The sequence below is a fragment of the Acinetobacter sp. DSM 11652 genome (assembly GCF_900109815.1).
Taxonomy (GTDB): domain Bacteria; phylum Pseudomonadota; class Gammaproteobacteria; order Pseudomonadales; family Moraxellaceae; genus Acinetobacter.
The window spans coordinates 1-57671 of record NZ_FOBK01000007.1 but is presented as its reverse complement, the minus strand read 5'-3'; the positions used below and the strand labels follow the sequence as shown (position 1 = coordinate 57671).

Genomic DNA, 57671 nt, shown 5'->3' with positions numbered 1-57671 from the left:
TCTAAATCTTTAATATGCTTACTTACGCCTGATTGAGACGTGTAAAGGGCAGCGGAAGCTTCCGTTAAATTAAAATTTTGTCTGACGGTCTCTCGAATAATTCTTAATTGTTGAAAGTTCATAGTCTTTGTTACCTTTAAAATGATGGGGCTATATAAAAGCCCCATCTACACATTTTTATGCGTTTTCTTGTGCAAATAAGTGCAATGTATTAGTCGTTAACCAAACCGATTGATTTGGGCGGAATTGATGCAGTTTAGCTTCATCTGGAGTGAGTAGAATTTCGATGAGATTGCCATCTTGACCTTGAAGTTCGGCAACCACTTTTCCTGCAATCCAAACTTCACGTAAGAACGTTGCTTGAATTGCATTGTCTGTAGGTTGAGCATGAATTTGGAACTCATCTGGTCGAATGAAGGCAATCACTTTACCTTCAGGTGCATCTTTAGCTAAAGGCAGTTGAATGCGATCATTTCCGATCTGTACGATTCCCGCTTGATTATGACCTTCGAACTTATTCGCTTGACCTAAGAAGTCAAATACAAAAGGCGTTGCTGGTTTTTCATAAACTTCACGAGGTGAGCCAATTTGTTCAATATTGCCTTTATTCATTACAATGATTTGATCTGCAACTTCAAGCGCTTCTTCTTGATCGTGAGTTACAAAAATCGAGGTGATGTGAAGTTCATCGTGTAAAGTTCTCAGCCAGCGACGTAACTCTTTACGAACTTTAGCATCAAGTGCGCCAAATGGCTCATCCAGAAGTAGTACACGAGGTTCAACTGCAAGCGCACGTGCAAGTGCAATACGTTGACGCTGTCCACCAGACAATTGTGCTGGATAACGATCTGATAAGAATCCTAATTGAACTAAATCCAGTAGTCGTGTAACCCGTTTTTTTATTTCAGATTCTGAAGGGCGTGTTGAACGTGGACGAACACGTAAACCAAAAGCAATATTATCAAATACTGTCATATGACGGAATAAAGCATAATGTTGGAATACGAAGCCAACTTGACGTTCACGGACATGAACATTCGTTGAATCTTGACCTTCGAGGATCACTTGACCGCTGTCGGCAGATTCAAGACCAGCAATAATGCGAAGTAGAGTTGTTTTACCGCAGCCTGAAGGTCCTAATAATGCTACGAGTTGGCCATCAGGAAAATCTAGGGAGATATTGTTTAGTGCATGGAAAGCACCAAAGTGTTTTTCAATATTTTTAACTTGAATACTCATCGGATACTTCCTTTAAACTGTAGAAACTTCATTACGTTTGCTTAATTTCTCTTGGCGAATTTCGACCCATGTTTTAAGAATCAATGTCACAATCGCCAATAAAGCCAAGAGGGATGAAACAGCAAATGCTGCACTAAAGGTATATTCGTTGTAGAGAATCTCTACATGCAGTGGCAATGTATTGGTCTCTCCACGAATATGACCCGATACTACAGAGACTGCCCCGAATTCACCCATTGCACGTGCGTTACAAAGAATAACCCCGTATATCAAGCCCCATTTAATATTTGGAATCGTGATTTTCCAAAAAGTTTGCCAGCCTGAAGCTCCTAAAACGATTGCCGCTTCCTCTTCTTCTGTACCTTGAGCTTCCATCAGTGGAATGAGCTCACGCGCCACAAAAGGAACTGTAATAAAGATGGTTGCTAGTACAATTGCTGGAACGGCATATAGAATCTTAATGTCGTTATCCATCAGCCATCCACCGAACCAACCTTGAGTACCAAACATCAATACCAACATCAAACCTGCGATTACAGGTGATACTGAGAAAGGCATATCAATAATCGTGGTTAATATGGATTTACCACGGAAATTAAATTTCGCAACAGACCAAGCCGCCGCCACACCAAATACTACGTTGAGCGGTACAGCAATTGCAGCTGTTAGTAAGGTGAGCTTTACAGCCGACAACGTATCTGGATGGACTAAAGCTTGCGCATAAACGCCGACACCCTGTTTGAATGCTTCAACAAAAACTAAAATCAAAGGCAGGATTAAGCAACTGAGGAAGAAAATCATGGCAACGACAATAAGTGTCCAACGAACCCAAGTCGGTTCTCGCGTCGCATCACGAGATTGCAATTTTTCCGCTAAAGCATTGCTATTTGTATTCAAACTCATTGTGCAGTTCTCCCTGTACGACGACTCGCCCATGCTTGTAACAAGTTAATCAAGAACAAGATAGCGAATGAAATAAGGAGCATGACAACGGCGATCGTAGTTGCACCTGCATAGTCATATTCTTCCAATCGAGAAATAATCATTAATGGCGCAATTTCAGTTTCGAAGGGTTGGTTACCTGCAATAAAGATAACTGAACCATATTCACCCACGCCACGGGCAAAAGCGAGAGCAAATCCTGTGATTAAAGCAGGGAAAAGAATTGGTAAAATCACTTTGGTTACAATTTGCAGTCGATTCGCACCCAATGCTGACGCTGCTTCTTCAAGTTCAGTCTCTAAGTCACTCAGTACAGGTTGTACTGTACGAACCACAAAAGGTAAGCCAATAAATATCAGGGCTAATGTAATCCCAATAGGACTATAAGCGACTTTAATTCCTAAGGGTTCAAGATATTGACCAATCCAGCCTGTCGGAGCATATAAAGATGTTAATGCAATCCCAGCAACAGCTGTTGGTAACGCAAAGGGTAAATCAACCAATGCATCAACAATTCGTTTACCAGGGAAACTATAGCGCACGAGACACCAAGCGAGTAATAAGCCAAATACAACATTAATGAAGGCAGCAATAAGTGCAGCACTGAAACTTAGTTGTAATGATTTTAAGATACGCTCAGAGCTTAAAATCTCCCATAAACCTTCCCAGCCAATACCTAAAGACTTAATAAAAACAGCCGACAAGGGTATGAGCACAATTAAAGATAAATACGCTAGGGTAAAGCCTAGAGATAGACCAAATCCTGGCAGCACTCGGGATCGCTGCGACATGACTACTCCTCAAATGAGAGAAAAAGCTTACCGAAATCAATAAGCAATTGAATTGAAAAATTTATCAAGAATAAGTGGCGAACTTTAAATTGCAAATTTGTAATACAACTTGCCATTATCAATACTATTGATATAGTTCGACAGCTTATCATGAATCAAAAAATCGAAGATCTCTGGAAATGGTCCAAATCCTGAATCAACATTAATATGACCAACTTGACCTAAGTTAATCGGTTTTACACCCCATGATTTTGCTAGTTTTTTTGCATCCTCAAAACCTAACCACGGATCATTTTCACTGATGAGCATTTTTGTGGGAACGCTAATCTTAATTTGATGAAAGTAAAAACTATAATCAGTCAAACTCAAACGAGCAAAACCATTCTCACCAAAACGACTTGGATTGGCTGGTGCAACTAAAACCAGTTGTTTAACTTTCTGTGCTATTTCTGGGTGCTGATGCAGAGCAGCGACAGACGTTAAACAGCCAAAACTATGTGCAACAATCTGTACGGGTGCATCTATCTGCGAAATTTTTTCTACAAAACGATGGATCCAATCTGAGAGTAAAGGAAAGTTCCAATCATCTTGTTGAACACGTGAGCATGGCATGACTTGACGTTGCAACCATGATTGCCAATGATTTTCATCACTTCCGCCGACGCCGGGTACAATGAGTGTATGTATCATGTCATGCTCCATTGATTATTTTTTTGTGTTATTTGCTTTGGTAATTTGGTCAAAAATACCATTATTCTCAAAATGAGCTTTTTGTACTTTCGCCCAGCCACCAAACTCTTGATCAATTGTGACCAATTTCAGTGGCTTAAATGTTGATGAATATTGTTTTAATACAGCTTGATTACGCGGACGATAGAAATTCTTCGCGGCAATATGTTGTCCTTTAGGAGAATAAAGGAAATTCAAATAACCTTGCGCCAAATATTTATTGCCTGATTTTGCTGCATTTTTTTCAACGATCGCTACAGGTGGTTCAGCAAGTATAGAAAGTGTTGGCGTCACAATTTCAAATTTACCTGGTTGTTCACGCAGTGCTAAATGAGCTTCATTTTCCCAAGCAAGCAAAACATCGCCAATACCACGTTCAGCAAAAGTTGTAGTTGAGCCACGAGCGCCCGAATCTAAGACCTTGGTTTGTTTATAAATTTGTTGAACAAATTGTTGTGCTTTGGCGTCATTTCCACCTGGTTGGTGTTTAGCCCACGCCCAAGCCGCTAAATAATTCCAACGTGCACCACCTGACGTCTTAGGGTTTGGTGTAATAATGTCCACACCCGGTTTTACTAAATCACCCCAGTCTTTAATATTTTTTGGATTTCCTTTTTTGACGAGGAAAACAATTGTGGAAGTGTAGGGTGTCGAGTTATGTGGGAATTTCTTCTGCCAATCCTTTGGTAATAAATTGGTTTTTTCAGCAATCGCATCAATGTCAGCTGCAAGTGCTAGAGTCACAACATCTGCATTTAAACCATCAATGACTGCACGCGCTTGTTTACCTGAGCCGCCATGTGACTGACGAAAATTGACATTTTGTCCAGTCCGAGATTTCCAATATGCACCAAATTCTTTATTTACTTCTACGTAGAGTTCACGAGTAGGATCGTAAGAGACGTTTAATAAATCTTTAGCGGAAGCGCTAAGCGAAGCAGCTGAAACAAAAGCTGCGATAACCCCAAGTTTTAATTTAGCTGAAAAGCGCATGGCAACCTCAAAAGAAAATATTCTGTTACATGGCGCTAGAATAAATCCAATCTTTATGCATAAAAAATAATTAAAAATGAATTTTATATGAAAAAAAAAGATTTAGGTGTGTTGTTAAAAAAAATGCCGATCATGAATATGATCGGCAAGCCATAAGTTAAAGCTTAAATCTTAATTTATTTATTACTGTTTGCTTTGACAATTTGATCGAATATCCCGCCATTATCAAAATGTTGTTTTTGGACTTTTGTCCAACCTCCAAACTCTTTATCAATCGTGACTAATTTTAAAGGTTTAAACACGGATTGATATTTTGAAAGTACCGTTGCATTTCTTGGTCGATAAAAGTTTTTGGCAGCAATGGTTTGACCAGCTGGAGAATACAGATAATTCAAATAGGCTTTTGCGACATTGAGGTTGCCATCTTTTTGCGCATTTTTCTCAACAATTGCTACAGGGGGCTCAGCAAGAATGGAAAGGGTTGGTGTAATGATTTCAAATTTTCCGGGTTGTTCACGAAGAGCTAAATGTGCTTCATTCTCCCAAGCCAGGAGTACATCTCCAATGCCACGCTCTGCAAAAGTTGTTGTTGCACCACGTGCACCAGAATCTAGCACTTTAGTATTTTTATAAATTTGTCGTACAAATTCTTGTGCTTTAGCATCGTTACCGCCGGGTTGGTGTTTTGCCCAAGCCCATGCTGCTAAGTAATTCCAACGCGCACCACCTGACGTCTTAGGGTTTGGCGTAATAATTCCAACATCATTTTTAATCAAGTCTCCCCAATCTTTGATCCCTTTGGGATTGTCTTTTTTGACTAAAAACACGATGGTTGAGGTATAGGGTGTAGAGTTCTGTGGGAATTTTTTCTGCCAGTTTTTTGGTAATAAATTGGTTTTTTCAGCAATCGCATCAATATCTGCTGCGAGTGCGAGAGTTACGACGTCTGCATCTAGTCCATCAATGACCGCACGGGCTTGTTTACCAGATCCACCATGAGATTGTTTAAAATTCAAATCTTGACCAGTCTGCTTTTTCCAATATGCTCCAAACTCTTTATTAAAGTTGTCATAGAGTTCACGAGTTGGATCATATGAAACATTTAAAAAATCTTTTGCGAGTGTAGAAACAGAAGTGACTGAAAGTAAAGCTGCAATGACCCCAATTTTAAAAGAACGCATCATTATTCCTGTGTGTTTGTCGTTTTTTGATGATTTGAGCATAGGGAAATTTTTTAAAATAAAAAAATAAGAAGAAATGAAAAAGTTATGATCAAAACAGCTATTCATTTTGTGAGTGACTTTTTACACTATGAGAAAGGAATGAGGTTGCTTGAAATGATCTGTTTAAAAAATGCCAAGCCAATGGATGCAATATCTATTTTGGATCGAGGCTTCCATTATGGAGATGGCTGTTTTACCACGGCGAGAATTCGAAATAATAAAATTGAATTATTTGAACGTCATTTAACAAGATTGAATACGGCCATTGAGCGATTCTCACTTCAAGCTAATCTCGACTATATTGCTGAGTCTATCCAGTATTTACAGCAAGAGTACGATCAATTAAACGGGACGATTAAAATTGTACTGAGTCGAGGCGAGGGGCAACGAGGATACAGTTTACCTCATCATTCAGCAGATCTTTGGTTGTATTATTATCCGCAAAACGTGACTGATCATCACTATGAAGTCATTGAGAGTGGTTTACTTGAGCGAGTAATGGGTTTAACCATGCCACAATTGGTGGGAATTAAATCACTTAATCGGTTAGAACAAGTGTTACTAAAGCAGGAAGCCGATGAGAAGGGTTTTCAAGAAGCTTTAGTTACAGATGTTCAAGGCTATATTGTTGAAGGAATCAGCAGTAACTGCTTTATACGATTGAATGATACATGGATTTGTCCTGAACTTCGTTATAATGGCGTTCATGGGGTGATGCGTGCTGAAATTTTGGAGCGTATGAATCATTATGGTATAACGTTCCAAAAAAGAGTAATTGATTTGAATGAACTTCTTCACATTCAAAGTGTATTTTATTGTAATGCGCTCCACCCAATGAAAATCGCCTCTTGCCTTGATGATCGTCGATTAGATACACAAGCGTGTATTGATCTTTTTCACCACCTTCAACTTAATCAGATTTAAAGCTTATGTCCTCTCCTCAGAAATCAACAAAGAAAAAGAACAGCAAGACATCCTTTAAACCTAAAGCGCTTTTATTCGTTATTGCAGGTCTAATGTTGCTTGCAACCATGATTCTATCTACGAGTCTATGGAAGGATTATCCTGTAGAGGGTAAAAAGCAAATGCTAGCGATTAATCATGGTGATACTTACTCACAATTTATTGATCGTTTAGCTAAAAATAAGCAAGTTTCATTTCCCATTATTTTAAAGATTTATCAACGATTCATGATTCATGACAGCATGAAAGCTGGAGTCTATGAAGTTAAAGCGGGAATGAGTGTTCGTCAAGTTCTAGACATGATTTCGAATTCTGAAAATGCACAACTGAATCGAATTTTGGTCATTGAGGGTACAACATTTAAGCAGTTAAAAAATGCACTTAAAAATGATGAATTGGTGACGAAAGAGCTGGTTCATTTGAGTGATGCAGAAATATTAAAGGAATTGAATATTCCATTTTCACATCCAGAAGGTTTATTTGCGCCTAATACTTATTTTTTTGCGAAGGGTGAAACAGATCGTAAAATTTTAACTGATTTGTATCAACATCAGATGAAGGCACTAGATAAAGCCTGGGAAAATCGAGCTTCTGATTTGCCTTATAAAAATAAATATGAAGCGCTCATCATGGCATCAATTATTGAGAAAGAAACCAATGTTGATCATGAGTTAGATAAAGTCTCGGGCGTATTCGTTCGTCGATTAAAAATAGGTATGCGTTTACAAACTGATCCAACCGTAATTTATGGTATGGGCGATGAATATACGGGCAACATTACCCGTAAAGATTTAAGAGCACCAACACCATATAACACGTATACGATTTATGGATTGCCACCAACACCGATCGCATTACCAAGTGATAAAGCGATCGAAGCGGCAATGCATCCAGATCATTCTGACTATATTTATTTTGTGGCGACTGGAAATGGAGGTCACAAATTCAGTACCAATCTAGCTGACCATAATCGCGCTGTTCAAGAATATCTTGCTGTGATTCGATCTAAAAAATAAGGGGTAAAATAGACGTGTTTATTAGCTTTGAAGGCACAGAAGGTGTTGGTAAAACGACATTGATTCATAAAATTCGTGACTACTTCCTTGAGCAATCAAAGCAAGTTGTTCTAACTCGTGAACCAGGTGGTACTCCGCTCGCTGAGCAAATTCGTTCCTTACTTCTGACGGTGAATCATGAAGAAAGAATGAGTAATGATACTGAACTATTATTAATGTACGCAGCTCGAGCGCAACATCTGCAACAAGTCATAATGCCTGCACTTGAAAATAGTTCGATCGTGTTATGCGACCGTTTTTGTGACAGCAGTTTCGCGTATCAGTGTGCAGGTCGTGGGTTAAGTCGTGAAAAATTAGCACTTTTAAACCAAAACTTTGTCCTAAAAATGCCAGACCTGACATTTTGGTTGGATGCTCCGACTGAGCTCGGAATGCAACGAGCACGAGCGCGTGGAGCATTGGATCGGTTTGAACATGAAAAAGCAGCTTTTTTTGAAAAAGTACGTGCAGGATTTACTGAATTGCAGCAGTTAGAGCCGAATCGTGTTAAGCGTATTGATGCAACACAAAGTCCTGAGCAAGTATTTAATGATGCAATTGAACGAATTAGTTCATGGAAAGATGAGCATAAGTGCTAATTAAAAAAGCAAATATGATTTATATTGAGTCATTGTTTATGGAAAAACGATTAGACTCAATATGATCAGTAATAAAGAAGAAATACTCAAATTCCTACAAACCGAATTTCCACAAAGTCTCCAAAAATGTGAAATAGTATCGGTAGAGCCACGTGGTGCTACAGTCATTTATCATGTTGATGAAAATGATTTAAGACCTGGAGGGACAGTTTCAGGTCCGACCATGATGACAGCTGCCGATTATGGGTTGTATATCGCAATACTGGGAGAAATTGGTATTGTAGGTCTTACAGTGACAACCAATATGAATATTAACTTTCTTAGAAAACCGAAAGGTGGTTGTGACATCAAGGGTGTTTGTAAATTAATGAAAGTTGGCAAAGCTCTAGTTGTCGGAGAGGTTTACTTGTACTCTGTTGGGGACGATGAGCCGATAGCTCACGTTACTGGGACTTACTCAATTCCGCCCAAAAGGGCATAAAAAAGCGAGTATGAACTCGCTTTTTTTTTGAACTTAAACCTCAACTAAAGGTGTTTCCACTTCAAAATTTGGTGGGGTGAGTACAGTTTTTCGTAATTCTTGCGAAGGCTCAGGATAGTCCAAAGTGTAATGTAATCCGCGTGATTCTTTTCTTTGCATCGCACAACGAATAATCATCTCAGAAACGAGTACAAGGTTACGAAGCTCAATTAGATTTTTACTGACATGATAATCTTGATAATATTCGGTGATTTCATGTTTCAGCATTTCAACGCGATGTAATGCACGTTCTAAACGTTTGGTCGTTCGTACAATACCTACATAGTTCCACATGGTCTGACGTAACTCATCCCAGTTTTGCAAAATGACAACGTCTTCATCAGGATTCATGACTTGAGAAGCATCCCATTCAGGGACTTCATAGTGATCTATAATATTTTGATGTTGATCTTGAATATGCTTTGCTGCACTCATGCCATAAACAAAACATTCTAAAAGTGAGTTACTTGCCATACGGTTGGCGCCGTGTAAACCTGTATAAGACGTCTCACCAATCGCATATAGACCTTGAATGTCCGTTTGACTATGTTCATCGACTACGACACCACCACAGGTGTAGTGCGCTGCTGGCACAACTGGGATCATATCTTTGGTAATATCAATACCCAGCTCGAGTAGGCGAGCATACAAAGTGGGGAAGTGCTCTTTAATGAACTCAGGGGTTTTGTGGGTAATATCTAGCCATACATGTCGTATACCCAATCTTTTAATTTCGTAGTCGATAGCTCGAGCTACAATATCACGTGGTGCTAACTCTGCACGTTCATCGAAACGAAGCATGAAGCGTTCGCCGTCAGGTAAACGAAGATAAGCGCCTTCACCACGCATTGCTTCAGTAATTAAGAAGGAACGTGCTTGAGGGTGATATAAACAGGTTGGGTGGAATTGATTAAATTCCATATTGGCGACGCGGCATCCAGCACGATATGCCATTGCAATACCATCGCCTGTAGCGATATCAGGGTTAGAGGTATATAAATATGCTTTCATGGCACCGCCACATGCCAGTGCAGTAAATGGTGCTAAGAAAGTATGCACTTGCTCGGTTTGCTCATCTAAAGCATATAAGCCTAAAGCACGATTTTCCTGATTCAAATGCCCCAGCTTATGCGCTGTAATGAGGTCAATCGCAATGTAATTTTCAAAGATGTGAATATTGTTTTTTTCTTGTGCCCGTTCAACTAAAGTGGTTGAAATTGCTTTCCCTGTTGCATCTGCGGAATGAATAATGCGGCGCTGAGAATGCCCACCTTCACGTGTGAGATGCAAGTTATCTTCATCATCTAGTGTGAATTTAACACCTTGTTTCAGTAAAAAATCAACAGAGGGTTTTCCTCCTTCAACCGTGTGTTGAACAGCTTGTTTTTCACAGAGATAAGCACCTGCAATGAGCGTGTCATCAATATGTTGTTGAATAGAATCAGCCTCATCAAGAACAGCTGCAACGCCGCCTTGTGCATAATACGTGCTGGCATCTTTCAAATGAGATTTTGCTAACACTGCGATATTAAAATGATCAGGTAATGAGAGTGCTAGACTTAAACCCGCACCGCCACTGCCCACAATAATCACATCAAATTGATGCGCACTTGTATTTTTCGGCATTTCCATTCGCAAACTGAATTTTAAAAGTGCGTTAATATGGCTCTTTTTTAAAGCAAAATTCAAGAGTTTGATTGATCAAATTTTTTTTTATGCACTTGAACTATTAGTTTTTAATCATATTTTAAGTAAAGTATTGTTTTCTATTAATATAGAAACATTTATTTACGCACAGAGAATTTTGATTGTGCTAAAAATTATTTTATCCAAGAATCATAAATGAGAGTTCACTTAACATGAAAAATCGCGTTATAGCATCAGGACTTTTTGCTGCAGTATTTACTGCGGCAGTGCAAACTCAAGCGGCGGCTACTGTTGACTTTTCAAATCTTGTAGAGCGAGTAAGTCCGGGTGTCGTCAGCGTGAATGTTGTTAAGAAAATGACACAAGAAGAAATTCTTCAACAACAAGTACCTGAACTGCTGAAACGATTCTTCGGCAATCAAATTATTATTCCGCAGCGCCAAGCTCCTCAAGAGAAAACGGGTTTTGGGAGTGCATTTTTTATTAGCCGTGATGGTTACCTGATTACCAACCATCATGTTGTAGAAAATGCTTCACAAATCACCATCATGTTAAATGATCGTCGCGAGATTGATGCCAAAGTTATTGGTAGTGATGAACGTACTGATGTGGCATTACTGAAAGTTGAAGGTGCGAACTACCCAGCACTTTCGACTGGGAATATCGACCAATTAAGAGTTGGAGAACCTGTTCTTGCCATTGGCTCACCGTTTGGTTTTGAGTACTCGGCATCTGCGGGGATTGTCAGTGCCAAATCAAGAAATATGTTGGGTGAAACATCAGTTCCGTTTATTCAAACTGATGTCGCATTAAACCCTGGTAACTCTGGGGGACCATTGTTTAATCAACAAGGTCAAGTGATTGGTGTGAATTCTCGTATTTTCAGTGGTACTGGCGGATATATGGGATTGTCATTCTCCATTCCAATCGATGTAGCGATGGATGTGGCGGATCAATTAAAGAAAAATGGTAAAGTTACTCGCTCATATCTTGGTATTCATTTACAAGAGATTGATCGTAACCTCGCAGAAGCTTATAAATTACCAAAACCTGAAGGTGCTTTAATCACAGAAATTGCGCCAAATTCCCCAGCAGAGCGCGCTGGCTTAAAGCAAAATGATATTATTTTGAAATACAACGGAACTGCAATTTCAAGAACGAGTGAGCTATTAAATTACTTAAATAGAACACAGCCAAATCAAAAAATTCAGTTAGAAATATTGCGTGATGAACGTGTACGTACGATTACAGCAACACTTGCATCAGCACCAGATGAAACACCAGCACAAGCGCAAAATGTAAGTGAAGCCAAAAAACGCGGACCTACACTAGGTGTTGCGATTCGCGAACTTGCACCTGTTGAAAAAACACGTCTTGGTGTTAAAGGTGGTGTCTACATTCAAGAGGTTGTACGCGGAGGTTTGGCGGCACAATCTCGAATTATGGCTGGTGATGTGATCACCTCGATTAATGGTAAGAATGTAAGTACAACACAAGATTTTGTGGAGGCGGTGGCTAATCTTAAAACCAATACCGTTGCACGAGTGGGTATCATCCGTGAAGGGCGAAATGCCATGATCGGATTAAGAATCAAGTAAACATGAATTGAATAAAGGGCCTTGCGATAGCAAGGTCTTTTTTATTTAACTCTAAAATTATATTAAACTCTTTTCGAATGTTGATGATGAATACGCAATACAAGGGAATATAGTGAGTACAATCTTTGACCTTAAAATAAAAGCAATAGCACAAGACATTGATATTTTAGGTCATGTGAATAATGTGGTGTATGTAAAATGGATGCAAGATGTTGCAACAGCACATATTGAACAACTGGGTTTAGGGGTTGAGCAATATCTAGAACTCAAACATGCCATGGTTGCAGTTGAGCATCACATGAATTACAGAAAGGCGTGTTTTGAAAATGATGAAATTATTTTAAGAACTTGGCTTAATGATTTGAATGCGATGTATTCATTTCGTCAGTACGCTTTTTTTAGACCTTCAGACCAATCATTATTATTTGTGGGAAATACCAAATGGGCCTGTGTAGAGATTGCAACAGGCAGACCCAAACGATTATCTCCAACATTTACTCAAGCTTATCAGCCTATTTCTGAGGTGTTAAATCCTTTGGATTTTACTCGAGATTATTCTGTACCCGCTATCTAAAGAATTAGTTGAATCGGACGAATTAAATATTTCGCCACATGGTGTTCATTATTATGAATACTTTGAAAAATCCATCTGCTATAATCGTCCGCAATTTGTTAAACAGCTTTTGCTATGTAGTTTTTATTTCATGCATAGCGCAATTTATTGTTCAAGGTAACCCATGGCGCAAGCTAAAAAATCCGTAAATATCAAAAATATACGTAACTTTTCGATTATTGCTCACATCGATCACGGGAAGTCGACATTAGCTGACCGTTTTATTCAGACCTGTGGTGGTTTGCAAGATCGCGAAATGCAAGCGCAAGTTCTAGACTCAATGGAGCTTGAGCGTGAGCGCGGGATTACCATTAAAGCGACGTCTGTGACGCTTTATTATACGCATCCAAATGGTGAAGAGTATCAACTCAACTTTATTGATACACCAGGGCACGTGGATTTCTCATATGAAGTATCACGTTCGCTTGCTGCTTGTGAAGGTGCGCTTTTAGTTGTCGATGCAGCTCAAGGTGTTGAAGCTCAATCAGTTGCAAACTGCTATACAGCTATTGAGCAAGGTCTTGAGGTTCTTCCAGTACTTAATAAAATTGATTTACCTCAAGCTGAACCAGAGCGTGTTATTCAAGAAATTGAAGACATTATCGGAATTGAAGCAACTGAAGCACCTACGTGTTCAGCTAAAACTGGATTAGGAATCGAAGGTGTTTTAGAAACACTTGTGAATACCATTCCTGCTCCGACGGGTGACCGTGAAGCGCCGCTTCAAGCTTTAATTATTGACTCATGGTTTGACAACTATTTAGGTGTTGTATCCTTAGTTCGCATTAAGCAAGGTCGGGTGCGTAAAGGCGATAAAATGTTGATGAAATCAACAGGTCAAACGCACATCATTACCTCTGTCGGTATTTTCAATCCTAAACATACAGAAACTGATATTTTAGAAGCAGGTGAAGTTGGCTTTGTGATTGCTGGTATCAAAGATATTTTTGGTGCGCCAGTTGGAGATACGATTACACTTGCTACAACGCCGGAAGTAGAAACTTTACCTGGATTCAAAAAAGTTAAACCACAGGTATATGCTGGTTTATTCCCAATTGATTCGAGTGAATTTGAACCTTTCCGTGAAGCATTACAAAAACTGCAAATTAACGATTCAGCATTATTCTTTGAACCTGAAAGTTCAGATGCATTAGGATTTGGTTTCCGTTGCGGTTTCTTGGGTATGCTGCACATGGAGATTGTTCAAGAGCGTTTAGAGCGTGAATATGATCTAGACCTGATTTCATCGGCACCGACTGTAATTTATGAAGCTGTCATGAAAAGTGGTGAGACAGTTTATATCGACAGTCCATCAAAAATGCCAGATGGATCTACTGTAGAGGATCTTCGAGAGCCGATTGCAGAATGTAATATCCTTGTGCCACAAGAATATCTTGGTAATGTAATGACGTTATGCGTTGAACGCCGTGGTGTTCAAAAAGACATGAAGTTTATGGCAAACCAAGTAGCCATTACATTTGAAATACCAATGGCTGAAGTCGTGATGGATTTCTTCGATAAATTAAAATCATGTTCACGTGGTTTTGCATCGTTAGATTATAACTTCGTCCGTTTTGAGTCTTCTTCTCTTGTAAAAGTAGATGTCTTGATCAATGGTGAAAAAGTCGATGCATTGGCAATGATTTGTCATCGTCAAGATGCGCGTCATCGTGGTATTGCACTTGTTGAAAAAATGAAAGATTTGATTCCACGTCAAATGTTTGATGTGGCGATTCAAGCTGCAATTGGTGCTCAAATTATCGCGCGTTCAACAGTAAAAGCAATGCGTAAGAACGTATTGGCGAAATGTTATGGTGGTGACGTTTCACGTAAGAAGAAACTTCTTGCGAAACAGAAAGAAGGTAAGAAACGTATGAAGCAGGTGGGTAGTGTAGAAATCCCACAAGAAGCTTTCTTAGCTGTGTTAAAAGTAGAGCGATAACAACAAGGAATATCCCATGGATTTTGATTTTAACCTCATTCTCGTACCTGCAACCCTAATCTTTTTTGGATTGTGGTTGCTGGATAAATTGGTGCTCAAACAAAGAGCAACCAAAGGAAAAGGGAATGAAAATTTCATTATTACATGGGCATATGATTTTTGGCCTGTACTTGCAGTTGTGTTAGTGCTGCGTTCATTCTTCTTTGAACCTTATAATATTCCATCTGAATCCATGGTTCCGGCATTGGAAACGGGTGATTATATCTTGGTGAACAAATATCAATATGGTGTTCGTTTACCGATTAGCAACACCAAAGTGTTGAATGTCAATGAGCCTGAACGTGGTGATGTGGCGGTATTTAGATATCCACCAAACCCATCAATTAGCTATATTAAGCGTATTATTGGTTTACCTGGTGATCATATCGTTTTTGAGAATAATCAATTAACCATCAATGGTGAAAAAGTTGTAACGGAATCGGCTGAATTTAATCGTGAAAAAGATGTTTCAGACACGCCAAATTCAATTTATCATTATGAAACTTTAGGTGATCATAAGTATTTGGTTCGTAATTTGGAAGGTCAAAACCCGATTATTGCGCATTTCAATTATGCACAAACCAAACAAGATCTTCCTTATGTTGCCACTGCGAATGATCGCTTTGTGAGAACAAATGGTCAAAGCTGGGAAGTAACTGTTCCGAAAGGATATTACTTTGCCATGGGTGACAACCGTGATCAGAGTGCTGATAGTCGAATCTGGGGATTCGTACCTGAGGCAAATTTAACAGGACAAGCAATTTATGTATGGATGCATAAAGAAGCTGGTTTGAAATTGCCATCATTCAGTCGTAATGGTCAAATTCAGTAATCTTCAAATATATGGATAATAAAAAATGCGTAACACTCAACGTGGTGCATCGTATACAGCGATTTTATTAGGGGTAATTGTTGCGGCATTTGGACTTAAAGTGCTCGTAGCATTGTGGCAGCCTTATTGGGATGACCGACTAATCAATCAATTGATTGAAGAACAAGTTGCAATCAGCTCAAAGGCGACAACACCACAACAGTTTGCTTCAACAATGGGGCAGAAATTTAGCATGAACAATATCCGTGACATTGAGTTCAAAGATATTGCGACTGTCAAATCTAAACAAGGTTTACAAGTGACAAAGAAATATGAAGTAAGAAAGCCATTCTTATTTAATATTGATTTAGTCCTCACATTCGAGAAAAGTTTTGATCAAAGGTCAGTTCAAAGTAAGTGATTCTCGCTTACTGAGTCGCATCGGTTATCAGTTTAAGAAAATTGAATTACTTCAACTTGCATTGACACACCGATCGGTTAGCCATAAACATAACTATGAACGCCTAGAGTTTCTAGGCGATTCATTGTTAGGTATGATTATTGCCAATTACCTTTATCATGCTTATCCACATGAAAACGAAGGTCGTCTGACGCGTATGCGAGCTACTTTGGTTCGACAAGAAGCGTTAGGCAAAATTGCAACAGATTTGAAACTTAGTCAGAGTTTAATACTCAGTACTGGTGAATTAAAATCTGGTGGTCATCATAGAGAGTCGATACTCGCTGACACAGTCGAAGCGATTATTGGTGCAATCTATACTGATAGCCAAGATTTAAAGTTGTTAGAATCAATTGTGTTGAAATGGTATGAACCTTATTTAGATCATATTGAACCAACAGATCAATTGAAAGACCCTAAGTCCCGTTTACAAGAGTATCTTCAAGCTCGTAAAAAACCTCTCCCAGTGTATGAGGTTGTTGATATTCAGGGTGATGCACCAAACCAACATTTCAAAGTGGAATGTATGGTTGAAGGCTTGCCAAAATGTATGGGTGAGGGTTCAAGTCGTCGTTTTGCTGAGCAAGCAGTAGCGGCGGAAATTTTAAAATTTTTGGAGCAAAAGTCTTCATGACTACTCATTCCGATCACATCGATGCTGATCACGAGTCGCAAGACAGCGGCAATGATTTAATCAATCAATTTTTTAGTTCTCAAGGTACTACAATTCCCTCAGACTACAAAAGTGGCTTTGTAGCAATTGTAGGTCGTCCGAATGTAGGTAAATCTACATTAATGAACCATATTTTGGGTCAGAAGCTTTCGATTACATCTCGTAAGCCTCAAACAACTCGACACAAGATTGTGGGTATTGATACGCGTGAGAAATCTCAGGCAGTATTTGTTGACACCCCTGGAATGCATAAGAAAGAAGTCCGTGCTATCAATAAAATGATGAATCGTGCAGCTCATTCAGCCTTGCGTGATGTAAATCTTGTACTGTTTGTTGTAGACGCTGACAAATGGACTCAAAATGATGAATTAGTCCTTGAGAAGCTCAAAAATGCCGAAATGCCTGTCATCTTGGTCATTAATAAATTGGATACATTTGAGAATAAAAATCAGGCATTACCACTAATTCAAGAACGTACTAAATTAATGAATTTTGCTGAGATTGTTCCTGTATCGGCATTGCGTGGCGCTAACCTTGATCATCTTCGTGATACAATCGAAAAGTACTTACCATTCCAGCCACCATTGTATGCACTTGATCAACTCACAGATCGTTCTGAACGCTTCTTGGCTTCTGAAATTATACGTGAAAAAATCATGCGTCAATTGGGTGAAGAGCTTCCATATGATTTAACTGTTCAAATTGAATCGTTTAAAACAGAAGAAGCGACTTTAAATGAGAAAACTGGTCGTATGAAGCCAGCTTGTACCTATATTGATGCTACGATTTTTGTTGATCGCCCTGGGCAAAAAGCCATTGTCATCGGTGAAAAAGGATCAAAGTTGAAAAAAATTGGTATGGATGCACGTGCTGATATGGAAAAAATGTTCGAAGAAAAGATCATGCTCACCCTTTGGGTTAAAGTCAAAGGTGGTTGGTCTGATGATGAGCGTGCACTAAAAAGCTTAGGATATAGTGATATCTAAGGCTTGAACGGTTATAGGAGCTTGTGATGATGAAGATGGTTGCGATGATTGTATGCGCTTTGATTTTACAAGGTTGCATTCATAAAGTTGTCACAGTTCCTGTAAAAGTTGCATATAAAACCACCAAGGGGGTCGTCAAAGGCACTGTAGCAGTTGTTGGAGCAGTTATCCCAGACGGTGATGAAGATGATGAAAAAGAACAAAAGAAAGATAAATAATAAGATTAGTCGATGCGAAATGAACTTTTGCATGGATACTTAATCCATCATCGAAAGTATCGAGAGCGGAGTCATATTGTCCATTTATTCACTGAAGAGTATGGACGAGTTGACGGCATACTAAGACAACCTCCACCACCGCAGTATCAGCCTATCGCACTTCAAGCGACAGGAAAGTCTGAATTAAAAAATTTCACAAAATTAGAAATTGTTAATCATCCCATTTTTTTTCATGGTGATGCATTCTTTTCAGGATTTTATTTAAATGAAATCTTATTGAGATTATGCCCATTAGAAGAGGCAATGCCAGATACTTTTGCACAGTACCACAAGACATTAGAAAGTTTACAAAAATTAGCCCAACATTCAAATCCTAACGAATTCTTGAAGCAAATTCTTCGTCAATTTGAATACGTACTTCTAGAAGAGCTTGGTTATGCGATTGATTACTCGATAGACGCACACCAAAATGAAATTTTAACTTCACAAAAATATCAATTTCAATTAAACGAAGGCTTCATACCAGTTCAGTATTCAAGTGCCGCTACACTGACAGGTGAGCAAATTCGCAGCATGATAAATTATGAAAATGGTACAGATTTCAACGCTGAACAGTTACAATTGTTGAATAAATTATATCGTCAAATGATTACTTCATTATTGGGTGATCGCCCACTAAAAAGTCGTCAATTGTGGATTCAAAACGCTCAATCAAAATCAAATTAGGAAAATGTTATGGCTGCATTGCTTGGTGTGAACATTGATCATGTTGCAACTCTAAGACAGGCTCGAGGCACACGCTACCCGGATCCAGTACAGGCAGCACTAATTTGTGAAGAGGCAGGGGCTGAAGGCATTACATTACATTTACGTGAGGATCGTCGTCATATTCATGATGATGATGTCCGTCGCATGCGCCCTGTACTTAAAACACGCATGAACCTTGAAATGGCAGTGACAGATGAGATGGTGGCATTTGCTAAAGAAATAAAGCCGCATCACGTGTGTTTTGTGCCTGAAAAGCGTCAAGAAGTCACGACCGAAGGTGGCTTAGATGTTGTTGGTAATTTTGAGGCTGTTAAGTCTGCTACACAGGAATTAGCAGCGATTGGATGTGATGTATCGTTATTTATCGATGCTGATATTGAACAAATTGATGCTGCAATTGCCTGTGGTGCGCCAACTATTGAGATTCATACAGGTGCTTATGCAGATGCTGAAACAGAAGAAGCACAGCAGGTAGAGTTACAACGTATTATCCGTGGAACAGAATACGCTGCTGCTAAAGGTTTGGTTGTAAATGCTGGGCATGGACTTAATCTTGACAATGTTGCTCCTATTGCAGCAATTCCTCAAATACACGAATTGAATATTGGACATGCTCTGATTGCCGATGCTGTTTTTAAAGGACTTACGCAAGCAGTTCAAGATATGAAAGCAGCAATCAAAGCTGCACGATAAGATTGATGAGTACTATGTCAAATATTGATTATGATGAATTAATGAAGCCTGTCATAGGCTTCCTTGGTTGCGAAACTCCACAAGCTTGGTTAGATGAGGCTGTAAATAATCTTGATATTTTGATGCAAGATCATGCGAACTGTGAAAAGAAAGCAGCCAGTACAGCCATGAATCTCATGTTTAGATACAGCTTTTTTGTAGATTTACAAGTTAAGCTCGCTCAATTAGTGCGTGAGGAAATGCTGCATTATGAGCAGGTTTTAGAGTTTATGAATAAGCGCGGGCAGCAATGGGTCGGTTTAAGTGCTGGGCGTTATGCGGGTGGCTTACGCAAAGAAATTCGGACGTATGAACCAGAAGCGCTAATTGATGTTTTAATTATTGGTGCGTTTGTGGAAGCACGCTCATGTGAACGTTTTTATGCATTAGCGCCCAGAGTCGATGAGGAATTAGGGCGCTATTATCGCTACTTACTAAAATCTGAATCACGCCATTACGAGGATTATTTGGCTCTAGCTCTGGATGTGGCTAAAACTGCGAAATTGAAAGATCCTGAGGAGGATATTCAAAGTCGTATAGAGCACATTCGTGAAGTTGAAAAGCAACTCATCTTAACACCTGATGAAACCTTCCGTTTTCACAGTGGAGTTCCAGCAAAAGCAGCTTAAAATATGGTTGAGAAAATCCTCCCAAGTGGAGGATTTTTTTGTCATAAAAAAAGCCCAAGTCTTAAATGCTTGGGCTTTTTTGTATTTGGCTCTCCAACCTGGGCTCGAACCAGGGACCTGCGGATTAACAGTCCGTCGCTCTACCGACTGAGCTATTGGAGAATCTGAATGCGATTATAAGGGGATTTAAGATTGGGTCAAGTGTAAATTGCCATACAATTGTCACTTTTGAGCCGCATGTTGTTTATTTGCTCAAATAAAATGTTTTTTTTAAATTTACTTGCCAATTTAGAATGAGCTTGTTAGATTTATTTAACAACAGAGCGCTTGAAACAGAGTTTTAAGCAGTGTGGATTTATACCAACTTGCCAGCACTAAATGGCTAAAATAGGAGAAAGCGAATGAATACGCTTACCATTTCTCAGATCTTTTCCAATCTTGAATTCTATAAACAAAATTACCTGTCTATCTTGAATTCGCCTAGTTCTTATTTTATTGAAGTAGAGGGCGCGGTAATTGATGTATTTCCTTTTAAAAAACATCATCTGGTTTTGGGTGAGCTATTACAGCTGTGGTTTTCTGAAAAATGGTCTGTTGATTACGATCAATCATGCACGCTTGAACAATATTTGGCAGCAAATGACTTAACACCTAACGTAAATAAACTCTATATCTACTCCATAAAAGGGAATGCCATTCTTGGCACGAATAAATCGTTTGCTTGGGTAAATGAGTCGAATGCGGTGAGCGAGATTTTATTAAAGTCACCACTTAAATATTATGTTGAATGCCTAAGTTGTTCTCGTCCTTCAAAGCATTTGTTTAATAAACAGCTTGCAGTTTAGGCAAATTTTCACAAGTCAAATCTGAAATTGTTGAATGAATTGATTTTTTTTAAATATAGTCCAAGTTAGCCTGTGTCATTTTATCTTCTTTAGTAGGGTGAATTGGTGTTTCTAGAAGTTTTTTTTATTAATTAAATCCTATATTGTGGTTGCTTAGATCGGTTTTATCTTCTATATGATGGTGCAAAGCATATCTATAAATGGGATTTTTCAGTGATAAATATGATCTTTCAGATTGAGCTATCGATACTATGAATAGTGTTTAAATTTCAATATTTTCAATATTCTATTTGGATCACTGATGGATCATGTTTGGATAGCTTTAAAAAAACCTCCGACGTTTATCCAATCCTAAAAGCACACTTTGTTCGATTCAGTGAACGAGCGTATTAACCAAAAGGTTTTATGTTGCGTATTGGGTTAAGTAGGTGCATGAAGGGTTTAGATTTAAAAAAAAAACCCGCGAAAATCGCGGGTTTTTGATCTGATTAATTTATCAGATTATTTTTCAGCTGCGATAGAAGCAATTGCTGCATCTACGCCTTCGATTGAGTCAGCTGCTTTTTTGATACGTGCAAGCGCATCAACCAATACTTCATCTGCTGTTGCATATGAAATACGCATATAACCGCCTAAACCGAATGCATCACCAGGAACAACCGCAACACCAGTTTCTTCCAATAACCATGCAGAGAATTCTGTGCAAGATTTTAAACCTTTTGCACGGATCAATGGACGAATGTTTGCATAAGCATAGAATGCACCGTCAGCAGGTAAGCATGTAATGCCTTTGATATCATTCAAGCCATTAACAACCAAATCATGACGGCGTTTGAAAGCTTCAATCATTGGTTTAAGTACATCTTGAGGACCATTCAATGCAGCTTCTGCCGCAACTTGCGAAATTGAAGTTGGGTTAGAAGTAGATTGTGATTGAATTTTCTTCATTGCGCCGATTAATTTAGCAGGACCTGCTGCATAGCCGATACGCCAACCTGTCATTGCATATGCTTTAGATACACCGTTGAGAACGATTACGCGATCGTAAAGATCTGGTGCAACTGTAGCAATGTTATAAAACTCGTCGTCCCAACGAATTGGTTCGTACATATCATCAGAAGCAACATATACTTCAGGATATTTACGAAGAACTTCAGCTAATGCTTCTAATTCTTCTTTGGTATAAATCATACCTGTTGGGTTAGAAGGGCTGTTTAAAACAACTAGGCGAGTTTTATCAGTAATTGCAGCTTCTAATTGAGCTGGTGTGATTTTGAAACGTTGTTCTTCACCACATTTAACAATAACTGGCACACCTTCTGCGATGATCACCATATCTGGATAGCTTACCCAGAATGGAGCAGGGATGATTACTTCATCGCCTTTATTTAACAATGCAAGCGCAAGGTTAAAGAATGATTGCTTACCGCCACAAGAAACGAGAATCTGGTTAGCAGCATAATCAAGGTTATTATCACGTTTTAATTTAGCGATAATTGCTTTTTTAAGACCTGGCGTACCGTCAACTGCGGTGTATTTAGTGAAACCGTTGTTAATCGCTGCAATTGCTGCATCTTTGATGTGTTGTGGTGTATCGAAATCCGGTTCACCTGCACCTAAGCCAATAACGTTTTTACCAGCAGCTTTAAGTTCTGCAGCTTTATTGGTCACAGCAAGCGTTGGGGACGGTTTGATGGCATTGACACGATCAGAGAGACGTACGTCCACGGCAGTATTCCTTCTTATAGGGATTAAAAAATAAAAAGCACACTATCTTAGCTTAAATTGAATGTTTTAGTCGTCCAATATCTAGGCAAATTAGCAAAAAATCACGAAATTCACCGAATTTTAATGCAATGATACATATCCACATTAAACAACGTGGGTCGCATAAAAAAACAAATTTCCGTACAATAGCGTTAGATTGAAATGAGTAGTCTCAAATGAGTTCGGAAAATTCTCCCAAAAAGAAGCCTGTAGTGAATCTTCCATTTCCTATCAAGCAAGTGAATGACGCAAAGCAAGCTGATGAAGAAATCGAAGTTCTACGTCCAAAGCCTCAGCGCTATGCTGATCGCACATGGATGCCGCCACGTGGTACACGTCGCTCGATGGGTAAAAGATAAAAAATAGGTGCTTTAAGCACCTATTTTTTTGCAGGGAAGAATTACACGTAACTTAAGTTTTGATCTAGAGTCAGTAAGTTGAATGTAGAACCGTCTTTAAATACGATTGATTCAACTTGATGTGCTTCACCTTTAGCCCAATCTTTAATAGTGATTTGATCAGCAGAATCTTTAAGTTTGATGATACGATCATTCCCAGAGTCTTGAACGAGTAAATCATCAATTGAGATACCAGCACCAAATTGAATGGTATCTTGACCACCTTTTTCATAGATTGTATCTACTCCAAAGCCTTGATCAAAATAGTATGTCTCGTTACCAAGATCGCCATACAATTTGTCGTTACCAATACCACCATTTAAGATGTTAATTAGACCCCCGTTTGCGATTAAGGTGTCATCTCCAGCGAGGCCTTTTAATTCGTTATTTACGAATTTGCTACCTGTGATAATGTTGTCAGATTGGTTACCCGTACCACTTTGTTGAATTTCTGATCCAGCAATCAAAAGTTCTTTGATTGGATTGATCAGCGTAAGGTTTTCAATATTTTCGGTTAATTGATACTGATCTGCAGAACTAATGACAGTGTCTGTACCTTCATAGTTGTGTTCAAGTACGAAGTCATATTTTGATTGTACATAATAGGTATCGTCACCACGACCACCTACGAGGACATTGATGCCTTCACCACCTTTTAGAATGTCATTGCCCCAACCACCAAAGAGCAAGTCATCACCTTTACCACCTACAAGCGTATCGTTGCCGACACCGCCTTTAATGATGTCATTACCATCTTTACCGTTTAAGGTACGTCCGAAAACTGAGTAAGTGGTAATAATGTTGGTGTTAGGGTTAAATAAGTTTGTCGCTACTGCTACAGAACCAGCTAAATCACCTGCATATGCGTAAGCAAGTTGAGTCAATGTATTTACAAGTTGATCACGTGAAGAGAAGCCATCATCAAATATTTCACCTTTGATGAATTGTCCAACGAAGTTTAAGCCCTCAGTCACGATTTGATTCACAACATCAAAGATACTCGCACCAGCTTTTAAGTTCGCTTTAACCACATCACCTAATAGCTCTAAATACCAAGTAAACGGACGGCTATCACCACCGTTCAATTGTGAAGTATCCACACCTAAATAGTGATCAAGAATACTTAATGGTGTGATACCTGTCCAATCACCTAGCTCGCCACCCAAGTTTTCAAGAGCTTGAGTTGCATCCATAAGTACCAATCCAAACTTACCATCAGAGCTTGGTAAATATCCTGCTGGAACAACAGTCTCGCCATCAGCACTTTTAACGCCATTCAAGAAATTGTCAGCTAAAGTTTTGATCAATACATTTGATGCTTGCCAGAATTGTTCATCCGTAATATAGATGCCTTTATCTGCAAGTGATTTACCTGTTCCTAAGCGAACATATTGATAAAGGAAGCTCTGAGGATCAGCTATTGCAACAGCTTCAGCAACTTTTAACCAGTTTTTAGTACCCTGATCAACTGCGTCATTTGATGCTAAATCTTCTTTGATCACGGTATAAATAGGGCGCCAGAAATTTTTACCTTGTAAAGAACCAGATGAGATAAACTTGTTATATAGTTCTTGAACTTGTTTAAATGCAGATTCACTTACGCGGTAACTGAATTGATTGTCAATTTTGTAGAATTTAGGACGACCGTCATCTGATGGATTAGATTGATCTGGTTGTTTTGGTTGCCCCCATTCTCGATCAAAATGTGAGTCTGAAGGTGGAAGAGTGGCACCAATATCCTTACCAATATTTACGATAATGTCTGAAATTTGATCAATGATTGCATCACCGGTTTTATGAATTTCTTCGAAACCAGGAATGAATTTATCACCAACTTTAACCAATGGCGCAACGCTATCTAATAAATCATTCACGATGCCATCTTTGCCGATAATCAAATTACCAACCAGCTCACTTGGAATTTTTAAAATTGAATCAAGGCTAAGTTCGCCATCTTTCCATTCATTTTTGTGGTGTGTATCTTTTGCTTCTACATTTGAGCCGAGGGCTTCACCAGCACCACTGAGTAAATTCGATGCTGCATCGATAATACGGTCACCTAACTCATGAACAACTTCAAATGGTTTACCAAGTAGAGCATTACCTGCTAGGCCAATAGGAGAAGCCACATCTAAAACTGTATTGACTAAATTTGCTGTTGTGACTAAACCATTACCTAGTAACTGAGCTGGAATAGAAAGTACTGAGCTAAATTTGAAATCAGGAACATAATCGAAAATAGGTTCAAGTGCATTTTCAACTTGATTTGCAACTGTATTCACAATTGATTTTAGGTTTTCAGTAGCTGATGGAAGCTCTTGAGACCATTCATTGTCATAATGCGTATCTTTAGGTTCAATAGTCCCGCCAATCGCTGAGCCAATGTCATGAGCCACATCAGAGACAGCATCAATAATCGTATCACCTGCTTTATGAACAACATCAAAACCAGGTATAAGCGCATTTCCTGCAATAGCAATTGGTGCAGCAGCATCAAGAATATCATTGGCAATATTGGTTGCACCAATAATGGTGTTTCCAATTAAATCCCCAGGAAGGCTTAAAATATTATCTAAGCTGAGTTCTTTGTCTTCCCACTCATTTTTATGATGAGTGTCATTCGGTTCGATGGTTGCACCAAGTGCTTTACCCACTGAATTCACTGCATCTGAAGCTGCATCAATAATTTTATCACCAAGTTCGTGCACTGATTCGAAGGGTTTGCCAAGTAAAGCATTACCTGCTAAACCAATAGGAGAAACTACATCAAGAACAGTATTCACAGCATTGGTGGCAGCGATTAGACCATTACCAACGAGTTGAGCTGGAATTGAGAGAACTGAACTTAATTTAAAGTTAGGTAAGTAATCGAATGATTTATAATTGAACAAAGCCATTGTTATAGTCTCTTATAAAAATAAAGTGTTTTTAATCATTGTTCGTGATTAAAGTGTGATGAGAATCACATTTTATTAATTTAAAATCAATTGCTTTTGTTAGACAAGATCATGAATTTTTTGTCATAATTTAATGAAAAATATAGTAAAGCTTATATGAGAACTGAATAAGATTGATTTTTTCAAAAAAAAACACCAGTGCAATGACTAGTGTTTCAAGAGCAAATAAAATGTATGATCTAAAAATATAAATATTATAAACTATTGATTTTTATTGGATAAATATTTGTAGTATTGTCTCTTATGATCATACATGGATTGATCTGCACGCTTTAACATATCCTCAATTGTTTCATTCTCAAGGCTTGTAGCAAATCCCATTGATGCACTGATGATATGGTTAGAATAATATTGATTATCGATATTCAATAATTCTTGAATGGTCAAAATCGTCGACTGAACGGTAGTTTCATTTGCACCTTGCATCAAGATAACAAATTCATCACCTCCAATTCGAGAGGCTGTATAACTGGTATTGTGAATCGTTCTACTTAAGATATTACCCATTCTGCGTAAAATCTCATCACCTGCATCATGACCAAAGTGATCATTAATCGGTTTAAGGCCATTCATATCAAGAAAAATTGCAGAAACTGGGCGAATAAGTGCGCGTTCTAATCGATGGATTTCTTCAGTGTAGAACGAGCGATTTTTGAGTTTGGTTAAAACGTCGTGTTTACCTAAATATTCTAAATAGCTCTCAGCTTTTTTTCGCGCTGTAATGTCCGTTAGGGCAAGTTGTACAAGTCCCCAATCTTCTTCATAACCTGGAAACACAGTGAATTGAAGTAAAACATAACGAATTGAACCATCCAAAGCGTAGTTGATTGCTTCACGACTATGATGAATTTTCCCATTCCATAGTTCGATTAATTGTTCCTTAAAAGTTTGATGCATTTCTTTTGAGAAAACCTTTTTTAGATTTTGAAATAAATCAGATTTCGTCGATGCCTTGAATAAATCCAATGTTGCTTGATTGACATCTAGTAATACAATGTCTTCAATGCAGTGTTGTACGAAATCTTGATGCACATCTAAAAAAGTTCTGAAATCATCAATACCAATTGATTTAAGATGATCGAGTCTTAATTTAATGCGACTAAAGTCTTCAACCCATAATGATGTGGGTGAATAACTAAATCTTGCTTCAGCTAATCGACGATTTTTTTCTTCTAAACGCCGAGCTTGCATATAACCACTAATATCCTCTGTAGTAAGCAAAATACGGTCTAAACTTTGTTCTGAACCAGGTAAAACGACAGCTCGCAGTTTTATGTCTAAGGGTTGACCACTCAAGGTGAAATTAGTGGTTGTACTTGTAAACTCTAATTCACCCTTCCAAAGTGCAACTAATTCCGCTACATGTGCATCAAACATTTGATGTTGGAAAATGGTGCTTAAATTTTGGGTGAGATGTTTAAGGCTTTGTGCTTCAAAAAGATCGAGTGTTTTTTGATTTACTTTAACAATCTTAATTTGATGTGCGCATAAAGTCACAAGATCTGGATTTTGCTGCAGATGTAAAGCTAAATCAGTAACCCCATCACTACGCCATTGGTTAAAGATGGCTTGAATGGCACTAAAATCTTCCAACCACATTGGGATAGGAGATAAATCAAAAATTGATGAATCAAGTATCTCCATAACTATCCTTGAACTTTTCTTTTAAAACAATAAATTGTGGATAATATAGCACTGAATTATTTTGATATAAAATTCAAATTTTTTATTATTTACGTGATTTAAGACACTTTTTTAAGCTAAGCTAACGTTGAGCTAAATCCTAAGCTCAATTCGTTAGATTTTTATTTTGATAAAAATGATGCTTGTTAATATACATGCATTTATCTGCACGGCGTAACATATCTTCTAAGGTTTCGCCTTTAAGTCTTGTGGCATGTCCGAGTGAAACGCTGATAGAAAGATGAGGGTGATCTAGATTATGTTGATGTATTTGAGTTTCAAGATCATGAACAAGGATTTTAACTTGCTCAACATCGGCATGAGGCATCAATAATACAAATTCATCGCCACCTATTCTAGAAATTGAAAAATCTTTTTTGTGAGTGACAAATTGAAGAATTTCGGCAAAGTTTTTTAGATACTGATCACCGACATCATGTCCGAACTGATCATTGATGATTTTTAAACCGTTCATGTCAATGTAAATACAAGACACTGGATAGAGATCAAGTTGCTCAATCCGTTCAATTTCTTCATTAAAATAAGTTCTGTTATGTAAATCAGTTAAAATGTCATGTTGACCCAAATAATGTAAGTGATTTTCTAATTTTTTTCGCTCAGTGATATCTGTAAGGGCGACTTGTATCACCGCCCAATCATCTAAATTATGTGGAAAAATATTTAATTGTTCTAAAACGAAGATTTGTTCTCCATTCGCGTTGTAGAAACTACTTTCTCGCTGTTGATATTCTTCATGATTCCACAATTGTAGTAACTGGCTTTTAAAATTTTCCAAACGTTTAATATCAAATAAATCATGAGAATGATGTAAAAATTGAGATTTATCTTTCACAGCAAAAAGTTTGAGCGCCGCTTCATTGACATCAATGAAATTTATTTGCTCAAAGCATTCCACAACAAATTCTGGATGTTGATGAATGTGTTGGTCTAAATTCTCAATGTTTTGCAAACGGAGCAGCTCAAATCTTTTTTTAATTTGGCTAAAATCCATGATCCATAGTGCTGTTGGATTATAAGTAAATAAAGATTCGGCAAAATGACGTGCTTTTTGATATTGGGAAATATCTTCGGTGGTCATGAGTAGGCATTTCCAATTATCCTCATAACCTTTTAATTTCATACCGCGTAATTGAACATCTAAACGCTTTCCATTGGTCGTATAATTGATCACTGGAATATGATGTTCAGTATTCTTCCAAAGTGATACAAAAAATTGGATTTGGAAAGTGCTGACTTCAGGATGAAGGAACTTCTGAAAACTTTCTAAAATTTCTTCTAAGTTCTTTGCTTCATACAGTTTAAGCGTACTTTGGTTAACACGTAATGTATGAATCGTACTCAAGCAAAGGTGGAGACGACTGTGATCCTCCATCAAATATGCTTCAATATCTTCAATACCTTCAGCAGTCCATTGTTCAAAAATTTGTTTAACACCGCTGAAGTCTTGTAGCCACATCGCAATTGGAGATAAATCAAAGATGGTCAGATCTAAATGATCCATAGATGCGAGCCTTGGTGTTTAAAATTCATTCATTTATACAATATAAGTGAATGAATCTTATAAAATCAACATCTTATTAAACTGATTTTTTTGCTCGATGCTCAGGTTTTGGCGCAGAAATTGACTTAAGCCCTTGCCAAACATCAACAAAATCTTGTTCATTAATTTGGTAGAGTTCAAGTAAAGCCAATACCACACCACCCATCATGAATGCACGATCGGACTTCGGTTCATATTGGAAGGTTTGATCTTTTAGATGATAGAGGATATCTTCGATTTCAAATATGCGTTCACGTCCATTACTATCCACGGGGAACATCGGCGTTTCAATCAAAATATTGGCTAGTTTCTTTTCAGATTCATTTAAATTAAGTTGCTCAAATGCCGTTTCTAAAGAATCCGCGAACAGTAGTTCGGAAGAAAAAATGGCATGTAATAAAGGTTGGTTTAATTTAGGAAAGGTTCGTTCAACGAAAGGTTTAAACGAAATCGGGAAAATCACATTTTTTGATATACCTTTGAACATGGGGGCTATTTCAGCAACTTTGTAACCTGCTACACCACAACCAACGGCTGTAATAAAATACTTAATCTTGGGGTGGTTTTTTGTATAGATCTTAAAATCATTGATGTAGTGTTCAATCTGGGATAGAGGCATTTGTTGCAAATGCTCATTCATGGTGGGTATTGCATAGCTCTGTCCAGCCCATCCGCGGCCAGCACCTTTAATCGCACCGAAATGTTGAAGTGCAATTTTTGCAGCACCACCTGCATGAGTGCCTGCTAAATTACTACCAAATACAAATACTGTATCTTCATTTAAACTGTTGATAATCGTTTCATCGTGATATTGGTAAGTCATAGTTTTTTACATCAACATGCAATTTAAGTTCATGGTGCAATTGATTGCTGTAAGGGTCAAGTAAAATTGATTGAATTTATGGTTTTCACCCTCATCATCAGATGAGTAAATCATAAAGATTTGAGCAAGCAAGCCATGCATTACCAGTGTTATTGCATATTTTCTTCATCTGTATAGCGAGAATTATCGAGTGAGTGACAGTCGTCCATTTGAATTAGTAACTAATTACGAGCCTGCAGGAGATCAACCTCAAGCGATTGAGAAACTTGTTAAAGGAGTACATCAAGGTTTTAAGGATCAATTGCTATTAGGGGTAACAGGCTCTGGTAAGACCTATACGATGGCGAATGTGATTATGCAATTACAACGTCCTACTATTGTAATGGCACACAATAAAACCCTTGCGGCTCAACTCTATGGAGAATTTAAAGCTTTTTTTCCACATAATGCTGTTGAGTATTTTGTAAGTTATTACGATTACTATCAGCCAGAAGCATACGTACCGTCATCTGATACTTTTATTGAAAAGGATTCTGCTATTAATGATCACATCGATCAGATGCGGTTGTCCGCAACGCGTGCTTTGCTTGAGCGTAAGGATGCTATTATCGTTGCTTCGGTGTCCGCCATTTATGGTTTAGGTGATCCTAACGCATATATGAATATGCTCTTACATATTGTGACAGGTGATCGAGTCAGCCGTGATGAGTTGATTCGTCGATTGGTAGAAATGCAATATACGCGTAATGAACTCGAATTTTTACGAGGTACTTATCGAATTCGTGGAGAAATTCTTGATATTTTCCCCGCAGAGTCAGAACAAAATGCAGTGCGGATTGAGCTATTTGATGATGAAGTGGATTCGATCCGCTGGTTTGATCCTTTGACTGGAAAAATGATTCGTAAAGTCCCACGAATCACGATTTATCCTAAAAGTCACTATGTGACGCCTAAAGATAACTTGCAGCGTGCGATCGAAACGATTCGTGAAGAACTCAAAGAGCGCTTGGCATATTTCAGAGCCGAAGATAAATTACTTGAAGCTCAACGTATTGAACAGCGTACTCGATATGACCTTGAGATGATGCAACAGCTTGGTTATACCAATGGTATTGAGAATTACTCGAGACATTTATCAGGGCGACCAGCTGGAGAGGCTCCACCAACGCTTTTCGACTACTTACCTGAGGATGCATTACTTATTATTGATGAATCACATGTTACGGTTCCTCAAATTGGTGCGATGTATAAAGGCGATCGATCACGTAAAGAAAACCTAGTGAATTATGGTTTCCGCTTGCCAAGTGCATTGGATAATCGACCAATGAAGTTTGAAGAGTGGGAACGTATTATTCCTACTACAATTTATGTCAGTGCGACGCCTGCAAATTATGAATTAGAAAAATCAGAACAAATTGCTGAGCAGGTGGTGCGTCCAACAGGATTGATTGATCCTGTCATTGAAATTCGACCAGTATTGACTCAGGTGGATGATGTCCTTTCGGAGATTAATCAACGTAAAGATAAAAATGAACGCGTCTTGGTCACAACGTTAACCAAACGAATGGCTGAAGATTTGACTTCATATTTAAAAGAGTATGGGATCAAAGTGGCTTATTTGCACTCTGATATCGATACTGTTGAACGTGTGAAGATCATTCATGAATTACGAACAGGTGTCTACGATGCATTGATTGGAATTAACTTACTCCGTGAAGGTTTAGACATGCCTGAGGTATCTTTAGTTGCAATTTTAGATGCCGATAAAGAAGGCTTTTTACGCTCTGAACGTTCACTTATCCAAACCATTGGTCGTGCTGCTCGAAATGTTGAGGGAAAGGCTATTTTATATGCGGATCGTATTACGGATTCAATGCAAAAAGCGATTGATGAAACGGAGCGTCGCCGTACCAAACAAATTAATTTTAACTTAGAACATGGCATCACTCCGCGTTCGGCAGTCCGCCAAGTCATCAAAGAAATTGATACTGGTGAAGTGTATGATGATGAGTCAATTGATGAGAATGTATCAGGACAAGAACGTGCATTAAGTGCGGATGAGCGCCATATAGTTTCCGATCCAAAACTATTGGCAAAACATTTGGCTAAATTGGAGAAGGAAATGCTCAAAGCTTCGAAAGAGCTTCAGTTTGAGCAAGCAGCGCGTTTCCGTGATGAAATCGTGCGTTTAAAAGCACAGTTAATTCAGTGATTTAATTTACAGAAAACACTGTAAAATCATCACATAACGTAACATTAAGCCGAAAAATAACCATTATTGTAGAAGAGTAAATGAATACTCACAAACAAATTCAATAAATAGGGGTTATTTAGATGATCAAGAGTCTCCCATCTGCTGGTTTCAATGTTAGCAAGATTGTATTGGGTGGTGCGTTATTGGTTGGTTTAGGGGCAGCAACGATGGTTTATGCTCAGGACAAGCCACTCAACACTGTTGAGAAAGTTGAACTCGATAAATACTTAGGTGTTTGGTATGAAGTAGCACGTAAGCCACTTTATTTCCAAAACAAGTGTGATCGTGATGTGACTGCGACATATACATTAAATGAAAATGGTAATGTCAATGTTGATAACCGTTGTTTTACTGCTGACGGTAAAGTTACTCAGTCAGTGGGTGAGGCATTTGTACAAAATCAGACATTTAATACAAAATTGAAAGTTAGTTTCTTGCCGAGTGCTATTCGATGGTTACCAGTTGGTCGTGGCGATTATTGGGTGCTGAAACTGGATGAGAATTATCAAACTGTACTTGTGGGTGAGCCTAAACGTAAGTACATGTGGGTGCTTTCTCGCACGCATAATCCTGATCAAGCAGTAGTGAATGAGTATCTTGATTATGCTAAATCTGTTGGTTATGACTTAAGTGATGTGATACGCACAAAGCAAACGGGTCAAGCACCTGGTTCAACAAAATAATGTTGAAAATGATGAGAACCACGCTAAGGCGTGGTTTTTTTATGCATCAACATCTATTGCTACGAATTATAGCTATAATATCGTTTGGTAAAATTTAGGTTCAGATATGTTAAAAGGTATAGCATTGTCAGTTATGGCATCAGTGACATTTGGGGTGCTATATTTTTATACGTATTTTCTTAGACCACTAGACAGCGAGCAGACCTTTGCTTGGCGAATGTTAGCAACATTACCTTTTTTAACGCTGTTTATGTGGTGGTCGGGTGATCTAAAATATGTTCGAGAAATTTATAATAAAATTTGCAAACAACCATCTATTTTAATTTGGCTCTTGATCAGTTCGTTTTTGTGTACAACTCAACTCTGGTTATTTTTGTGGGGACCAATCAATGGCCGGGGGCTTGAGGTTTCTTTAGGATATTTTTTGTTGCCTCTGGTGATGGTTCTCTTTGGTTGCGTTCTTTACAAAGAAAAGCTCTCAAAGTGGCAAATTGCAGCAGTGTTTTTTGCAATTCTTGGTGTCAGCCATGAAATCTGGCGCATTGGTACGGTGGCATGGGAAACCATGTATGTTGCTGTGGCTTATCCAATCTACTTTTTTTTAAGAAGAAAATTTGGAACAGATCATTTAGGTGGATTCTTGTGGGATTTATTGCTGGTGATTCCAGTTGCTGTTTTTCTAGCATTTTTTTATTCAAACACATTGCCTCAGATTATTGAGTTTAAATATCTCATTTTAGCCGTACTAGGTTTAGGTTGCTTAAGTGCCTTAGGGCTTGGAAGTTACATCTTGGCGAGCAGATATCTTCCATTTGTGATTTTTGGGTTATTGAGTTATTTAGAGCCGATTTTGTTGGCAGGAGCATCAATGGCAATGGGTGAACGCGTGGAAGCAGGAGAATGGTTGACTTATATTCCAATTTGGTTTGCTGTATTGCTCCTTATTTTGGAGGGTGCAATTTATCTCTATCGTCAAAGAAGAACTGAAAAGTTACTTCAATATCAACATAAGAAACTACAATCGCGTCTAGCCCAAAATGATGAGCACTAAGTTTCATATCATTACATAAGGATGAGTTGTACATAAGAGTTTTTGACTGAATGATAAGAATAATTACTTATTCTTTAAAAATATTTGTGACACAATTAACTAAAATACAAAAATGTGATAAATTTATTAAATCAATAATAATTCTAATTTAACAATCATGATTCAGTACCAAACAAGAGCAGCATTATTACAGATGGAGCCTAGTCTGGATTTAAACTGGCAAAGACTCTTAGAGCGTATATTTCAACATTCTGATAGTGATGTTCGCGAAGAAATTGATCGTCAAATTCTAAAACCTAAAGATATATTTTGGAATCGTGTGAATAACACGTTCGAATATAAAGTCACGACGTCGCTGGGAATTTTAAAGCACAGTTTTTCTAGTGAAAGAATGCGCTCCATTGCAGCAAAGTTATGTCAATCTATCCAATGGTTGAAGGAGATGACGGATTGCGTACAAGTGGCGGACTATTTGGAAAATGCGCTGTATCAAATTGACCAGATTGCTGTTGAGGACAATTTAAAATTACAACGCGAAAAAATGTTAATGCGTCGGGTTTTTTTGCAAGATGTTGCTAAGTTAATTCGTGAATTAAATCTTGAAACACCAGTTGGAGCTCGTCAGTTAACTTCAGCTCAGATTAAGAGCTTTATGATAGAAGTATTTATTAAGCAACAATTATTGGGGTATTGGTTTAAACCCCTTCTACCTAGAAGCTCATCGATCATGGAGCATCCTTTTTTTGCACAATGGTTGCTGAAAGAACAGTCCATTCGACACTTTGATATTGTTAAAACCTCTGAATTTCTATTCGTCATCGCACCAACCAGTCAGTTTGAACAAAATCCATTTTCGATCCGTCGTTTTTTATTTGAAGATCGAATGGAATACAACCAGCAAATTTATCTCAATGGGTTGGTTTTGGATATGCGCCGTTACAATGAAGAGGGGTATATCAAACAGTTTATGGAACACGTGCAGATGATGGTTACTATTCAGCATCAAGTGCATAAAGATGTCATTCAAATTGTGCAAGAATTTGAAGATGTTGCTGAACAGAAGATATTACCGCTTTTGACACAAAATTTAGGGATGGCTGGAAGTAATAGTGATTTCGTAGCCAAACAGCATTTACGGAAGATTGAGCAAGCATTGACTGTCGAATTGCTACAACCTCTCGTGGTGGCTTTAGAACAGCATTTATCACATATTGAAGAATATGAGCATCTGTTTAAAAGTGTGCATCGCATATTTTCAGATATTCTGGCGAATTATAAAGATTTTAAACAACAGCCTTCATTATTTTTTAATTCCTCAGTCCAATTGTTTGAATACAAGTTGTTAGCCTATTTAAAACTACTTGAAAAGCGTAAAGATGAAATATTTGTACCATTGAATATGTATGAGCGTGGAGTCATGCATGAGCGCTCCAAGAAACCGTTAAATGCATTACAAGAAGATTTAAGCCAACATATTCAAGATTACCGAGAAATGCTGTCTCATACGATGCGTTTGAAACGAGATTATGCTGAAGTTCAAGGCTCATTTTTAAAAAGAATGGTGGCTGGAGAAAAGTTAGAAAAAGAACTTCAACAAACTTCATTGGCCATGGTGAAAATCAAGAAGCAGGCTTATCTAGATATTTTAAGTGTGCCTAAAAACTATCGAAAATATAGTGTATTTATTGAATTTGAAAGTTTTTCAGCTACAAGTGAGTTTGAACGACATTATGCATTCCCTTCGGGGCAAAATGGTTTAACTAAGCTTCCAGTATTGGTCAAACTCCCAGAAAACTTAGAAGATTTTAATTTAGAAGATTTAAATATGATGTTGAGTCAGGATATTTCGGCTTCACCAGTATTTAGTTGAACAGGATGTAACTCAGTGACGAAATTGGATTTGTAGGCTTAATGATCAGTATTTGATATCTAAATGAAATCATTTACCCAAAAAATTATATTGTAATTCAATTGCTAAAATATATTTTTTACAAAGAGACAATTGCTTTAGTAAAAAATAAAACGAGTTTTCATTTCAACTCTGAGTTAATTCCTTTACAATTATGGGGTTTTGAAATTTATGCTTAGATTTACAATTAATTAGAGGACGTATCTGTGAGCAAAGACACTATCGTTGCCCTACATGCAGAGCACCAAGGTCGCTGGAAAAACCGTGAAGAACTCGCGGAACGTATGATTGCCCTTGTTGGTCAGTTATACCGTGAAAAAAACATCGTAGCTACAGTATACGGTCGCTCTTTAATTAACCGCTCGGTTATCCAAATTCTTAAAGCTCACCGTCGTACACGTGTTTTAGACGTTGAACTTTCTGCTGTAGATACTTTCCCAATCCTTGAAGCATTGGTTAAAGTACAAAATATCGGCACAGCTGAAATCGATTTAGGCAAACTTGCTGTAGAATTTAAAGCAAAAGGTGGCGATGTAGATGCATTCGTTGCTGACGCTGTTAAATCACTACAAGGAAATGCTGCATCTGTTGAGCATAAAGATGTTGTGCTTTATGGTTTTGGGCGTATTGGTCGTATCCTTGCACGTCTTATGATTGGTCAGTCTGGTCTTGGTCGTGGTCTAAACCTTAAAGCGATTGTTGTTCGTAAATCATCTGATGGTGATTTAGAGAAACGCGCTTCTTTACTTCGTCGTGACTCTATTCATGGTCCATTTGCAGGTACGATTTCTGTAGATGAAGAGAACGAAGCAATTATTGCGAATGGTCAATTCATCAAAGTGATCTATGCATCTAATCCATCAGAAGTGGATTACACTGCATATGGTATTGAAAATGCATTGGTGATTGATAACACTGGTAAATGGCGTGACGCTGAAGGTCTTGCTCAGCACCTTAAATGCCCAGGCACTGCACGTGTAATTTTAACTGCACCTGGTAAAGGTGATATGAAGAACGTTGTGTTTGGTGTTAACCAAGCTGACATTCTTGATGAAGATACAATCATCTCTGCTGCAAGCTGTACTACAAACGCGATTACACCGACGTTGAAAGTACTTCATGACAAATATACAGTGATTAATGGTCACGTTGAAACAGTTCACTCATTCACGAACGACCAAAACTTGATCGACAACTACCATAAAGCTGACCGTCGTGGCCGTGCTGCAACGTTGAACATGGTGATCACTGAAACGGGTGCTGCTAAAGCAGTTGCTAAAGCACTTCCAGCGCTTAAAGGCAAATTAACTGGTAACTCTGTACGTGTTCCAACACCTAACGTGTCTTTAGCAATCCTTAATCTGACTTTAGATAAAGAAGTTGATCGTGATGAAGTGAACGAATATATTCGTCAAATTTCTATCAACTCTAATCTACAAGGTCAAATTGGTTATACAAACTCTACTGAAGTTGTATCATCTGACTTTATCGGTTCACGCACTGCAGGTGTTTTTGATGCGCAAGCAACAATTACGTCTGGTAACCGTTTAACAGCATATGTATGGTACGACAACGAAGTAGGTTATAGCTGCCAAGTTCTGCGTATCGCTGAACAAATGGGCGGCGTAAGCTATCCAAAAGTTCCTGCTGAAACAAATGCATAATTTGTAAGGCATAAAAAGAGCCTCTTTCGAGGCTCTTTTTTATTTGCCTAAATTTACGTAATTAAGACTTTAGAGCAATATGGTTTCTTCAAAATAAGTGGTTTAATATTGAAAAATTGCGTATTTGTTCACATAAAATATGGATTGTGAGCAGGTGATTAAAAAAATAAGTGTTAAAGGATTATATTTTTGCGCATCAAATATCTTGTCATTGGCTTCGTGCTGATTGCTTTGGCTGCCGCGAGTGGTATAGCAATTGCCTTATGGGTTTTTCAACATTTTAAAATTTACATTCCACTTGAAGATCAAGCCGTGAATATTGATCTTCAGGAGCCATTGCAAGCGAAAGTTCACATCCATGATGCTTTGGATGTGAATGTGACAGGTCGCGTGAAAACGACCATTCCTATACGTGAAAATCTTTCTATTCCTGTACAACAAACATTGAATCCTATGGTTCATTTCGACAATCAAGTACCAATTAAAACGGTTATTCCAGTCCGTGAAAATTTGATTGTGGATCAAAATTTAGCAGTAGATACTAAAGTTAAGGTTCGCATTTTGGGCAAAGATATTACACTGCCATTGAAAGGGACGATTCCAATTAAACTTGATGTACCTGTTGAAATGGATGTTCCCTTAGATCAAATGGTTCACTTGAAATTTCAAGCACCTGTTCAAGCGGATTTAAAAGAGAATCTACGCATCTCATTAAAAAAGGATTTAGATGTGGATATACCAGTAGAAGGTCATTTGAATGCACCAATTAAAACTGCGTTAGAGGCTTCAGTCAACGTACAAAATACTTTGCCAATTAAAATACAAAAAGGTGAGTTGGTTATCCCACTCAATACCTTAACATTACAAAAAAATCAAAAAGTGGAAGCAGCATCACCCATTAAAGTTCAGAAGGATGATCAATCTGCTGAATCGGTGAAAGCCCAGTGAGCTCGAGAAGCATGAGTGCTAAAAAAATCGTGGGATATGGTTCGCTCTTATTTATTATCGTGGCAAGCATTGTCGCCGTAGGTTTTTGGCTATATCTCAATATTCAAGCATCCATTCAAGTCACTGCGAAGAATGCAAGTGTACAATTATCAGAATCATTGCCGACAAAAATTGATGTTGGGAATTATCTTGAGGTACAAGCGATTGGCGCGCTAAATACACAAATTAAAGTGCAGGAAAATATTGATTTAGATTTGCAGGGTAAATACAAAACCAATCTCAAGTTTAAAGTCGAAGTCCCTGTTTCTGTGAGTGTGGATTATCAAACGCAAGTAAAAATCGATCAAACGATTCCAATTAGTGCAACAACAGATTTGGTGTATAAAACACGATTTTTACCTAAATTTCCGTTAAATTTAGATTTGCCTATTCAGCTTGAAGTTCCATTTCATTTAAAGCGTACTTATCAGGTTCCGATTACGATTGATTTTGATGGTCCTGTCTATTTAGATTTGCATGAGCAGCTTGATGTGGATATTGATCATGTTTTCAAACCGGTATTGCATTTAAATGATCCAATTTTGATGAAGGATGTATCTAGTTTTAGAGCAACAATGTATAACTTGGAGCGAGAAACAAAAGCAAATTTAGATATGAACTTGGATTTACCTCTGCGCAATATTAAAAAGTAAAAACTCCCCTTTAAGGGGAGTCTATTCTCTAAGCATTCAGGGCTTGCTGAATGCTTTCACGAATCGATGTGGTTTTTCGACCAATTAAATGTTCAAGATCTTTGCTTACACTGTACATCGCACCATGGGAAGTGTGAAGATCTGCATCTACAATGACGTCAATGAGACCTACTGGTAAACCAGCTTGAATTAATCCTTGACGATAATCTTCTGGAGATAAGTTTTGATATTTCACAGGCTGTTGTGAAAACTCAGAAAGTAGGGTCGCAAAATCTTTTAAGCTAAAGCTTTCGCTACCAGCAAGCTCGTAAACTTTATTGAAATGTTGAGTGGATTCATCATTTAATACTTGAGCTGCAGCAGTGGCATAATCCAAACGAGAAGCTGAACTAATTAAACCATCTTGAGCCGCTCCGTACACAATGCCTGTCTCGATTTGATGGGTGAGCGCAGATAAATAGTTTTCGCTATACCAATTATTTCTTAAAAAGGTGTAGGTAATAGAACTTTCACGTATTAATTTTTCCGTTTCTCGATGTTCATTGGCTAAGCCAAGCGGAGAATGATCTGCGTTCAGTAAGCTGGTATAGATTAAGTGAGGAACTCTAGCTTTAATTGCAGCATCAATAACAGCCTTGTGTTGTGGAGTGCGACGACCAATTTCATTGGCAGAAATGAGCAGGAGTTTATCAACATCCTGAAGGGAATTTGCGAGATCATCTGGCTGATCATAATCAAATTTGCGTACTTGAATATCTTCAGAAAATAAAATTTTAGCTTTTTCTGGGTTGCGAACCAAAGCAATAATTTCATGCTTGCTATGAAGTTTTTTAAGTTCTTGAACAACTAAACGACCTAATTCACCAGTTGCACCTGTAATCGCAATTTTCATTTTAATTTCCTCTCATTGTGGCTAAAAAATAAACTTGATGAAGGCATATTAATCTGTTAACTTACTTAATGAAAGTACGTACCTAAAAGTAAGTTATTAACTGTTAAGAGAAAAATGATGAATACATATGCGCATAGTGATTTATTAGGTCAAGTTTTATCCAGTGAATGTCCTTCTCGTGAAATTTTGGAGCATCTCACCAGTAAATGGTCAGTTCTCGTCCTAAGTTGCTTGAGTGATGGTGTGCATCGTTTTAGTGAGCTAAAACAAAGAATTGAGGGGGTGAGCGAAAAAATGTTGGCTCAGACACTAAAAACCTTAGAAAAAGATGGTTTTATTTTGCGCACTGTCTATCCAGTAGTTCCTCCAAAGGTGGAGTATCAACTCACTGTATTGGGTTCAAATGCAGCGATGAAATTAAATGAGTTGATCCATTGGATTGAGCGAAATTTACCCGAGATTTTGGAAAGTAAGGCAATTATTACGCGATAGTTATATTTCATCATTTCGTTATCGCTCAGTTTAAAGTGTGTACTGAGCGAGATGTTTATATGGTTTTCATGATCTTAAAATCATAACGATCAATACATAAAATTAAAATTGAGAAAAACAGTCCCAAAGCAACGCAACCAATCCATGCATAATGTTCCCAAGCATAGACAGCACCTAAAGAACCTAATGCAGCGCCTGAAAAGTAAATGGTCATATATACAGCATTAATTCGTGAGCGTGCTTGACCATCAATACGATAAACTAGATTTTGATTTAAAACATGAAATGCAGTGAGACCAAAATAGCTCATCAATACGCCAAGTGCATAAATGAAGATGTTCTGTTGCGCGAAATATAATGGAATACAAGAGAACAGCATCAAGGTGATACATAATTGAGCGACAAATTCTTCTTTCCCTTTGCCAACTGTTTTACCAGACCAACTCGAGGAATAAATTCCGATAATACCTAGCAGACCAAATAGACCAATTTGAAAATCAGTAAATTGATATGGGGCACTCCCTAAAACAAAAGTCATCGATGTAAACACCATTGAGAGAATGCCAAATCCTAGGGCACCCGCGCAGGCACGGCGTATGAGATGCGGATTATGCTTTGCGATGCTCCAAAGTGATTTGTAAATATCGGTGACTTGTAAATGCGAAGCAGGTTGAGTGTTGGGGAGTTTTTTCCACATTAAACATGCAAAACATAAAGTCAAAATACCACTAATGAAATAAACGCCTTCCCAAGACCAATAAGTTGAAACAAAGCCGGCAAATGTCCTAGATAAAATAATCCCCATGACCAATCCGCTCATGAGTTTACCTACAACTGCCGAGCTTAATTCCGGTGGGCTAATGGAAGAAGCAAATGGAATTAATACTTGTGCTGATATGGCTCCAAATGTTGCACAAAGGGTAAAGATATATAAAGTGCTAATATCTGAGCTGAAAGACAAAAGGATCTGCGAAATTGCCGCAAATATCATTAAACTCACAATGAGTTTTCGTTTATTAAAAAAATCTCCAAGGGGTACCAAAAGCATGAGTCCGAGCATATAACCCACTTGAGCGATAACCACGGTAAATCCAGCTTGGCTGGTCGAAATTTCTAAACTTCTTTCGATTGAATAAATCAGTGGTTGATTGAAATAGGCTGAACCTGCACAGACACCACAGGCCAAAGCCATAATAAGCACGAATTGTGAGGATAAAGGGGTAGCAGAGCGATCCATGTCAAAATCTTAGAGTGCAATTTAATGCACTATAGGCATTATTTTATGGTTTCAGAAATAAATAAAACCAATGATGTCATTTGATAAAACAATGAGTAATGAATAAATCAAATTTAATGCAGTGATACACCAAAATATTAAAGACTCAATTTATGAAAAAAGTCGCTAACTTATTCTCAACCTGCATAAATATAGTCGAGAAATACTTTAAAATATGGCAGAATAGGCGGTTTTAAAGTTTTTAGAGGATTGGCATTATGCGCTTTGTTGATGAAGCAGTCATTACCGTAGAGGCTGGCGACGGTGGCAATGGCGTAGCCAGTTTTCGCCGTGAAAAATTCGTACCATTTGGTGGTCCAGATGGTGGTGATGGTGGTCGTGGTGGCAGCGTATATATTCAAGCTGATGACAACACCAGTACGCTTGTAGATTATCGTTATACCCGTAGATTTCGTGCTGAACGTGGTAAAAATGGTGCTGGCGCAAACTGTGCAGGTCGCGGTGGTGAATCCGTAACACTATATGTTCCAGTAGGAACAACAATTGTAGATACTGAGTCTGGCGACATCATTGGTGATTTAATTGAAAATGGTCAACGTGTTCTTGTTGCTCAAGGTGGTGACGGTGGTTTAGGTAACACTCACTTTAAGTCATCAACGAACCGTGCTCCACGTAAATGTACACATGGTAACAAAGGTGAGTTCCGCGAAATTCGCCTAGAGCTGAAAGTCTTGGCAGATGTTGGCTTATTAGGTATGCCAAATGCGGGCAAATCAACATTTATTCGTGCTGTCTCTGCAGCAAAACCAAAAGTAGCAGATTACCCATTTACAACTATGGTACCTAATCTTGGTGTTGTAGATGCAGATCGTCACCGTTCATTTGTAATGGCTGATATTCCAGGTTTGATCGAAGGTGCTGCAGAAGGTGCAGGTCTTGGTATTCGCTTCTTAAAACATTTGGCGCGTACTCGTATTCTTCTACATATCGTGGATGTACAGCCAATTGATGGATCAGATCCAGCTTATAATGCTAAGGCAATTTTAAATGAACTTTTAAAGTTCTCTCCAACATTGTCAAAACTCCCAGTGGTGTTGGTTTTAAATAAAGTAGATCAGTTGCCTGAAGACTCAAGAGATGAGTGGTGCAATCACATCCTTGAAGAGTTGAAATGGGAGGGTCCAGTATTTAAGACTTCAGGCTTGATGTCTGAGGGAACCAAAGAAGTCGTTTATTATTTAATGGATCAAATTGAACAACAGCGCGAACGCGAAGTTGAAGATCCAGAGTATGCAGCAGAAATGCAAGCATTCCGTGATCAGCTTGAAGCTGAAACACGTGAACAAACCATTGCCGCTAAAGAGGCTTATCGTGAAATGCGTCGTAAACAACGTCTTGCCAGTCAAGAGGATGACGATTTTGACGATGATGAAGATGATGGCGAAATGGAAGTGTACTACGTACGTTAATCTCTTTATATAAGAGACAGAGGACAAGATGATAGAAGTGGTAGATGGGCAACGTCAGCTCAAGGGTTGCAAAAGAATCGTTGTTAAAATCGGATCATCTTTACTCACAGCAAACGGAAAAGGTTTAGATATAGATGCAATCTCGCATTGGGCGGGGCAAATTGCAGATCTACACAATGCAGGGCATGAGATTATTCTCGTGTCTTCCGGTGCTGTGGCTGAAGGTATGGTTCGAATGAAACTTGAGAATCGACCCACGGATCTACCCAGTCTTCAAGCTTGTGCTGCCATTGGTCAAATGGGGCTCATACAAACTTGGTCAAGTGTATTGTTGAATCACAATATTCAATCTGCCCAAGTTTTATTGACTCATGATGACTTGGCTGACCGTCGCCGTTATTTGAATTCTTGTGATGCTTTACAACATCTAATCGATTGGAAAGTGATTCCAGTGATTAATGAAAATGACACTGTATCTACTGATGAGATTCGATTCGGAGACAATGATACTTTAGCTGCAATGGTTGCAGGCCAAGTTCATGCTGATTTATTGATTATTTTGACAGACCAAGAGGGGATGTTTGATTCAGATCCTCGCTCAAATCCTAATGCGAAGTTGTTTCATACAGTTCGCGCATTAGATGAAAGTTTGTTTGATATGGCAGGTGGTGGTGGTAAGTTTGGTCGAGGTGGAATGCTGACCAAAGTACGTGCTGCTCGTTTAGCTGCGAAATCAGGATGTCCTACACTGATTGCCAGTGGAGACAGTAATCATGTGTTAACTCGATTAATGTCGGGTGAGATGCTGGGTACGTTGTTTATCACTGATAATGATCGAATCACTGCTCACCAACAATGGTTAGCTGCGCATTTGCAAACTGCAGGGCGATTGGTGATTGATGATGGTGCTGTGAAAGCAATCAAAGAAAATCATCGGAGTTTATTGCCTGTAGGTGTGAAAGCAGTTGAAGGGCATTTCGAGCGTGGTGATGTGGTGGAGTGTGTGGATCAGCAACGGCATCGTGTCGCAGTTGGTCGTGTCAACTTTAGTTCACGTAGCGCTGAAATTGTCAAAGGCTTACCCTCAGATAAGGTACACCAAGTTCTAGGTGAAGCACGTTCATTAGAAATGATCCATCGCAATCATATGGCGATCTATTAATTTCTTATTAAAAAAAGCTCGCTTAGGCGAGCTTTTTTTGTGGGTCAAGATCGGGTAATTGATGAGATGATCCGACCATATAAGGATAATCAGCCATATCTAACATCGCTTGATCCTCATAAGAATTTCCATAAGCATAAATTGATTGAAATTGGTCTACATCATATTGCTTGAGTATGCGCTGTCTTTTTTCTTCGCCACTACAATCAGGAGAAGAATAATGACCCGTATAAAACTGATTGAGCACTTCAGTTTCAGTACAAATCAAATCTACATTTAAAATCTGAGAAATGGGTTTTAAATAAATATCAATGGATGCAGAGACAATCGCAATGCGGTCACCACGGAGTTGATGCTTGATCAATTGTTCATAAATGGGTGAGTTTAAGTGTTGTTGTAATGAATGGGCGTATTCAAATGCAATCGGATCTGCATCAGACCTAGAAAATCCAGTAAACATTGCCTTGAATAGCTTAGGGCGCATTGCGTGCGCGGGGTAAATATTTAAAAAATAGGCTTGAATCCAAGGCAGGGTTTTTAGTCCTTGCTTAACAATATGTCGTTTTGATAAGGCGTAAAAGATAAAGCTAGTAAAACTATCTTTATCACATAATGTTCCATCAAAATCAAATAATGCTAGGTTTTGATTCTTTTTGCTTTCTGCATACATGTCTGATATCGACCGTTAACTCGCGTAGCAAACCAGTTGGTATTGTAGTCGCGACTAAGCTTAGGACCTGAAATAACCACTTCAGGCATAATGGCATAAAATTTTTCTTTTCCAATTTTCTTTTCGTAAAGCTCAGTCACAGCTTTATAGGTTTGCGTATCTTCAAACTTTTTCTCTTTTTCTTTCTTTAAATCAGCTCGAATTTGACGAGGTGTAATAAATACATTATTTGCGGCAAATACATTGATAAGTTCTTGTTCAGATTGACTCTTTTCAGCTTTTGGATTGCCATTTTTATTGTACAGTAATAAGTCTCCATCAAGCGTTAACTCCGCTGCTGTTAATTCATTGAGCATGCTTTGGAAAGCGGCGTTACGACTTGAATACATGCCTGAATTGTAGTCTGCAAAGCGATATATGGGTTGATCATAATCTGCTGGATACATCATCAGGCGGTGAATACCATAATAGAGTCCGCCATATTGACTATAAAGGTCTGATCTTAGATCTGCGATACTTCCACCTTGGCGCTTATGATCTTTTGCATAGCTAATATGAACTTGCATAGAGCCTAAAGTGGTAATGGGATTTAGTTTTTCACCAATATCTTGACCAACGAGTTTAGCTGCACCAGTGAGTGCACTGACATGGTAGTGTTTTGCCATGTGAGCAAAAATCTCACGATACAATTCATCTAATTCTCGTTCGGTGGAGACTTTTCGCATTTGTTTTAGATAATTGTCTTCAGGTGTTGGTTGATTTTTTAAGACTTCTTGGAAATACCCAGCAACGGTGCCTCCGATACTATCTCCTAATTTATCTTTGAATTTTTCATCTAAACGATCATCAATTTCTTTAACTGCTTTGGCACCTAGTCCGGGTACATGGGGATCTGCAACAAAATTAGATTCTTGATCGACTACAGCAATAATGGTACACACATTTTCTTTCGTTTGAGGTATACCAAGTTGCTCGGTTATTTTATAAATATCCTCGGCCCATGAACCACGATTATTAACGCGGCCAGGAATGAGTTTTGAGATTTGTTCAGCATCAATCGTTTTGTCTTGTGTGTTCCACCACGATGAGTCACCACAAGCACTCATGAATAAACTTAATGTAGCAACACTACAGGCTTTAAAAATTACATTAGAGCGAAAGCTATTTTTCATAAATGCAAAGTATCAGGGATAAAGATTCTAGCGAAGTATACTATTTCATTCACGATTTGTGAGAACTTATATGTATACAAGATGATGGCAGCATGCTTCAAATCAAAATCTAAGTTTTGAGCTTAAGTTCATCCATTAACATTCAAGCAAAATGAGATAAAACATATTTTTAGTTTCAAACGTTATATAATTTAATGCTTGTATCCAATTTCAATCTCTCAATGAGTGCAGATTTAAAAAGTTAAGCATTCTGAAACTGTTTCATCATCATTGGTATTATTCATGTCTCAACATCCTGTGATCCGTGATTTATTTGATCGCGAAAAAACAACTCCTGTTTTTGTAGCACCCATGGCAGGTGTAACGGATCGACCATTTAGAACCTTGTGTAAATATTTTGGTGCAGGACATGCAGTTAGTGAAATGATGACTTCTGACAAAACGCTTCGTATGAGCAAGAAAAGTCTCTACCGAGCCAACTTTGATGGTGAAATTGCTCCAATTTCAGCACAAATAGCAGGATCAGAGCCACGGGATTTAGCTGAAGCTGCACGATATCAAGTGTCAAATGGTGCTCAAATCGTTGACATCAATATGGGCTGCCCAGCGAAAAAGGTGTGCAATAAATTAGCAGGTTCTGCACTCTTACAAGATGAAGACTTGGTAGCCAGAATTTTAGATGCGGTGGTCGAGGCAGTAGATGTCCCTGTAACACTTAAAACGCGCTTAGGATTTTTAAACGGACATGAAAATATTATGCGTGTGTCGAAGCGCGCAGAACAAGCGGGTATTGCAGCTTTAGCATTGCATGGTCGTACACGGGAAGATATGTATTTAAATACTGCACGTTATGATCTAATTAAAGAAGTGAAGCAAAATATCTCTATTCCAGTCATTGCAAATGGAGATATTGATAGCCCAGAGAAAGCCAAGTATGTATTAGATCATACTGGTGCTGATGCCGTGATGATTGGCCGAGCAGCACAAGGTCGTCCATGGATTTTTAGAGAAATTGCTCATTATTTAAAAACGGGACAGCCACTTGCAGCGCCATCGATTGCTGAAGTGAAAGAAGTTCTATTGGGACATCTGAATGAGCTATATGAATTTTACGGTGAGTATTCAGGCTGTCGCATTGCACGTAAACATATCGCGTGGTACACAAAAGGTCTCCACTCAAGTAATGAATTTCGTCAGAATATGTACAAAGTAGAAAGTACAGCGGAACAAGCCAAAGTCGTAGCCAATTATTTCGATTTACTTTTGTCAGAAGGGCAAATTATGAGTGATGTTCAAGTGGAATCTGTGGATTTATTAAAATCAGGTTGAGTTTCTATATGTCTGCACTTAACTGAAATAAGTTATTCATAGATTCTACTGTTTAAATTCAAGAGGTTGTAAATTTATTTCAGAATCCGTTTTTTCTCTTCAGAAGAATGTGATTGATCTTGATTTAAAATTTGAGCATCTAGCTGCTCAACATTATGTTGAGTGGACTGATCTTTATCTTGAGCATGTGAATAGGTGTCTATTTCGAATCCAAACGCCATAAGTGCTAATAATACAAAACCCATACTTTTCGCTACATAATTTAACAATTCATTGTAAATTAAAAAACTACAGCTCGGTATGGGTTTTATCGATTATTTAAGCATCATATTGATCAATTTCTAATATGATTTGATTGATTAAATCAGGTGCTTCTAAAACTCTGATTTGATTTACATTACTTCCTGCCCAGAATGCACCAAAACTTTCATCTTTGTTGGTTAATGCTGCTGCATTTAGTTGTTTACCTAAATCATATGCATAAGGGTAGGGAGCAACTAACTCACGCTGAGGTAAATCTACGAGAGTTGACCAACTGTTGATTATCCCTCTCGCTGGTCGCCCAGAGATGCTTGATGTAATTTGAGTTAAAGGCTTACTTAATAATGCATTACGATAAGCTGCATTTGCAGCTGAACTCTTGCATTGTACAAATGCAGTACCGAGTTGTACGGCTGAAGCTCCGAGATTCATCATATATTTAGCTTGAAAGCCATTCATGATTCCACCAGCTGCTACGACAGGTATCTTGCAGGTAGGAACAAGTAATTTTATTAAATCTGCTGTTTTGATTGCACTGTCAAAATGCTCATTAAAAATACCACGGTGTCCTCCCGCTTCAATACCTTGTGCAATGATGATATCAATCCCAGCGTCTTCAATTGCTCTAGCTTCCGCTAAGTTCGTTGCTGATACCATCGTAATAATACCAGCCTCTTTGAGGGCAGCTATTTGATGTGCATGAGGTATCCCAAAGTGAAAACTCACCGCCTTAGGTCGAGTTTCTAAGACTAAATCTAAAAAATCATCATTATCTAAAAAACTGGGATAAATACATTTTAATTCTTTGGGTGGTTCAGTATTAAAGTTATCAAAGTGGGGTTTTAGATAATTTATCCAGTTTTGATTACGTTCAGAATCAAGTTGAGCTGGTTTGTGGCAAAAGAAATTAACCTGAAAGGGTAAATCTGTTAATTTTTGAGTTGCAAAAATTTGTTGTCGAGCACTTTCGATACTGGCAGCACCTAAACCAAGAGACCCTAAACCACCTTGATTGGATACTTCAGCTGCCAGTTCTGGTGTGGATACCCCAGCCATTGGCGCCAAAAAAATGGGATGCTGAATGGATAATTGTTCGAGTAAAGACATAATCAAGCTCCATGATTTAATTTCACTTTGCACAATCATGATCGGAGAATCAAATTATATTCATTATTTAGTGCGAAAATGCAAAGCGTCAAACTGTGTCGCATGAATGATCAGCGACATTTAGTAGAATAAATAAACAATTATAATATTCGAAATCTCATTGTTTCCCCTTACATATATGTCTGATCGTATCCGTGAAAAATTACAGATTTTAGCTGATGCTGCCAAATATGATGTGTCTTGTTCCTCAAGTGGTAGTAACCGCAAGAACAAAGATAAAGGTCTTGGTAATACAGGTTCCGGAATTTGCCATAGTTATACCGAAGATGGTCGCTGTGTTTCATTATTAAAAATTTTATTCTCAAATGTCTGTATTTATGATTGTGCGTATTGTGTCTCTCGCCGTTCAAATGACGTAAAGCGAGCAGCATTTACCGTCCAAGAAGTGGTAGATCTGACCATTAATTTTTATCGTCGAAACTATATAGAAGGGTTATTTTTAAGTTCAGGAATTTTTAAATCCGCGGATTACACCATGGAGAGAATGCTTCAAGTCGTAAAAAAATTAAGACTGGAAGAAAATTTTAATGGGTACATTCATCTCAAAACTATTCCGGGCGCTTCGCAAGAAATTATTCATGAGGCTGGACTGTATGTCGATCGGATGAGCATTAACTTAGAAATGCCGACAGAAGAAGGCTTGGTGAAATTTGCACCTGAAAAGTCGCATGCAGAAGTGCAGAAAGATTTAGGTATTGTGAGAGACCGTTTGATTGAGTTGAAAGATGAGAGAAAACTAATCAAGTCGGTTCCTAAATTTGTGCCTGCAGGTCAGACAACTCAAATGGTGGTCGGTGCGCATCATGAAACAGATCGTGATGTAATCTTGATGGCTGACAAGCACTATAAAGATTTTAAATTAAAAAGGGTGTATTACTCAGGATATATACCTATCAATCCAGAAGAGTCTGCTTTACCTACTGTAGGTTCTGCACCGCCGTTATTGCGAGAAAATCGCTTATATCAATCAGATTGGTTAATGCGTTTTTATGGATTTGAAGCCAACGAAATTGTGGATGAAGCACATCCCAATTTAGATTTAGAGGTTGATCCTAAATTAGGTTGGGCTTTAAGACATCCAGAGCAGTTTCCAGTGGATATTAATACTGCTGAATATAAAATGATTTTGCGTGTTCCTGGCATTGGTGTGAGATCTGCTAAGAAAATTGTACAGGCTCGCCATTTTGGAAAAATTCATATCGATCAGTTAAAGCGCTTAGGCGTTGCTTATAATCGTGCTCAACATTTTATTCGATGTGCTGATACACCTAAGTTTAAAAGAGAACAGCACGCTCATCAGATCCGCCAGCAAATTTTACAAAGTGGGCAATCAAAATATGTGAAACAACTGTCACCTCAACTAGGATTTGGGTTTTAAATGGCTGTGTATGTTTTTGATGGTACCATGACTGGGTTGCTGTGCTGTGTTTTTAGAGCTTTTCAATTCAAAGAGTTCGACGTAAAAGTTCAAACTGAAGGAAACGCTCACCAGAATTTGTTTGATGAGTCAGTCCGAGTTTACAGTGAAGAAAAGCAAGCTGAACGAGTCTGGCAAGGTTTAAAATCTAAAATTTCTGCTTCAAGTTTACGTAATTGGTATTTTACTTTTTTGTCTGAGCAGGAAGTGGCATACCAACATATATTTGATTATTCCATTTATATCTTTAAGCACCAATATGCCGTTGAAAAAAATTTCGGTCATCGTGATGTTTTAGCGCTTGCACAATGGGCTAAACAAGTTGGTCGTGAAAAGCACCGAATGGAGGCATTTGTTCGCTTTAAAAAGTGTAAGGATGGTTTGTTTTTATCATTAGTAAGACCAGATTTTAATGTTCTGCCTTTAATCTCTAAGCATTTCAAAGCACGTTATCAAGACCAGCGTTGGTTAATTTATGATGAAAAGCGACGCTACGGAATTTACTATGATTTGAAGCAAGTCCATCAAGTTAATTTGAATGCAGCCGAAATTGATCAAAATATCCATATAGGTTCTAGTCAATCATTCATGATTGAACTCGATGATCAAGAAGAGCTATATGATCAACTTTGGAAGGATTATTTTAAGAGTGTAAATATAGTGGCACGTGATAATCCTAAGTTACATGTTCAATACGTACCTAAAAGGTATTGGAGATATATGAATGAAAAGCAGGTTTAGTATGATTTTTTAAAAATAAGTTATTGAATTTATTTGATAAAATATAATAAAAACAATTTTGTAAGAGTGTTTTAAATTTATACTACTAAAATTATTAATATTTTTTGATTATATTTCTTTAAGGGTTATTTACATAAGATATTGAATTATATATTTATATATATTGTTCTTGGATTGCATTGAAATTTAATTATACTTTATAGGTATATATTGGGTCATAAAATAAAATTATTTGTATTTTTAATATTCAAAATTAACTTATGAATTTTTAATTTTCATTTTTTTTCTAAAAATATCAAAACTTAATTTTATATGAGTTAATTTTTATGACGATTCATATTTAGTCATCTCAGCCCAATTGGACTCTATAAATCTTTTTTTCTTAGACTAATAGTTAAGCCCGACTTTTTCATTCAAAAAGTGAATGTCACTAGAATTTCGACCTTTGAAATTATTTAACGCGCAATTCATTTTTGAGTGTGAAATTTATTGCATTTAACAATGGATTCACTTTTTTGAATTAGAAGGGTCTTCCATGGATATTCACGTTGATGAGCAATCTCAACCACCTAAGAAGCAAAAGTTTTATCAAATTTTATATGTTCAAGTCATCTTTGCAATTATTGCGGGTGTCACACTTGGACATTTTATGCCGGAGTTGGGGGCAAGTTTAAAACCTCTTGGCGATGCTTTTATTAAAATCGTCAAAATGATCATTGCACCCGTTATTTTCTTGACTGTGGTCACGGGTATTGCTGGTATGACGAATATGGGCGCAGTGGGGCGAGTGACGGGTAAAGCAATGGCTTACTTTTTAACTTTCTCTACGCTTGCGCTGATTGTGGGCATGATTGTTGCTAATCTTATTCAGCCGGGTAAAGGTCTTAATATCGATCCTGCTGCTTTAGAAGGTGACAAAGTTTCAACTTATGTTGAAAAAGCTCAGGATGCCTCTATTGTTGACTTCTTCATGAATATCATACCAAAGACTTTAATCAGTCCTTTGGCGGGTGGTGATATTCTTCAGGTTTTATTTGTTGCTGTTCTATTTGGTTTAGCGCTTGCAGCGGTGGGTGAAAAAGGGAAACCAGTTACAGACTTCTTAACGACACTGACCGCTCCGGTATTTTACCTTGTCGGTATGTTGATGAAACTAGCTCCAATTGGTGCATTTGGTGCGATGGCGTATACGATTGGTGCTTTCGGTATTTCGAGTATTGGAAATTTACTATTATTAATCGTAACGTTCTATATTACTTCACTTTTATTTGTTCTGCTTATTCTGGGAGCAGTTGCACGATACAATGGATTTTCTATCATTGATCTCATCCGCTATATCAAAGATGAATTATGGTTAGTATTAGGCACGAGCTCTTCTGAAGCTGCACTGCCAACGCTGATGAATAAAATGGAAAAAGCGGGTTGTGAAAAGTCGGTCGTTGGTTTGGTCATTCCAACTGGATATTCATTTAATTTAGATGGTACAAATATCTATATGACGATGGCTGCTCTTTTTATTGCTCAAGCCTGTAATATCGATTTGACCATTTGGGAACAGATCACAATTTTGTTAGTTGCGATGATTAGTTCAAAAGGGGCAGCAGGTGTAACGGGTGCGGGCTTTATTACTCTGGCAGCTACATTATCCGTTGTTCCTGCATTACCTGTTGCAGGGATGGCGCTTATTTTAGGTATCGACCGTTTTATGTCTGAATGCCGCGCATTAACTAATCTTGTTGGCAATGCTTGTGCAGCAATTGTTGTAGCACGTTGGGATAATGCATTAGATAAAGAACAATTAGATGCAACTTTGAAAAAGAAAGTAGAGGCTTGACTTCACTTTTAACATCTTAAGCCCATCTTCGGATGGGTTTTTATATAGATGATGCAGCATTTATCAAACTTAGAGTAAGCGCATTCAGATTTATTATAAGAACAAACTTTGGTGGCGTAGCTGATTTCAATCGGCTAAAAATTTAATACTCCTTTCTTTTTCTTTCTTATCCTCTTGAATGGTTGTAATTGCACTATAGAAAGATAAAAAAACGCCCAATTGAAATTAGGCGTTCTTAAATATCGATATTTGCTGATTAGCAACCTGTAAGTTTTTCAGGCTGAGGCTTTTCATTCGGGAAAAATATTGGACGAAGTTTCACACCTATACCATTACCAATAAAAGCGAAAATGAGCCATAACCAACCATGTAAACTGCCTGATGCAATGCCGCTGAAATAAGCACCGATGTTACAGCCGTATGCTAATCGAGCGCCATAACCCAACATGATCCCCCCAATGACTGCTGCTAGAATTGAGCGTTTAGGGATATTGAGACTCGGTGCAAATTTTCCAGCGAGACCTGCTGCAAGTAAAGCGCCGAGCATGATGCCAAAATTCATCATAGAGGTGATATCAAACCACAACGAATTTGCTAAAGCTTTAGCATTTCCAGGTTGTTGCCAATAGTCCCAAGCTGTTACATCAATTCCGACTAATGTTGCACCTTTCGCTGCCCATACTGCAAGCGCAGATGTGACACCCCATGGGCGACCAGCCAATGCAAGCGTGGCGAAATTAAGCAGGGTGAGAATAATACCACCCCAAATTAAAGGCCATGGTCCCTTTAGGAAACGTTTCCAGCCTTGATGTGCTGCAACAGGTTCTTGTTCAAGCTGACCGTGGCGTTTTTTCTCGAAGTAGATTGTTGCTAATGCGATTAAACCAAATAGCACAAAATTGAGTAATAGCGCTGGAATAACACCAAAGCTTTGTACTACTGAAATAGGGGCTAAATGTGGCAGTGCAAACCACCATTCAATATGTGAAGTTGCGATCAGTGAACCTAAACAGAAAAAGAATAGAGTGATCAGCATACGTGAGCTACCGCCACCGACCGTATAAAGTGTCCCAGATGCGCAACCACTTCCCAGTTGCATGCCAATTCCGAAAATAAATGCACCAATCATCACTGACATTGATACAGGATTGACGTTGCCTTTAACGGGTTGACCAAATAATTCACCTGCACCTAAAGCTGGGAAGAAGAGCAGCACTGCCAGTGCGAGCATAATCATTTGTGCACGTAAACCACGACCTTTGCGTTCTTTAATAAAAACGCGCCAGCTCGATGTAAAACCAAATGATGCATGGTAGAGCGTCATACCAAGCGCACCACCAATAAGGAATAACAGGGCTTGATTAATTCCCACAATTTGATAAGCACCAAGGGTGCCTACAATCAATAAAACAATAGCGATCCAGACCGATGAGTGTGATCGGTCAGATTGAGCTGCAATAATGGACATGAAGATAAGAAAAGCTGATAAAACACATCAGTATTTTAATTGATTGATTGTGGGTTGATAGTCCTACACTGCATTTATGCATTAAATGCTGCTGAGTAATATTGATTTTATATATTTGTAATTCTTATATATTAGCCGACATGTACATTAAACAGTGAGCCAATCCAACTTGAAAATGCCATCGCTGCGATTCCCCAAAGCGTAATTCGCAATGCAGATTTTACTTTAGACGTTCCAGCAAAATATCCAGATAAAGCCCCTAGAATAAATAACGCTAAAATGCAAAAAAAGGCAACACTGTATTCTAAATATGCAGGAGGACTGATCAGTATAGCGATCATAGGGCAAGCTGCACCTATTGAAAAGGCGGTGGCAGAAGACCAAGCGGCTTGAAAAGGTTGAGCTGTTGTATTTTCATGGATACCAATTTCATCACGTGCATGTGCAGCTAACGCATCATGCTCGCTCAGTTGTATAGCAACTTGATGAGCAAGTTCGGGTGATAGTCCTCTTTGTATATAAATATGCGTTAATTCTTTCAGTTCGATTTGTGGATTGCGTGCTAACTCACTTGCTTCAAACTTTAGATCAGCTTCTTCGATATCAGACTGAGATTTTACCGAAATATATTCACCAGCTGCCATGGACGTTGCGCCTGCAATCAAACCAGCAATACAAGTGATTAAAAGGGTATGTTGATTCGCGCCACTTGCTGCCATCCCCATGATTAAACTAGTGACTGAAATTATACCGTCGTTGGCACCAAGAACAGCAGCTCTTAACCAACCTGTGCGATGTATATAATGTGGTTCTGTATGATGTGAATAGCTCATAGGATTTTGTCTTATTATCTGAAAATGTTATTCAAAAAAGAGTTGTTATTCATACAGTATAGGCTTGATTCGTATCTTGGGGCTGTAAAATTGCTCTGTTAGAGAAAAAATTAAAGCCTCTAAAGAGGCTTTAATTGGTAGAACTCAAATTATTGTTGAGCTTTTTCTTTTACATTCGCTGCACCTTCTTCTACAGCTGCTGCTGCATTAGCAGTTGCTTCTTTAGCCGCTTCTGAAGCGTTGTGCGCAGCATTTTCAGCATGTGCAGCAGCATTATCTGCAGCTTGCGCTGTCGCATCAGCAGCATTGTCGACTGCAGTTGCAGTTGATTGAGCTGCATCTTCAGTAGCATTCTGAATATCTGCACCTGCTTGTTCAGCGGCATTTTCTAAATGTTCACCAGTTGTCGCGCCAGTTTCAGGAGCTTTATCCTTATTACACCCAACCAAAGCAACTGTAGCAGCAAGACCTAAAGCAACAAGAATCTTATTCATTTTATCTTCCTTTTTTAATTCAATGAGTATCCAAGTAGCATGGATGAGAACAATATAAGCAGATTTTAAATAAAGTTTTATTCAAAAATTGTAAAGATAATATTGGCTTATAAAAACGCCCCGAGAAAGAGTTTTCTCAGGGCTACACTTTAATGCGGTATATTAAGGCTGAAATTACTGTCCAGAACGAATGATGTAATCAAACGCTGACAGTGATGCTTTCGCGCCTTCACCAGTGGCAATGATGATTTGTTTATAAGGTACTGTTGTGCAGTCACCCGCAGCGAATACACCTTTTACATTGGTTTCGTTGCGATCGTTAATCACAATCTCACCACGGTTGGTTAATTCAACTTGAGTTTCTTTTAAGAAATCCGTGTTGGGTAACAAACCGATTTGTACGAAGATTCCCGCCAATTCGACAGTGTGTTCTTCATCCGTCGCACGATCTTTGTATTTCAGTGCAGTGACTTGTTTGCCATCACCCACAACTTCTGTAGACAGCGCATTTTTGATGACAGTCGTGTTAGGTAAGCTGTTCAATTTATCTTGAAGGACTTGGTCAGCACGTAGTTTGGTATCAAACTCAACTAAAGTGACATGCTCAACAATACCCGCAAGGTCAATTGCCGCTTCTACACCAGAGTTACCACCACCGATCACAGCCACACGTTTACCTTTGAACAATGGACCATCACAATGTGGGCAGTACGCAACACCACGTGTTTTGTATTCTTGCTCACCTGATACATTCATTTCTCTCCAACGTGCACCTGTAGACAGGATGACCGTTTTCGATTCAAGTTTTGCACCATTCTCTAAAGTCACTTCAACTAAACCGTTGGCAGTTTCATCCGCACCTTTGATGTCAGACACACGTTGTAAGTTCATGATGTCGACACCGTATTCACGAACATGTGCTTCCATTTCAGCCGCAAACTTAGGACCTTGCGTCTTTTGCACTGATGTAAAGTTTTCAATGTCCATGGTGTCCATGACCTGACCACCCATGCGCTCAGCAACGATTCCTGTACGGATACCTTTACGAGCCGCATAGATTGCAGATGTGTTACCTGCAGGACCACCACCGATCACAAGCACGTCAAATGCATCTTTGGCATTGAGTTTTTCAGCATCTTTCGCTGCAGAGTTAGTATCAAGCTTCGCAACAATCTCTTCCAATGTCATACGACCTTGACCGATATGTTCGTTGTCTTGGAACACCATTGGTACAGCCATGATTTTGCGTTCTTCAACTTCGTCTTGGAAGAATGCACCATCAATCATGGTTGCTGTTGTGCCAGGGTTGTAAATTGCGATCAAGTTAAGTGCTTGAACCACATCTGGACAGTTATGACAGCTTAAAGATACGAATACGTCAAAGTCAGATTTGATTTCTAATGCTTTGATGGATGCCAATACTTCATCAGATACTTTTGGTGCATAACCAGAAGTTTGTAGCAATGCCAAAATCAAAGAAGTGAACTCATGACCCATTGGTAAGCCTGCGAAGAAGACACGCGGTTCTTCACCTGCTTTTGCAATACCAAAGCTCGGCGCACGTTTATTTTGACCATCAAAACGAGCTGTGACTAATGGAGAAAGTGCTGCCACTTCTTCCACAAGTT

The 57671-nt window shown here is 38.4% G+C and carries 54 protein-coding genes and 1 tRNA gene (1 of these 55 running past the window's edge); 31 read left to right on the top strand and 24 right to left on the bottom strand.

The annotated features are described in order from the left end of the window. The 7 genes from BMW42_RS08375 to BMW42_RS08345 form a co-directional block, all read right to left on the bottom strand. Positions 1-122, bottom strand: partial view of a CysB family HTH-type transcriptional regulator gene (locus tag BMW42_RS08375; protein ID WP_092767071.1) — the 5' portion only. It extends 808 nt beyond the left edge of the window; 122 of the gene's 930 nt are visible here — the first part of the coding sequence; the start codon lies at positions 120-122; the stop codon falls past the left edge of the window. A gap of 55 nt (positions 123-177) precedes the next feature. Beyond that, entirely contained in the window at positions 178-1239 is a 1062-nt protein-coding gene (locus tag BMW42_RS08370; RefSeq protein WP_092767070.1) for a sulfate/molybdate ABC transporter ATP-binding protein, read from the bottom strand. 12 nt (positions 1240-1251) lie between these two features. Then, positions 1252-2142: a sulfate ABC transporter permease subunit CysW gene (gene cysW / locus BMW42_RS08365; protein WP_092767069.1), complete on the bottom strand. Its 891-nt coding sequence runs from the start codon at positions 2140-2142 to the stop codon at positions 1252-1254. Further along, positions 2139-2972 carry a sulfate ABC transporter permease subunit CysT gene (cysT, locus tag BMW42_RS08360; RefSeq protein WP_035267202.1) on the bottom strand — a complete coding sequence of 278 codons (834 nt, stop codon included), beginning with the start codon at positions 2970-2972 and terminating at the stop codon, positions 2139-2141. The genes cysW and cysT overlap by 4 nt, the downstream gene beginning before the upstream one ends. A gap of 84 nt (positions 2973-3056) precedes the next feature. Next, complete coding sequence (locus BMW42_RS08355) at positions 3057-3662, bottom strand: alpha/beta hydrolase (RefSeq protein WP_092767068.1); 606 nt, start codon at positions 3660-3662, stop codon at positions 3057-3059. A gap of 15 nt (positions 3663-3677) precedes the next feature. Continuing rightward, a complete protein-coding gene (locus BMW42_RS08350) occupies positions 3678-4694 on the bottom strand; it encodes a sulfate ABC transporter substrate-binding protein (protein ID WP_092767067.1) in 1017 nt (338 codons plus the stop codon). A 176-nt stretch (positions 4695-4870) separates the two neighbouring features. Next, positions 4871-5878 (bottom strand): sulfate ABC transporter substrate-binding protein, encoded by a 1008-nt coding sequence (locus tag BMW42_RS08345; RefSeq protein ID WP_322853434.1) that lies wholly within the window; start codon positions 5876-5878, stop codon positions 4871-4873. Between the two features lie 153 nt (positions 5879-6031). Here BMW42_RS08345 and pabC point away from each other — a divergent pair, with 153 nt between their 5' ends. The 4 genes from pabC to BMW42_RS08325 all read left to right on the top strand — a co-directional run bounded on the left by pabC (position 6032) and on the right by BMW42_RS08325 (position 9015). Beyond that, entirely contained in the window at positions 6032-6841 is an 810-nt protein-coding gene (gene pabC / locus BMW42_RS08340) for an aminodeoxychorismate lyase (RefSeq protein ID WP_092767189.1), read from the top strand. A 5-nt stretch (positions 6842-6846) separates the two neighbouring features. Continuing rightward, positions 6847-7896, top strand: a complete 1050-nt coding sequence (gene mltG / locus BMW42_RS08335; protein ID WP_092767065.1) for an endolytic transglycosylase MltG — start codon at positions 6847-6849, stop codon at positions 7894-7896. 14 nt (positions 7897-7910) lie between these two features. Next, positions 7911-8534, top strand: coding sequence for a dTMP kinase (gene tmk / locus BMW42_RS08330; RefSeq protein WP_092767064.1), 624 nt, complete (start codon positions 7911-7913; stop codon positions 8532-8534). Positions 8535-8595: 61 nt separating this feature from the next. Continuing rightward, on the top strand, positions 8596-9015 hold the full coding sequence (locus BMW42_RS08325) for a PaaI family thioesterase (RefSeq protein WP_092767063.1): 420 nt from the start codon (positions 8596-8598) through the stop codon (positions 9013-9015). 33 nt (positions 9016-9048) lie between these two features. Here BMW42_RS08325 and nadB read toward each other — a convergent pair whose 3' ends face one another. Then, a complete protein-coding gene (nadB, locus tag BMW42_RS08320; RefSeq protein WP_416224321.1) occupies positions 9049-10680 on the bottom strand; it encodes an L-aspartate oxidase in 1632 nt (543 codons plus the stop codon). Positions 10681-10913: 233 nt separating this feature from the next. On the opposite strand from nadB, the gene BMW42_RS08315 reads away from it, so the two are divergent. The 11 genes from BMW42_RS08315 to BMW42_RS08265 all read left to right on the top strand — a co-directional run bounded on the left by BMW42_RS08315 (position 10914) and on the right by BMW42_RS08265 (position 20170). After that, the gene (locus BMW42_RS08315; RefSeq protein WP_092767061.1) at positions 10914-12299 is read left to right on the top strand and encodes a Do family serine endopeptidase; all 1386 of its coding nucleotides are present in this window, start codon (positions 10914-10916) and stop codon (positions 12297-12299) included. 112 nt (positions 12300-12411) lie between these two features. After that, a complete protein-coding gene (locus BMW42_RS08310; RefSeq protein ID WP_092767060.1) occupies positions 12412-12873 on the top strand; it encodes an acyl-CoA thioesterase in 462 nt (153 codons plus the stop codon). A 163-nt stretch (positions 12874-13036) separates the two neighbouring features. Next, positions 13037-14854, top strand: a complete 1818-nt coding sequence (lepA, locus tag BMW42_RS08305) for a translation elongation factor 4 (RefSeq protein WP_092767059.1) — start codon at positions 13037-13039, stop codon at positions 14852-14854. Between the two features lie 16 nt (positions 14855-14870). Next, entirely contained in the window at positions 14871-15725 is an 855-nt protein-coding gene (lepB, locus tag BMW42_RS08300) for a signal peptidase I (protein WP_035267182.1), read from the top strand. A gap of 25 nt (positions 15726-15750) precedes the next feature. Beyond that, positions 15751-16125, top strand: coding sequence for a DUF4845 domain-containing protein (locus BMW42_RS08295; RefSeq protein ID WP_035267180.1), 375 nt, complete (start codon positions 15751-15753; stop codon positions 16123-16125). Further along, positions 16097-16798, top strand: coding sequence for a ribonuclease III (rnc, locus tag BMW42_RS08290; protein ID WP_035267179.1), 702 nt, complete (start codon positions 16097-16099; stop codon positions 16796-16798). Before BMW42_RS08295 ends, rnc begins: the two co-directional genes overlap by 29 nt. Continuing rightward, positions 16795-17823: a GTPase Era gene (gene era / locus BMW42_RS08285; RefSeq protein ID WP_035267178.1), complete on the top strand. Its 1029-nt coding sequence runs from the start codon at positions 16795-16797 to the stop codon at positions 17821-17823. The genes rnc and era overlap by 4 nt, the downstream gene beginning before the upstream one ends. 26 nt (positions 17824-17849) lie before the next feature. Then, positions 17850-18041 carry an NF038104 family lipoprotein gene (locus BMW42_RS08280; RefSeq protein WP_092767058.1) on the top strand — a complete coding sequence of 64 codons (192 nt, stop codon included), beginning with the start codon at positions 17850-17852 and terminating at the stop codon, positions 18039-18041. Positions 18042-18053: 12 nt separating this feature from the next. Then, positions 18054-18767 (top strand): DNA repair protein RecO, encoded by a 714-nt coding sequence (gene recO / locus BMW42_RS08275; protein ID WP_092767057.1) that lies wholly within the window; start codon positions 18054-18056, stop codon positions 18765-18767. 9 nt (positions 18768-18776) lie between these two features. Next, positions 18777-19502, top strand: coding sequence for a pyridoxine 5'-phosphate synthase (pdxJ, locus tag BMW42_RS08270; RefSeq protein WP_092767056.1), 726 nt, complete (start codon positions 18777-18779; stop codon positions 19500-19502). Between the two features lie 14 nt (positions 19503-19516). Further along, positions 19517-20170: a tRNA-(ms[2]io[6]A)-hydroxylase gene (locus BMW42_RS08265; protein WP_035267174.1), complete on the top strand. Its 654-nt coding sequence runs from the start codon at positions 19517-19519 to the stop codon at positions 20168-20170. Between the two features lie 86 nt (positions 20171-20256). Here the strand turns inward: BMW42_RS08265 and BMW42_RS08260 are convergent. Continuing rightward, positions 20257-20332: transfer RNA gene (locus tag BMW42_RS08260), tRNA-Asn, on the bottom strand. A gap of 239 nt (positions 20333-20571) precedes the next feature. Between BMW42_RS08260 and BMW42_RS08255 the strand changes: the two genes are divergently transcribed. Continuing rightward, positions 20572-21015, top strand: a complete 444-nt coding sequence (locus BMW42_RS08255; RefSeq protein WP_092767055.1) for a hypothetical protein — start codon at positions 20572-20574, stop codon at positions 21013-21015. Positions 21016-21516: 501 nt separating this feature from the next. On the opposite strand, the gene BMW42_RS08250 is transcribed toward BMW42_RS08255, so the two are convergent. Then, complete coding sequence (locus BMW42_RS08250) at positions 21517-22743, bottom strand: pyridoxal phosphate-dependent aminotransferase (protein ID WP_035265512.1); 1227 nt, start codon at positions 22741-22743, stop codon at positions 21517-21519. Between the two features lie 215 nt (positions 22744-22958). Here BMW42_RS08250 and BMW42_RS08245 point away from each other — a divergent pair, with 215 nt between their 5' ends. Further along, complete coding sequence (locus BMW42_RS08245) at positions 22959-23141, top strand: hypothetical protein (RefSeq protein ID WP_092767054.1); 183 nt, start codon at positions 22959-22961, stop codon at positions 23139-23141. Between the two features lie 41 nt (positions 23142-23182). On the opposite strand, the gene BMW42_RS08240 is transcribed toward BMW42_RS08245, so the two are convergent. The 4 genes from BMW42_RS08240 to BMW42_RS08225 all read right to left on the bottom strand — a co-directional run bounded on the left by BMW42_RS08240 (position 23183) and on the right by BMW42_RS08225 (position 30204). After that, a complete protein-coding gene (locus tag BMW42_RS08240; RefSeq protein WP_092767053.1) occupies positions 23183-26077 on the bottom strand; it encodes a calcium-binding protein in 2895 nt (964 codons plus the stop codon). A 261-nt stretch (positions 26078-26338) separates the two neighbouring features. Beyond that, positions 26339-27781 (bottom strand): sensor domain-containing diguanylate cyclase, encoded by a 1443-nt coding sequence (locus BMW42_RS08235; RefSeq protein WP_092767052.1) that lies wholly within the window; start codon positions 27779-27781, stop codon positions 26339-26341. A gap of 145 nt (positions 27782-27926) precedes the next feature. Further along, positions 27927-29342: a sensor domain-containing diguanylate cyclase gene (locus tag BMW42_RS08230; protein WP_092767051.1), complete on the bottom strand. Its 1416-nt coding sequence runs from the start codon at positions 29340-29342 to the stop codon at positions 27927-27929. A gap of 76 nt (positions 29343-29418) precedes the next feature. Continuing rightward, on the bottom strand, positions 29419-30204 hold the full coding sequence (locus BMW42_RS08225) for an A1S_2505 family phage non-structural protein (RefSeq protein ID WP_092767050.1): 786 nt from the start codon (positions 30202-30204) through the stop codon (positions 29419-29421). A gap of 190 nt (positions 30205-30394) precedes the next feature. Between BMW42_RS08225 and uvrB the strand changes: the two genes are divergently transcribed. From uvrB to BMW42_RS08190, 7 genes are all read left to right on the top strand, one after another. Continuing rightward, positions 30395-32416: an excinuclease ABC subunit UvrB gene (gene uvrB, locus BMW42_RS08220; RefSeq protein WP_092767049.1), complete on the top strand. Its 2022-nt coding sequence runs from the start codon at positions 30395-30397 to the stop codon at positions 32414-32416. Between the two features lie 122 nt (positions 32417-32538). After that, the gene (locus BMW42_RS08215) at positions 32539-33141 is read left to right on the top strand and encodes a lipocalin family protein (protein ID WP_092767048.1); all 603 of its coding nucleotides are present in this window, start codon (positions 32539-32541) and stop codon (positions 33139-33141) included. A gap of 106 nt (positions 33142-33247) precedes the next feature. Further along, complete coding sequence (gene rarD / locus BMW42_RS08210) at positions 33248-34192, top strand: EamA family transporter RarD (RefSeq protein WP_092767047.1); 945 nt, start codon at positions 33248-33250, stop codon at positions 34190-34192. Positions 34193-34349: 157 nt separating this feature from the next. Further along, positions 34350-36062, top strand: a complete 1713-nt coding sequence (locus tag BMW42_RS08205; RefSeq protein ID WP_092767046.1) for a hypothetical protein — start codon at positions 34350-34352, stop codon at positions 36060-36062. Between the two features lie 245 nt (positions 36063-36307). Further along, positions 36308-37765 carry a glyceraldehyde-3-phosphate dehydrogenase gene (locus BMW42_RS08200; protein ID WP_092767045.1) on the top strand — a complete coding sequence of 486 codons (1458 nt, stop codon included), beginning with the start codon at positions 36308-36310 and terminating at the stop codon, positions 37763-37765. A 189-nt stretch (positions 37766-37954) separates the two neighbouring features. After that, complete coding sequence (locus tag BMW42_RS08195; protein ID WP_092767044.1) at positions 37955-38713, top strand: MFS transporter; 759 nt, start codon at positions 37955-37957, stop codon at positions 38711-38713. Positions 38714-38724: 11 nt separating this feature from the next. Then, the gene (locus BMW42_RS08190; RefSeq protein ID WP_092767043.1) at positions 38725-39405 is read left to right on the top strand and encodes a hypothetical protein; all 681 of its coding nucleotides are present in this window, start codon (positions 38725-38727) and stop codon (positions 39403-39405) included. 28 nt (positions 39406-39433) lie between these two features. Here the strand turns inward: BMW42_RS08190 and BMW42_RS08185 are convergent, their stop codons facing one another. Then, a complete protein-coding gene (locus tag BMW42_RS08185; RefSeq protein ID WP_092767042.1) occupies positions 39434-40297 on the bottom strand; it encodes an SDR family oxidoreductase in 864 nt (287 codons plus the stop codon). Positions 40298-40414: 117 nt separating this feature from the next. On the opposite strand from BMW42_RS08185, the gene BMW42_RS08180 reads away from it, so the two are divergent. Further along, positions 40415-40789 carry a winged helix-turn-helix transcriptional regulator gene (locus tag BMW42_RS08180; protein WP_092767041.1) on the top strand — a complete coding sequence of 125 codons (375 nt, stop codon included), beginning with the start codon at positions 40415-40417 and terminating at the stop codon, positions 40787-40789. A gap of 55 nt (positions 40790-40844) precedes the next feature. On the opposite strand, the gene BMW42_RS08175 is transcribed toward BMW42_RS08180, so the two are convergent. Continuing rightward, entirely contained in the window at positions 40845-42026 is a 1182-nt protein-coding gene (locus BMW42_RS08175) for an MFS transporter (protein ID WP_092767040.1), read from the bottom strand. 257 nt (positions 42027-42283) lie between these two features. Here BMW42_RS08175 and cgtA point away from each other — a divergent pair, with 257 nt between their 5' ends. Together cgtA and proB are read left to right on the top strand one after the other, a co-directional pair. Continuing rightward, on the top strand, positions 42284-43495 hold the full coding sequence (gene cgtA, locus BMW42_RS08170; RefSeq protein ID WP_092767039.1) for an Obg family GTPase CgtA: 1212 nt from the start codon (positions 42284-42286) through the stop codon (positions 43493-43495). 28 nt (positions 43496-43523) lie between these two features. Next, positions 43524-44657, top strand: a complete 1134-nt coding sequence (proB, locus tag BMW42_RS08165) for a glutamate 5-kinase (RefSeq protein WP_035265485.1) — start codon at positions 43524-43526, stop codon at positions 44655-44657. Positions 44658-44679: 22 nt separating this feature from the next. Here proB and BMW42_RS08160 read toward each other — a convergent pair whose 3' ends face one another. Continuing rightward, positions 44680-45327 (bottom strand): HAD-IB family hydrolase, encoded by a 648-nt coding sequence (locus BMW42_RS08160; RefSeq protein WP_092767038.1) that lies wholly within the window; start codon positions 45325-45327, stop codon positions 44680-44682. After that, positions 45294-46499: a DUF1615 domain-containing protein gene (locus tag BMW42_RS08155; protein WP_092767037.1), complete on the bottom strand. Its 1206-nt coding sequence runs from the start codon at positions 46497-46499 to the stop codon at positions 45294-45296. The genes BMW42_RS08160 and BMW42_RS08155 overlap by 34 nt, the downstream gene beginning before the upstream one ends. A 282-nt stretch (positions 46500-46781) precedes the next feature. On the opposite strand from BMW42_RS08155, the gene dusB reads away from it, so the two are divergent. After that, complete coding sequence (gene dusB / locus BMW42_RS08150) at positions 46782-47828, top strand: tRNA dihydrouridine synthase DusB (RefSeq protein ID WP_092767036.1); 1047 nt, start codon at positions 46782-46784, stop codon at positions 47826-47828. 74 nt (positions 47829-47902) lie between these two features. On the opposite strand, the gene BMW42_RS14740 is transcribed toward dusB, so the two are convergent. Both BMW42_RS14740 and BMW42_RS08145 read right to left on the bottom strand, forming a co-directional pair. Further along, positions 47903-48073 carry a hypothetical protein gene (locus BMW42_RS14740; protein WP_171260698.1) on the bottom strand — a complete coding sequence of 57 codons (171 nt, stop codon included), beginning with the start codon at positions 48071-48073 and terminating at the stop codon, positions 47903-47905. A gap of 73 nt (positions 48074-48146) precedes the next feature. After that, complete coding sequence (locus BMW42_RS08145) at positions 48147-49196, bottom strand: NAD(P)H-dependent flavin oxidoreductase (RefSeq protein ID WP_092767188.1); 1050 nt, start codon at positions 49194-49196, stop codon at positions 48147-48149. Between the two features lie 178 nt (positions 49197-49374). Between BMW42_RS08145 and BMW42_RS08140 the strand changes: the two genes are divergently transcribed. From BMW42_RS08140 to BMW42_RS08130, 3 genes are all read left to right on the top strand, one after another. Continuing rightward, a complete protein-coding gene (locus BMW42_RS08140; RefSeq protein WP_092767035.1) occupies positions 49375-50634 on the top strand; it encodes a putative DNA modification/repair radical SAM protein in 1260 nt (419 codons plus the stop codon). Continuing rightward, positions 50635-51414 carry a TIGR03915 family putative DNA repair protein gene (locus BMW42_RS08135; protein WP_092767034.1) on the top strand — a complete coding sequence of 260 codons (780 nt, stop codon included), beginning with the start codon at positions 50635-50637 and terminating at the stop codon, positions 51412-51414. It abuts the gene before it with no gap. A 535-nt stretch (positions 51415-51949) separates the two neighbouring features. Further along, positions 51950-53248, top strand: coding sequence for a dicarboxylate/amino acid:cation symporter (locus BMW42_RS08130; protein WP_035265514.1), 1299 nt, complete (start codon positions 51950-51952; stop codon positions 53246-53248). A 256-nt stretch (positions 53249-53504) separates the two neighbouring features. Here the strand turns inward: BMW42_RS08130 and BMW42_RS08125 are convergent, their stop codons facing one another. The 4 genes from BMW42_RS08125 to ahpF all read right to left on the bottom strand — a co-directional run. Continuing rightward, entirely contained in the window at positions 53505-54716 is a 1212-nt protein-coding gene (locus tag BMW42_RS08125) for a YeeE/YedE family protein (protein ID WP_092767033.1), read from the bottom strand. 131 nt (positions 54717-54847) lie between these two features. Further along, positions 54848-55549, bottom strand: a complete 702-nt coding sequence (locus tag BMW42_RS08120) for a VIT1/CCC1 transporter family protein (protein WP_035265394.1) — start codon at positions 55547-55549, stop codon at positions 54848-54850. A 149-nt stretch (positions 55550-55698) separates the two neighbouring features. Further along, complete coding sequence (locus tag BMW42_RS08115; protein ID WP_035265393.1) at positions 55699-56043, bottom strand: hypothetical protein; 345 nt, start codon at positions 56041-56043, stop codon at positions 55699-55701. A gap of 174 nt (positions 56044-56217) precedes the next feature. Further along, positions 56218-57671, bottom strand: a 1454-nt coding sequence (gene ahpF / locus BMW42_RS08110) for an alkyl hydroperoxide reductase subunit F (protein WP_092767032.1), incomplete at its 5' end; no start/stop codon positions are given.

What these genes read in the sequence shown, in the direction of transcription:
- BMW42_RS08295 (WP_035267180.1), top strand. Translation starts at nt 15,751, where the DNA reads ATGCGTAACACTCAACGTGGTGCATCGTATACAGCGATTTTATTAGGG.
- BMW42_RS08325 (WP_092767063.1), top strand. Translation starts at nt 8,596, where the DNA reads ATGATCAGTAATAAAGAAGAAATACTCAAATTCCTACAAACCGAATTT.
- cgtA (WP_092767039.1), top strand. Translation starts at nt 42,284, where the DNA reads ATGCGCTTTGTTGATGAAGCAGTCATTACCGTAGAGGCTGGCGACGGT.
- mltG (WP_092767065.1), top strand. Translation starts at nt 6,847, where the DNA reads ATGTCCTCTCCTCAGAAATCAACAAAGAAAAAGAACAGCAAGACATCC.
- BMW42_RS08140 (WP_092767035.1), top strand. Translation starts at nt 49,375, where the DNA reads ATGTCTGATCGTATCCGTGAAAAATTACAGATTTTAGCTGATGCTGCC.
- recO (WP_092767057.1), top strand. Translation starts at nt 18,054, where the DNA reads ATGCGAAATGAACTTTTGCATGGATACTTAATCCATCATCGAAAGTAT.
- BMW42_RS08345 (WP_322853434.1), bottom strand. Translation starts at nt 5,878, where the DNA reads ATGATGCGTTCTTTTAAAATTGGGGTCATTGCAGCTTTACTTTCAGTC.
- BMW42_RS08135 (WP_092767034.1), top strand. Translation starts at nt 50,635, where the DNA reads ATGGCTGTGTATGTTTTTGATGGTACCATGACTGGGTTGCTGTGCTGT.
- BMW42_RS08350 (WP_092767067.1), bottom strand. Translation starts at nt 4,694, where the DNA reads ATGCGCTTTTCAGCTAAATTAAAACTTGGGGTTATCGCAGCTTTTGTT.
- BMW42_RS08215 (WP_092767048.1), top strand. Translation starts at nt 32,539, where the DNA reads ATGATCAAGAGTCTCCCATCTGCTGGTTTCAATGTTAGCAAGATTGTA.
- pdxJ (WP_092767056.1), top strand. Translation starts at nt 18,777, where the DNA reads ATGGCTGCATTGCTTGGTGTGAACATTGATCATGTTGCAACTCTAAGA.
- BMW42_RS08155 (WP_092767037.1), bottom strand. Translation starts at nt 46,499, where the DNA reads ATGAAAAATAGCTTTCGCTCTAATGTAATTTTTAAAGCCTGTAGTGTT.
- pabC (WP_092767189.1), top strand. Translation starts at nt 6,032, where the DNA reads ATGATCTGTTTAAAAAATGCCAAGCCAATGGATGCAATATCTATTTTG.
- proB (WP_035265485.1), top strand. Translation starts at nt 43,524, where the DNA reads ATGATAGAAGTGGTAGATGGGCAACGTCAGCTCAAGGGTTGCAAAAGA.
- BMW42_RS08230 (WP_092767051.1), bottom strand. Translation starts at nt 29,342, where the DNA reads ATGGATCATTTAGATCTGACCATCTTTGATTTATCTCCAATTGCGATG.
- BMW42_RS08235 (WP_092767052.1), bottom strand. Translation starts at nt 27,781, where the DNA reads ATGGAGATACTTGATTCATCAATTTTTGATTTATCTCCTATCCCAATG.
- BMW42_RS08190 (WP_092767043.1), top strand. Translation starts at nt 38,725, where the DNA reads ATGAGTGCTAAAAAAATCGTGGGATATGGTTCGCTCTTATTTATTATC.
- BMW42_RS08120 (WP_035265394.1), bottom strand. Translation starts at nt 55,549, where the DNA reads ATGAGCTATTCACATCATACAGAACCACATTATATACATCGCACAGGT.
- era (WP_035267178.1), top strand. Translation starts at nt 16,795, where the DNA reads ATGACTACTCATTCCGATCACATCGATGCTGATCACGAGTCGCAAGAC.
- lepA (WP_092767059.1), top strand. Translation starts at nt 13,037, where the DNA reads ATGGCGCAAGCTAAAAAATCCGTAAATATCAAAAATATACGTAACTTT.
- BMW42_RS08145 (WP_092767188.1), bottom strand. Translation starts at nt 49,196, where the DNA reads ATGTCTTTACTCGAACAATTATCCATTCAGCATCCCATTTTTTTGGCG.
- BMW42_RS08265 (WP_035267174.1), top strand. Translation starts at nt 19,517, where the DNA reads ATGTCAAATATTGATTATGATGAATTAATGAAGCCTGTCATAGGCTTC.
- BMW42_RS08225 (WP_092767050.1), bottom strand. Translation starts at nt 30,204, where the DNA reads ATGACTTACCAATATCACGATGAAACGATTATCAACAGTTTAAATGAA.
- BMW42_RS08355 (WP_092767068.1), bottom strand. Translation starts at nt 3,662, where the DNA reads ATGATACATACACTCATTGTACCCGGCGTCGGCGGAAGTGATGAAAAT.
- cysT (WP_035267202.1), bottom strand. Translation starts at nt 2,972, where the DNA reads ATGTCGCAGCGATCCCGAGTGCTGCCAGGATTTGGTCTATCTCTAGGC.
- dusB (WP_092767036.1), top strand. Translation starts at nt 46,782, where the DNA reads ATGTCTCAACATCCTGTGATCCGTGATTTATTTGATCGCGAAAAAACA.
- BMW42_RS08130 (WP_035265514.1), top strand. Translation starts at nt 51,950, where the DNA reads ATGGATATTCACGTTGATGAGCAATCTCAACCACCTAAGAAGCAAAAG.
- rarD (WP_092767047.1), top strand. Translation starts at nt 33,248, where the DNA reads ATGTTAAAAGGTATAGCATTGTCAGTTATGGCATCAGTGACATTTGGG.
- BMW42_RS08160 (WP_092767038.1), bottom strand. Translation starts at nt 45,327, where the DNA reads ATGTATGCAGAAAGCAAAAAGAATCAAAACCTAGCATTATTTGATTTT.
- BMW42_RS08115 (WP_035265393.1), bottom strand. Translation starts at nt 56,043, where the DNA reads ATGAATAAGATTCTTGTTGCTTTAGGTCTTGCTGCTACAGTTGCTTTG.
- BMW42_RS08240 (WP_092767053.1), bottom strand. Translation starts at nt 26,077, where the DNA reads ATGGCTTTGTTCAATTATAAATCATTCGATTACTTACCTAACTTTAAA.
- BMW42_RS14740 (WP_171260698.1), bottom strand. Translation starts at nt 48,073, where the DNA reads ATGGGTTTTGTATTATTAGCACTTATGGCGTTTGGATTCGAAATAGAC.
- BMW42_RS08245 (WP_092767054.1), top strand. Translation starts at nt 22,959, where the DNA reads ATGAGTTCGGAAAATTCTCCCAAAAAGAAGCCTGTAGTGAATCTTCCA.
- BMW42_RS08205 (WP_092767046.1), top strand. Translation starts at nt 34,350, where the DNA reads ATGATTCAGTACCAAACAAGAGCAGCATTATTACAGATGGAGCCTAGT.
- BMW42_RS08315 (WP_092767061.1), top strand. Translation starts at nt 10,914, where the DNA reads ATGAAAAATCGCGTTATAGCATCAGGACTTTTTGCTGCAGTATTTACT.
- lepB (WP_035267182.1), top strand. Translation starts at nt 14,871, where the DNA reads ATGGATTTTGATTTTAACCTCATTCTCGTACCTGCAACCCTAATCTTT.
- BMW42_RS08280 (WP_092767058.1), top strand. Translation starts at nt 17,850, where the DNA reads ATGATGAAGATGGTTGCGATGATTGTATGCGCTTTGATTTTACAAGGT.
- BMW42_RS08255 (WP_092767055.1), top strand. Translation starts at nt 20,572, where the DNA reads ATGAATACGCTTACCATTTCTCAGATCTTTTCCAATCTTGAATTCTAT.
- nadB (WP_416224321.1), bottom strand. Translation starts at nt 10,680, where the DNA reads ATGCCGAAAAATACAAGTGCGCATCAATTTGATGTGATTATTGTGGGC.
- BMW42_RS08175 (WP_092767040.1), bottom strand. Translation starts at nt 42,026, where the DNA reads ATGGATCGCTCTGCTACCCCTTTATCCTCACAATTCGTGCTTATTATG.
- BMW42_RS08185 (WP_092767042.1), bottom strand. Translation starts at nt 40,297, where the DNA reads ATGAAAATTGCGATTACAGGTGCAACTGGTGAATTAGGTCGTTTAGTT.
- cysW (WP_092767069.1), bottom strand. Translation starts at nt 2,142, where the DNA reads ATGAGTTTGAATACAAATAGCAATGCTTTAGCGGAAAAATTGCAATCT.
- BMW42_RS08125 (WP_092767033.1), bottom strand. Translation starts at nt 54,716, where the DNA reads ATGTCCATTATTGCAGCTCAATCTGACCGATCACACTCATCGGTCTGG.
- BMW42_RS08180 (WP_092767041.1), top strand. Translation starts at nt 40,415, where the DNA reads ATGAATACATATGCGCATAGTGATTTATTAGGTCAAGTTTTATCCAGT.
- BMW42_RS08370 (WP_092767070.1), bottom strand. Translation starts at nt 1,239, where the DNA reads ATGAGTATTCAAGTTAAAAATATTGAAAAACACTTTGGTGCTTTCCAT.